The following is a 44691-nucleotide window of genomic DNA, read 5'->3' on the forward strand; positions in this document are numbered from 1 at the left end:
GCTGCTGTAATGGGTAGCACGCTAACGGGGCGTCCTTTCCTTTCATAAGATAAGGTCATTATACCTAGCAGTTGTTGGACAGGCAATACAGTCAACTTTTGGGCTATATGGCTCAGCAAAAACACCTTGGTGCGGAAATAGCTATTTATTTCTTCCCTCAAAAAAGCATATAGTGGCGAGGACTCCCTGCTGCTAACTTTTAACGGTTACCCCAATCTTTCAACAATTACCACCTGTCGATATCGCTGAAATTAATCAGGGTTAAGTCTATAACTCCAAAAAATACTTTTTGAAACTATAAAGGCCGCTCCTGTAAAAACGAAGGAACGGCTTTATTACTGGGCTTCAGGGCAAAATAAAACCACCTGCTGATAAAATACTTTTTATCAATAGATGGTAGATTTTATGGTGGAGATGAGGGGGATCGAACCCCTTACCTCTTGAATGCCATTCAAGCGCCGACCCCTATTTTTCAGGGGTTGAGGGGTATTTTGTTGGCTGTGTGTTGGCTGTAGCGGAACCGCTGGGCAATTAAAATAAAATAAAAAAGGGCCTCGCCGCGATAATGCAGCAAGGCCCTTTTGCATGTAGTCTATTCAGTTGGCGAAGATTTGGCGCCAGCATCGGGGGCAGGTGGCTCCTCGCTTTCAGCCTTGCCCTTAAGTATCTCGACAGCTTTAAGCAGCACGTCCGGAACCGGTAACCCTAACACTCCGGCGTTCTCGGTGATGCTAAGTAACTCATTGGCCAGGTAGAAGAAAATAGCCGCGTTCATGAACACCCCAGGATTACCCAGGGCGCGATCCACCTGGTGGGCAACAGCCACCAGCACAAAAATCATGATCTTAACAAAAATGCCCTTGAACCCGACTGCGGAACTCAGCTGACCGCGATACCCGGCTGCCAGCACGCCAGTGATGTAGTCCAGGATAACGAAAGTCAGCAGAATCCCCAGCAACGCACTCCACCCTCCCCATAAAAAAGTTGCAGCTCCACCTGCTACAGCAGCGACGGTTTGAAAAAATGGGTATTTCATTTTGAAACCTCCCGTTAGATTTGCCCTACAGGGCCTTTTTGACGTTGGCCAGCTTTTTCTCCAGGGCTTCGACGCGCTTCTCGAGTGCATCATGGTCAGCTTGACTGACGCCACCAGTGTTGACCGGCTCAGATACAATCAAAACGGTGCCGATCTCCAGGTTCCGGTCCTGGGCCGATGTCCGGTTGTTCCACTTACGCAGATCCTCGACAGTGACTCCAAACTTTTTGGCAATATCGTAAAGAGTATCGCCGCGAACTACAGTATAAGTTTTCATGTTGCCGGTACCTCCAAAATTAAAATTTGCCGGGTCGCCCCAAACTGGGCTGCCCAATGTGCTGCCGTTGTCGACACGGATTTCATAATGCAGATGCGGGCCGGTTACGTCCCCGGTGGTTCCGTTGGTTCCGATGGGGGTGCCGGTGTTGACTTGGTCACCCTTTTTAACCAGTGCCTTGTCCAGGTGCTGGAAAATATGCAGGGTGCTGCCGACTTTGATTGCAACCACCAGGCCGCGCCCACCCTGGGTGCCAACGTAGGTGACCACTCCGGGATAAGGACTTGTCCAGACATGGCCACGGGGCTTACCGCCAAAATCTGTTCCATTGTGCATCCGCTGATTGCCGGGGTTCATGGGGTCGTTACGCATGCCAAAAGGGCTGGTCACCCTGGCTCCGTGTGCCGGGCCGGTGAAGTATTTGACTGGGGTTGTCATTGGCTTGCCTCCTTGTCAATTTTTAGTCCGTCTCAGGTGTTTTTTGCGTGCTGTTTGATGGTTTTGAGCGTCATTTCTGCCGTTTTCGCTTAGTTTCCTTGTCCAGTTAACATAAACATAAAACGGCCACGCAGAAGCCCCTGTGACCGCCTTCAATCCTCGCCGAAGGTATTTACCCTTGGTGGGTGGTTTGCGGCTAAGAGCGGCGAATCTGTGCGTCCGTTTCCCGGCGTTTTGGTGATTTTCTCCACGATGACAGGAGCGGCGTAGTTTTCGGACTGTTTTGACTGCGACTTGCGTTGAATCTGCCCCAACCAGCGGAGAATGCAGTTTCGTTCTTGTTTTGAGTAGGCGTAGATACCGTTTTCGTCATGGACGAAGGGGCAAAATCCAGGCCATGTGGTTCTGATCAGCCAGGTTGGTTTTTGACCGTTAATAGTGAGCATGATTGTCTCCTGATTTTTTCTGCAAAGAAAAAGCCCTGGTGGGCTATTTATTGATTAAGTTGATTTTTAGCTCTCCCCTCGCCAGCAGGGAGAGGATGATCGCCACATATGCCAGGGGCACAAGGCCCCAGTTCCAGCTGAAAAGGATAACGTGGACGGCGAAGGCCAGGCATATGATTAGCTTCATTTTTAGTCGTTCTGCCAGTTTATATAAAAGTGGGGGTCGTTGCGGTGCCAGTCCATGGGGTTATCTGGCTTAAAAGGCTTGTCATTTATGCGGCTGTCCAGATAGGCAATCACGTCCGAACGGCTACCAAAACTTTTGCCCTCGACAATCTCACGAAGAAGGGGGTCGACGGTGAGCTCGGTGATGGTGTAGTCGGTGATACCATATTTTGCGAACCTTGCTTTTTCTTCATCGAGCTCCGTTTGGGAATAGATAGACTTTTGCTTAGCATTCCAGTAATTAGCCAGGGGCAGAGTGTTTGCCACCTTCTCGTCGCTTACTTCAATGCACCACTGGCCGAAAACTGCCTTATGGTCCCGCATGGCCACATGCACACCGTCAATGCTCAAATGGGCGTAAGGATTCGGCTCCGGCTCGGGTTCCGGATCAGGTTCGCCAGACTCCCCAGAGTCTCCCGACTCGCTTGGCTCTTCAGTCTCTATGGGCTCTTCAGGTTCCGTTGGTTCTTCCGGCTCAGTTGGTTCTGGTTCAGTAGGATCCTCCGGCTCAATGCGCTCAGCCGCTTGTTTTTCCAACTCATCAATACGTGCCTGCATGCGCTCCATCTCCTCCTCCTGCTGCTCTACCTTCGTAAGCAGGTCGATGACTAATTGATATAGGTCAACATCCCCGCCGGTTGCAGCCTTTACACCAATGGGGGCGATTAGTAGGGCAGCCAGGATGATGGCGGTTATTACCAGTAAGCGTTTCATAATCTCACCTCCTGGCTTATTCTACCATACTAATCAAAAAATTAAAACCTATTGCCTGGCGAGATGACGGTTCCTGATCCGCCATCAGCAATTGGGCCCAACGTGTTCCCGGACAAAGAATTATTGGTGACAAAGTTTTGCTCACCTGATATATCAATGCCCCAGCCACCGTTGTTGGTAACTTGGTTTTCTTGCGCCATATTGAAATCAACGCCTTGCAAACTGATCCCGTGGCCCACGTTGTCGGAGACAAAATTTCCTGTAATCTTGTTTTGTGGGGACCAGAAAAACACAAGTATCCCGTCCCAATTGTTTTCGCGAACGACGTTTTCGCTTACAACATTACGCCCAGACCTTGGGCCCAGGGCAATCAGGATTCCCGCGCCGTAGTTTTCCTCGCACGAATTTCCGGTTATGATGTTATGGCTGCTGTGGTAATCCTCCGTATCTGCCCACACAGAAATTCCAGATGCTGCGTTCCGGCTACATGTGTTACCCTGAACCAGGTTGTGCGAAGAGTACTCTAACCTTATGCCACCATATTGATTCTCGACGTCTCCGCTCCCTGTGAACTCTTGCCTACATTTATTAGAACTCACACTAGAACGCTCCGTCCTATATAGGTGTATGCCTCGGGCGCTATTTCGCAAGCATGTGTTTGCCTCAATGGTAATATCCTCTGAGCTTAAAACATGAATCCCAGACTCGCCGTTGTCATTACAAGTGCTTCCCAAGACAATAATCTCCGATGCGCTTTCCACAACAATCCCGCTGCCACTCAACTCTCGGCACGTTACATTCTGCAGCTTGCCGCCCTGGGCCTCAACCATAACCCCGGCTTGGCAGTCAGCCTGACCCTTGTTGCCATCGATAGCCAAATCGCTCACCGTCACATCGTTGCCCGTAACTGCGATAGCAGCAGATATGTCAGCCCCGTTCGCGACGCTGATAACCGTCCCGGCCCCCTGGCCGCTCACCTGCACGTTGTCGCGGTCAACCACAAGCGGGGCATCGATGCGCTGAGTGCCCTCCAGCAAAATAACCTGGCCGCCTCGCTCAGGCAACAAATCCATGATTATCTCCCAATGGTCGCTCAACAACTCACCCGCTGGCACGATGTATCTTGCGTACCATGGAACAAGACTCGTGTCCTCACTAGCCACGGTCACCGTGGCCGGTCCGATACCCCGGTTAAACTGGCGCCTGCGCCGGTCAACCCAGCGCTGCCACTCCTCTAAATCCTGAAGCCGTTTGGACTGTAGCGGGAGAGGGTCGCCAAGCTCGACTTGCGTCTGCTCAGGGGCCTTGAGAGGCCGGATCAAGCGCATCAGTCGGACAGACAGGTCTGCCACGATGCCTTTATGCCGGGCCAGCACATAGGTGATGTTGCCCAGCCGGATTTTCTCGTGGCTTAGTTTAACCGGCTCGCCTGTCTCGATGTCGGTGATGATAGCCTCGGATAAGTCTGCGACGGTCGCCTCGGCATGTATTTGGGGCCGGTTGCGCCTTTGCAAGACCGTCCATGTGCCCTGCAATACCCCCTCGGGCGTTGTGCCCTGGGGCTCGTGCTTGCCGAATCGGTGCAACATACCGCCCTGGCCGTCGGGAATACCGTAAAGTCGCCGTGCTTGCTCATCGCCAACCCAATTCTGCCCGCAAGGCTTGTCCGCCGGGTCTCCGTTGGCCCGGCTCCACTCCACTCGGCGAAAATCCATCGGTACGGGGTTGTCGTTTTTGTCGACCTCCTCGCCGACGGCGGTGCCAATAAGAGCAGTTTTTATCTGGCTAAAATCCGCGGTGATTTTGACTGATTGCAGGTTGTGGCCAAACTCAAACCTCATGCCCTTAAAATCGTTATCAATCTCCAATAGGTCAACGAATAATCCGTAAATACCAACCCCACCACGCTCTTGTCCGTCCATGGTGATGGTCAGACTGCGAAGCACAGGGGTGATTACAAAAGGTTGCTCTGATGTCAACACTTGCCTGCACCAGAGGAATTTGCCGGAAAGGTTTTGCCCTGGGTCGATACCGGGGATTGGCTGGCCGTTAGTGGCCTGCTCCCAGCCTGATGTCGGTGGGTTATCGCCGTCCTCAGTGATGGCGGTGTAAATTTCCAGGGTTGTTATGGAGTCGGTGCCTCCATCCCACTCAATCAGGGTGCTGTCTGCTCGGGCGAAGTTGTCGAGGGCAAGGGGCGGGGAAGTTCGTGTTCCCTCGGGCACGCCGTCCTGCAGTATAAGCCCGTCGTTCCAGACCTCGGTGCCGTCATGTTCCCCGTCCCCCCAGTCTGCCTCGGTTTCCTCGGTCCGGGCGAGCTGGGCAGGTTTGAGCGCGCCTGGCTCGCACCGGAACCTCAACCTCGCCTCGTATTCGCTCTCAATCTGCCTCAGCCGTTGCAAGGGATTCAGCAGTTCGCCACTCATGTCCTTGGTGATGCTGACCAGGCTGTCGTCGATGTCGCCTACCTGCCAACGTGTGCCGTCTAGGGCGTCGGCGATTGCGGTGGCTGGGGTTGCATTGGTCAGGACATAGCTTTTGGGCTCGCCGAATCCAAGCTCGTAGTAGAGGTGGTCGGCTTCGACTGATTTGACCATCGTGTCGCCGATGTCGGTGTCGGCTTGGCGGATGGCGAAAGGTTGGAGTGCGCCGTCCGGGTCGGGGATGAGGATGATGTTGCCGCCGGTGAGGGTCTCGGCGTCGGCGGCGGTGTGGTCGAAGCCAGGGTCTAGCTTGGTGTAGAGGTCGGCTAAGGTGTTCATTTCCATTTTCCTCGCGCCCATACTCCAATTGTAAAAATAGAAGTTGGTTCGTGGCCGTAAACGCGGAATGGCATTCTGTCGCCCCTTATTAACCCCGAGGGAGCTACCCAGTTGCTTGAGGAACTAGTCCATCCCCCGCCGACAACCCCCGCCTTTGCATCAAATTCCTCGCCCCCCAAAAATACAACAGGAAAATACCAAATAAGCGCAGCACTCCGAAACAATGCTCCTGCTGTCAACGTTGACTCTATATCGCCAAATTTATCATTTGCATCTTCACTTCCCAGCACTAGGTGACAGTCTGCTTCTCCGCTTGCGTATTTTTTATAATATCCGTTCTCGGGGGCATTAACGTGCAGATTGTCCTCTGTCAACTGCCCTCCATCTGCCCAGACTACATCTGTGCCGTCAACCATCACCCGTTTTATCCGTGGATGGTCGGGGAGGTTGGCTTGTTGGATTGGCACTCCTGTCCCAGATAAGGTCTTGACGGTGAGAGTGTATGTTCCCGTGGTCAGGTTTTGGACGTGGTATACCATGGGGTAGTCCGGGACTATCACGGTCTTGTTGCCGGTCAGCGTGCCGGTGAAAACCAGCTGTGCGTTGTCAGCTTGCTCGTTGGTCAAATCCATGTTGCCTGAGCCAGATGCGTCAACCACTAGCCGCCCGGCAATGCGGTTATCCACAATCTGGAAAAAGTCCTTCATGTAGCCTGCTTTGTCAAATCGCGTCAGGGTCATAAGTCTCCACCTCCTCTAGTGTAAGGTTCCAAATGTCTCCTAATGTCAAAGGGACTCGGCGCGCCGCAGTTGGCCCGGTCAAGGGATAGCCAAGGCTCAGGGTGTGCTCGCCACTGTCCCAGTCCTCGATGGTCTGAGGGTCGATGACGGCGTCAGGGTCAAGTTCGGTCAGTGCCCGCAGGTGCGGGTCTGTGACGATTATTTTCATCATAGCCACCTCTCTCGATATACATAACTCAGCGTTGCGTTGTCCGCGGTCAAAGTAAAAGCCCCCGCTGGGAGCAGGAACTGCCTGAGCTCGCTGTCGTAGGTCAGCTTGTCCCGAGCGTCAAGGCCATTGAGTGCCACCCAGCCCTGATTGGTGTCGATGATGACCTCGTCGCCGGTGATGAGTGCGGTCTCCAGCCGGATGTATTGGTCGCCGAGGTTGATTTGCAGGTGGTCGGCGTTGGCGGTCATGGTTGCGGTTATGCGGACTGGTGTGGGCGCTGTGCCCTCGTTTGGGCTGGCGGTTTTGGTGGTGGTGGCGTAGGCGTGGGGGTCGGGGCAGAACATAAAAATGTCGGCAAATCCCATGTGGATTATGTCCTCGGTCAAAGACCGCCCGGTCCGTCGGGCAAAATATTGCTTATCAGGCTCATCCTCGTAAATCAATGGCCCGACCTTCGTGTGGTCGAGCCATGCTGAGATGTTCCTGGCGTACTGTCGGAGTTGAAACTCGTCTGCAGCTTTTATCGCTATCCGAATACGGTGGGTTTCTGCTTCCAGGTCGGCACCCATGTCCCAGGTGCCGTCGCGGCCGATGACGTCTAAAGTCCTGTCCCTTGTTCCGGCAGCCAGGGGGCGTTCAACTTCCATCACCGACTCAATGCCAAACTGAGGGTCGGTGCTACTTAATCCGCGGAAACTAAAAGAGTCGTTAGTTTGTGTCATGCCCTAACCTCCTAACCCTTGTGGGCTCAGCGTGCGGCGCTGATTCTTTTCGCTGACCTCGTCGAGTTTACGCTGCACTCGGCCGTTATCTAAAAACTTCATGAAAGTATCGACCGACGCGACCAGCTGGCCGCGGTCGTTGACACCCTCGTGCCGAATGGTGCCGGAGATTTCCAGCTTTTTCGTGGCTCCGCCACCTCCACCGCTGCCACCAGCATCGGGGTTGTATTTTTTAGGTACAACAGCCTCGCCTTTATGGATCCACGCCAGCATGTCATCGGGGACAAAATTTGTGCCAGTGGCGAGCTTCGGGATTTTGGGGAACGAAACCTTGGGGATGTTGGGCAATCCAAATTCGCTACCGCCTATCAAGGGGACCCAATTGGGGACCTTGAATTTCGGGATCTTATTGATGGCGTTCCCGATGGCGTTGACCATCCTCTCAGCGGCGCCGATAATCCCATTGATGAGGCCAATGATGACATTGACCACTCCTTTGAGGATGCCGGCCATACCGTCCCACATCCGCTCCCAGTCGCCGGTGAAGAGGCCGATAAAAACGTCAAGGATGCCACGTATTATGGTGAGAGCGCCGTCGATGGTGCTTTTTATGACATCCCAGACGGTGGTGAGTATGCCGACGATGCTGTCCCACACAAATCCCCAGGCGACCATAATCCAGTCGCCCCACTTGTCCCAGACCCACTCTATCCAAGTTAGTGCCACGTCGATAACCGCCTGGATCAACTCCATCACCTGACCGATGATTGCCCAGATTTCTTCAAAGGCGTTGGTTACAAAGCCGATGATGTCGGCTCCCCAGTTGTCCCAAAACTCCCGAATATAGTCCAGCGCGATTGTTATAACCTCACGGATCACACCGATGACAGCCGTCACAACCTCCCGGATGGCCTCAAAAACCTCTGTCACAACTTCCCTGAAGGTTTCGCTGGTGTGCCAGGCGTAAATAAAAAGCGCGACCAAAGCCGCGATGCCGAGGACAACCAAAGTGGTCGACGTGAGAAGCCCGCCTAGCGTACCAACCAGGAGTTTTAGTGTCCCAATCACAGAAGACGCTGTCCTGTAGGCCATGGAAAGTCCCAGCAGGAACGGTCCAATGGCTGCAACAACGGCAATAATTACACCGATGACGGCCCTCATGCGGACGCTTAGCCCTGAGAACCATTCGGCAATTCTGCTCAGCCAGTCAACCCCTTTTTGCAGGGCTGGAATCAGGTAGTTGTTGAGTGCGGGCTCCAAATTTTTATATAGTTCCAGGGCGACATCAATAAGCTGGTCCTTAATCAGGCCAAGTTTATCCCAAAAGTTGTCGAGTTGTTTCTCGGCAACTTCGTCAGTGACGCCGCCTGCAGATTTCAAATCCTTTTCGTAGTTCCGGAGTGCATCCGAGTTGCCCATGAGGGCCAGGATACCTTCCCGGGCTTGTTTCGTAAAGCCCATCTTTGCAAGCTCGGCCAGTTTTTCCTGCTCGCTCATGCCGCCGAGCGCGTCTTCTAGGTCCTCGGTGATGTCCGCCATGTTACGCATGGTGCCGTCGGCGTTAAAAACATCAATACCTAACCGCTTAAAATCAGCTGCGGACTCGCGGGCGCGATCAGAGAGACCAAACAGAGTGTTAGTGAGCAGCGTGCCCGCAGCCTCACCTTTGATGCCCTGGTCGGCGAAAACTGCTAACGCTGCCACGCCCTCCTCAACCTCTTTGTTGACGGTATTTAGAGCGTTACCAGCTTTGCTGGTGAGTGATGACGCAAACTCCTCGGTGCTGGCGTTGGCCAAAGTTTGCGCTTTGGTAAGCGTATCGCTAACGCGGCTCATGTTCTCGATATTTTCTGCTGTATCGTCAGATGCCAAGCCAAGCGCGCTCTGGGCGTCAGTGAGTAAGTCGGTTGCCCGCGCCATGTCAAAGTTCCCTGCCTGGGCAAATGCGGCAACTTTTGGTAAGGCCTCGATACTCTGTGCAGCGTCCAGGCCGGCGCTGGCCAGAAAATAATAACTCTCCGCAGCTTCAGTTGCGGAGAATCGGGTTGTTTTGGCCACGGAGCGAGCAGCACCTTCCATGTCGCCCCGCATTGCGTCCGAGACGTCACCCATGATGGCCAAAGATTTAGTCATGGCTGAATCAAAATCGGCGCCGAACTTTATAACGGCGCCGGTCGCGGCCACAATGGGGAGGGTGACGTGTGTGGTCATGGTTTTGCCGACACGGCCAAGTTTGTTTGCCGTCCGGTTGAGCTTGTTTTCAATTTTGCCTAGGTCTTTTTCGAGGCCCTTTGCATCTGAGCCGATGCGGACTATTAATGATGCTAAAGTTGACACTTCGTCACCTCCCCAGCCGGTATTTAAGGTCGCGATACTCCCGCCGCGCCTGTGCGACGGGTTTCTTGGTTTTCGCCCTAGTGTAGTGCTCCAAGGGTTTTAGTCGTTTTTGCCTGCTCATGCTTTCGTTCCACCAAGCAACCGCTATTTGTTGTTCCTGGTAAGCATTTATTGCGGTGATCAACTCACCAGGGGTGTAGCGGCCAACCTCCCAGGGGCGAATCCCGGTTTTATGGATGTTCTTTTCTAACCGTTGGAGCCATTTTTGAAGACGGAAGTCAGCCAGCCCTTTTTCTTGCTGTCCGCTTCCGTCTCGGTGTTTTTTGCCTCGCCATCCCCGGGGAGGTCTTCGCCATCTCCGTTGCCAGGCGCACCTGCCTCGTAGATGTCGGAATCCTCATCTTCTTCATCCTGTTTGACCAGTCCGCTGGCAACGATCGCCTCGGTGATCTTGATACCGATTTTCTCGATATCGCCGCCGTCCTCGACAAACCTTTGAAGCATCCCGCCCACCTTTTCAGGGGTCAGGCGCCGGTGCTGCCATTTCAAGCCAGCCCACAGCATTACCCGTAAAAAACTCATGGACAGCTCTTGGTGCATTATCTTGCCAAAACCCATGCCCAGGCGTTCTTCGGCATCAGCCATTGCGTTTATGTCAATCCTCAGCCGGTATTGTTCGCCGTTGAGGGTCATCGGGACGTTCTTCATCGACTAACCCTCCCTTATACAATCTCGGTGATTTCGCCAGTGCCTTGCAGCTCAATGCTGTAGGTGGCTTCACCGTCGTAGGGGCCTTCAAGTTCGCGGCTAGTGACGAGCGCCATGCCCTCTTTTGCATCTTCGCCGCCCTCTTGCCAGCGGGCCTTTACCTTTTTGCGGTTCCTCATGGCCTGAACCAGCTTGTTGTAGGCCTCTTCGGACTCGACATACACGCCGTCGCAGGAGATGGACCACTCGCCAAAGCCATACTCATTTTCGTGCATCCTGCCGGGGGACAGCTTGGATGTGGTGCTTACGGTGTCACGGGACTCAGAGAGCGTTGCACCACGTTGACCGCCAACAGGAGTCCAAACACTTTCGGGGTCAGTTTCTGTCTCAACCAGTATTAAGATGTCAACGCCGGTAATCTTCTCAGGCATGTCTTTCACTCCTTTTCATTTTCGTGCCAGATGTTGTAGACTGAGGCGATTAGGTAACTGTCGACCTCATCATCGTAAAAATCGTCCTGGTCGTCCAGGGCAATTGACTTTATTGTCAAACCACCCATGTCGCCGCGAAAAAACCCAACCAGGGCAGTTTCGATTGCATCTGAGCCGCGGGCAGCGTCTAGTTTGCGCCTAGCGGCCACCGTGATGCTAACCCGAGATTCGGTGATGCCGGTCAGGCCCAGCTTGGAGCGTTTGCGGTCAGTAAACGTGCGGCTGACTGCGGCAGCGGCCGGCTGCTTGAATCCCTGGGGGATGGTTTCAGGAAAAACCCCCTTGAGGGGAGATTGCTTTATTGCCGGATGCTGTTTGAGGTATTGGATCACTACTTCGCGCAGCGTGTCCTTTTTGACTTCGGTTTGCTCGGTCATGTTACGGACCCCCTAACAATTCTTCGCAAGCCATTGGTAATCTCACGTTCGACGTCAGCTTTTTTGTTGATTACGGCGGGCTCAAAAAACGGTTTTGATGGCATCCTGCCGACACTCTTTCCGCTTCTGTGGTGTCTTTCGACTGTGCCGCTTTCATACAGATGCGCGTGGGGCGCCTTTTTCCGGTCGACGGCTGCAAAAGCGCTGCGGAACATGTTGCCGCGGCGCTTGCTTTTCTTGGCCACCAAGGACCGCTTAAGTCTACCAGTCTTTTTGCCTCTGACGCGGCCCCGGGCTTCTTTTTTAATTATCCGCGCGCCAGAGAGCATGACGTTCTCGACGTCGGTCGAATCTACTGCAGACAGTAAGCTTTTTATCTTCTTTTCCGCCGCTTCAACACCACGAACATCGACCTCAATCCGAAAACCCATTACTCCACCACCCGGCAGCGGCAAACGAGTTCGCGCCGGAGCCCTGTTGGGTCAGCAGGCCCGCCCACCAGTTCCAGGAGGCGATCACCATGTTGCAACCGATAACCGGCCTTAACCACGGCTGTATAGTGGAGCCGCACCTCGACGGTCGTTTCTGCGTGCTCTTGCTGAGCCGCGTAGAGGCGGCGCCCAGTGAGGTCGGTGACCTCTGCCCAGCGGGTGCCGACGTGGGGCCAGTCATCAATCACCTGCCCCATTTCATCGGTGTTCCCCTGCTCGGTTGGGTCAGGAGGGGCATAGATTTTAACCCGGTGTATCATTTTGCCGGCTCGCACCATATTACCCCTCCTCGCCGTTTTCTTCTCCATCTGTATCGCCGTCGCCATCAGGGTAAGAATTTTGGAGCTGGCTGATTAAGCTTTTCCTGGTGTCTGCCATCTCCGAAACGCGAAAATACCAGTCGTGGATCCACGCGAGCATATACAGCCTGGCCAGCGCATTTTCTTCGCTGACATTCTCTGTCGCGTTTTTTAGCTGCTCTTTTGCTGCAGAAAGATAGCCCTGGAGCAGGCTGATCTCGTCAGGCGGTAAATCGTCCTGCTCCAGTCTCAACCACGTGATTACCTCTGGTAGGGTGAGTGCCATTGGTCACCCTCCCTTACTTTTTCTCGGCGTTGGACTTGTCCTCAGCCTTTTTGCCTTTGGCCTCAGCCTTCTTTTCCGCCTCGGCCGGCTCGGCGACAGCAGCTTTAATCAACTGCTGCCCCCGGGCCTTGGTGACTTCGATTTCCTGGCCGGGTTTACGGTGTTCGCCGGTCTCCCGGTCGCGGAAAGGGTACTTAACAATCATTTTCATGGCTTACACCTCCACGGTTATATGGCCGTACTTAGCGGCGCCAGTATCCCACAGGCGAACATCGTCGCGGGAGATTGCCCGGAGCTCTAAGCTGTCACGCCGCCAGGCTTCGCCGCCCTCGCGGGTCGATGCCAGGGCAAAGCGGCCGCGAGTGAAAAGGACAGCAGTCTGAGCCAAGTTGCCGATGAAGAACGGGGCGTTGGTGACCTCGGGGTCACCCTCGGTGATGTTGGACAGGTGCCGGTTAGAGACAACGCCAATCGGACGGCTGAGTAGCATTTTCTGGCCAGGGCGAGTGATGTCGTCCTGGAGCAGGTAGCGGCCCTTGTCGTCTTTGAGGGTGTCCAGCCAGTGGAAACCGCTTTGGTTGGTGAGGATCATCGAGGTGTTGCTGATGGCCGGGTCCAGCTCAACGTTCAGGACGTACTTGATTTTGTCGATGTCGGCGCCGGTCAGATCGTCAGGAGTCAAGCCTTTCAGCAGCGCGGTGATCAGAGTGTTCTTGGTAACAACGCCTTTGCGGGCCAGCCAGTCAATCACATACTGCAAGATGTTTTGATCGCTGTCAGCCAAAAGCTCACCCGTCAGCGGCAGGTATCCAGCACGTTTGACCAACTTATAGGTGACCGGGGTGAATTTGGGGTTGTCGGTCTTTTGGATCTCACCGTATTCCTCCACCTCAGCAAAAGGAGTCATATCTTCGTCGAGCTCAAGAACCCGGCTGCCGGATGCGGTGTTGACGGTCTCAACCCGGATGTACTGCGACAGGTCGTTAAATTGCCGCATGAGTTCATTGATTCGAGTTTGGACGTCCTCAGGGATAATCAGACCGGCATCGCCATCGGGCTCTCCGGTAACATCGCCAGAGTGCATAACCGCCTTGTAATCACGAACGATACCTTGTTCGTCGGCGTTCAAAGGCTTATTCCGGACGGCCTTAACGAAGGCTTTTTTATAAGCCTTGGCCAGCTCATCACGGTCCTTCTTTTCGCCGGCGGGGGCAGCATTGTTAATTTCACGCTGTTCCTCTTCGCCCAGCTCCTCCAGCATCTTGATCTGGTTCCGAATGTTTCTGACTTCCTTCATCTTGTTCTCGGCCTTGGCAGTTTCGCCCGCAGTGATATGATTGCGGACCTCCTGCTCGGCGTCGGCCAGCTTTGCTTGCAACTCACGCATTTGCCTTTTCATGGTTAATCAACCTCCTTTGTTTGGTCGACCGGGTTCCCGGTCTCTAGTTCTAATTCCAGTGCCAACAGTTTAAGCTTGTCCTCCTGGCCCTTAGCCTCAGCGGGGTCTGGCTCGGGGTTAGGGTCGGAGGTGTTGGGGTCAGGGTCAGCTAGGGTTGGGTCAGGACCGGCTGCTTTGGCCGCCACCAGGAACTTCGGGGCTTTGTTGTACCGAGTTAAGTCCATCTCCTGGCCGTTAATGACGACTGTCCGGCCTCTGACGCTTGCTGCTACTTGCTTGGACTCCTCGACTTCATCAGCAAAGCCCGCCTCAACAGCTTCAGCAGCGGTCAGCCAGGTTTCAGCGTCCAATAAATCAATGATTTCCTGATCATCCTTGTCTGTTTTGGTTTTGTAGGCCGCCACCATGCTCCCCCGGATTTGGTCCAGGTCGTCAGCCAGCTTGCGGAAATCGTTAGCCTCCCCGAAACCAAAGGTCCATGGATTGTGGATCATAAGCATAGAGTTGACCGGCATGATGATTTTGTCGCCGGCCATGGCGATAACGCTGGCGGCAGATGCTGCCAGGCCATCAATATAGACGTTGATCGTGGCGCTGTGGCGTTTGATTATGCTGTAGATTGTTTGTCCGGCAAAAACATCACCGCCCGGGGAGTTAATATACACACGAATTTCGTCAACATCGCCAAGCGCGTCCAGGTCTTCCCGGAATTGTTTTGGGGTCACTTCGTCTCCCCACCAACTGTAGTTGGAAATTTCGCCGTAAAGCAAAACCTCGCCAACCTTTTCGTCGCTTGCGGAGTTACGGATTGTCCAAAACTTTTCAGCCTGCTTGCCCTTCTTGCCCTTCTTGTCCATTTTTCTCACCTCCCTCCCCGGAGTTGGTTATCTGTTTTTCGATTAGCTGTTCCAGTTGAGACAGAGGGACCATTGCTTTGTTAACCAGTAGCATGTCGCCACCGTCAAACGGCGCAAGCTCTTCTTTTTCTCTGGCCTCATTGGGAGCGAGCATCCCACCCTGGATGCCCTTCCTGTAAGCCTCCATCCTGGTGCCAATGTCCGCCCGGAGAATGGAATCGACGTTGAAGCGAATGTAATACCCCGCCTCGAACTCAGACGGGGTGAACAATTTGTATGTCATTTCTTGCTCGTACATCGTTAAGATTGCTTGCAGCGTGTCGGAATAAAACTGCCGCTGCTGGTGCTCAATGTTGGTGTGGGTGGAGCGGTCCAGGTTGTTCAGCTGGTGCATTTTTATCCCGAAAGCGGTGGCAATCTGGACGGCGGTCAGCTGAGCGTTTTCCAAAAACTGTGCATCGGCCATGGTCAACTGAAGCTGTTGGAACTGGTACCCAAAGGGGAGCAATGCAACCCTGTGGGCATTTTTAAGGCCCGCCGCCATGCGTTCAAACCGCTCCCGAAACTTATCCTCGGCCTCTTTATTTAAATCCCCGGTATAGTGGACAATGCCCTTCGCCTGGAGGCCTTGCTTAAAGAAGTCCCGAATGTACTTTGTGCCAGAGGCACCGGCCTCGACCAAGTATTTGAGATACATAAGCGGCGGTACGCCAGTTATCCCGTCTAGGGTCATCGCTTTTAGGTGGATGATCTCTTCGGGATCCAGGCGAATTTCATCGCCGCCCGACTGGATTACGTACCAAACCCGCTTTTGCCGACCAAAAATGCCGGCATCGTCAACCCAAATTTGGACGTTCTCAGCATCAACTGGCCAGAGGTGGCGGAATTTACCCTTGTCGGGACCGCTGCGAACAACTTCGGGCACGATATATGCGTTACCGTGGAGGTTTCGCTGCGCTTCAGCGGCTCGGAACATGTCAATCGCAGTCATGTAGGGATTGGGCCGGTTTTTAAGTAACGGATAAAGCGGGTGTCCGGGGCGCTTTTTTATGCCCTGACTGGTCTCCTCGAAGATTTTACAGGGCAACTTTGCCACAGACTCACTCAGAATCTTGATACACGCGTAAACTGTGGCCTCTTTGAGGGCGTTTTTGCCACGGAGATTGATTTCGTCAGGCTGGATGCCTAGCATCTCCAACAAGCGGCGGTCGCCCAGCTCAACGGTTTCCGCTTCTGCGCGTACGTTTATTGTGTTGTGGACCAGGCGCCGGAATAACATAGCTTACGCCCCCTTTACTGCTTATTGCCTTGTTTGCTTTGCTGCTTTAGGCCCGCGGACAGTGCCAGTCCTAAAAGAACCAGGACGCCGCCCAGGGTGTAGTTGCCTGCCAGTGGGCTGAGCATAAAAGATGCCCGGACGACAAAGCCCAGGCCCACGAGGACCAGGATGTCCTCAAAATACTCGGCTAATTTTCCCCGCAAAAAGAGCGCCGACGTTTTCGCCAGCGCAATGATGCCTGCTCCCATTTTAATCACCCCATATTTTGTCGAGGAATTCTTCCTCGGCGTATTGGTTTGGATCCGGTTGGTAAGTATCGCCATGTATCGCCCGGACCAGAGCGTTGATGATGGCCGCCAAAAGGTCAATTCGTTGACTGTCATCTTTGTGCTTTTTGCTGAGCTTGATGTTTCCGTTGTTGTCCATGATTTCGATGGCATTATCGACGCACCAAGTAAGCAGCGGGCTCCCGTCGTGGACCAGTTTGCCTTTAAGCACCAACTCACGGAAAAACTTTGTCGGCTCCGACAAGGTCTGCACGCCCTGGCGGATCTCCACCCGGGTGTAGCCATCCTCCTCAAGCTCGCCGGTGAAGTGCGTGGCGTTATATGGGTCATAACAAACTTCTTTGACGTTCCACTTCTCGTCCATCTCTATGTCGTATATATGGGTTTTTATATAGCTGTAATCAGTAACCGCCCCAGGGGTAAGAGTGCACCAGCCTTCCTTGGCCCAATATTTATACGGAACGCGGTCTGAGTGCTCGTGCTGCTGTGCCCTTTCTTCAGGCATAAAGCCGTGAGCTGACACGGCGTAACGTCCATCCGCTAAAGGAAACACAAAGCCCGCTGCCGTGAGGTCAGTGGTTTTTGACAGGTCAAGACCCACCCAGCAGACTTGCCCTTTGACAAGCTTGAGGAACTCTTCCCTGGACACCGCCAAGGCCTTGTATTTGTCCATGCAGCCGGACATGTACTTGTTCTCGGAGTCTGCTTGCCAGAGATCACAACGCTTCGTAAGCCATTCCCTGATTTTACTGGGGTCTCCGGAACCGAACGCCAGGTTATATTCGGTCTCGATTTGGTCCAGCAGGATCCGGGAATATTCGTTGTCATCCTGGAGGATGGGGTTTGCTTTTACCCAGTTGGTTTTGTCGTGAGGGTCATCGTCCGGATCCAGTTCGCGGATCATAACGTAGTAAGTCTCATCGACGATGTCGCCCTCTAGGATTTTCTTGCAAATATCGTATTCCTTTTTGCAAGGGTTGTTTTCAGCGTCCTGTCCGGCCGTCGTGATTATGGCCATGTGAGATTGCCACCGTTTACCAAAGCCGGAGAACAAGACATCGTGAATCAAGCTGGTGGGGTGTGCGTGGTATTCGTCGATAATTACCCAGCAGGGGGCGCCGGAGTCTTTGTTCTTTGTGTCCTTTGAAAGCGGACGGATAAAGCCACCCCGGCTCTGGTGGCTGATATAAGTCTCCTTGATGTTTAACCGCTTACGGATGTCGGGGCTGCCTTCGGCCATCAGTTTCGCATCGCGCCATACACGCATTGCTTGGCCACGGTCAACCGCGGCGCACTCTACTTCCGGGCTGCTCTCATACTGCCGGAGTTCTGGCTGCCCGGGAGGGTATATGCAGTCACCTGCCATACCATATAGCCCGATGCCGGACATCTCGGTTGATTTTACATTACCCCGAGCCCGCATGTTAAAGGATTTTTTGAACCGGCGGGCGCCAGAGTCTTCATGCACCCAGCCGAAGATGCTGCCAAGGTCAAATTTTTGGAACGGCACCAGCTGGATGAGTTGGCCAGACAGCGGTCCCCGAACGTGCCGACAGCACCGCTCGAACCAGTCGAAGACTCTATCTGCTCTGGTCTCATCGAAAACAAATGGAAATTCTTCGGTGCCTTGGCGCTGGAGGTCCTTTAAGTGTCGCTCGCAGGCCTGCCATTCCTTTTTACAGCTGACCCTCAGGCCGGAGACGACTTCGGCTGCATACCGGGTTGTGGGATGCAGCTTATCAAGATCCTTAATCGAATAGGTCTGCATTGGGGTCAGCCGCCTTTTGTTTTGCCTTCTTCGGCACATTCTTTACCCGAGCAGTGGGATTAAGGAATAGGCGATCCTCCAGCTTAATCATCATTTCCCGTTTCTTTTCAATGCGTACTTCGAGTTTGGTCAATCTGTCCAGAAGCTCAACCCGTGTCTCCCAATCAATGTCTGCCCCGGGGGCGTTTATCTGGTCAATGAGCCCTTGTCTAAATTGTCTGAGCTCTATGTGCTCAGCATGAATCATGCAGTATCGGTTGATGGCATTCTCATCCAAGGCCTCCACGTAGTCAATGTCTTTATACAGCTTCTTTAGCCGGCTGAACATCTTCTTGGCATGCTCGTTGTCTCGGACCTCGGGGGCCTGTTTGGGGTTGGTGTTGCCGGAGCGGAGCTTCTCTTCATGGGCTTGCCGCGCTTCGATTTCCGCTTTGGTCAGCCCACGGGTGTTACCCTTTGCAAGATGCAATTGCACCGGCATTGCTGGCCGTCCCACTTAGACCACTCCTTTCACGAACGTTTTTTTTGGAAATGTAAATTCCCGGAAGTTTCATAAAACGATATTTTATCACAGACGAGTATGCCGCCGGTTTCTGGGAATAACTGGTAAAAATTTTCCACCTACCCCCTACCTTCAGTGCCCTTTGCGGTTATGGCATGGCAAGCATACACTCTCCAGGTTGGAAAGCTCCAGCCTCAGCTCCCAGAACTCTAGCAGTGGTTTGATGTGGTGGACCGTGACGGCTTTGGTGAGGCGCCCGTGCCTCAAGCACTCCTGGCAGATGTGGTTGTCTCTCACCAGGGCCCGCTGCCGTGCACCACCAGGACCTTTCCACTCCTTTGATTGGTAGAAGGCCTTGGCTTTTTTGTTGCGGGCATAGCGATCGTAATGCCGCTGCTGACCACGGCGCCGTTCAGCCTCTTTCTGCTGGTGAGCTGCGCAGTATCTCGCCGGCGGCTTAACCAGCTGGCTGCAGCCTGGGTGATTGCACACCCGGTATGGCTTCCCCGGCATCCTGTCCACCTCCATATCGCGCCGGCCCCCACCCTCGGCATTAGTGGCGCGTAGTCCTCTCCGGCTGTCACCTCCGGCAGCCGGCACCGTATAGTCCAAATATCCAAATGCCAAATTAGCCAAATAAAGTGCCCCGACAGAGGACCTCTCCGCTGCCGGGGCTAACAAGGGGGCTCAAGGGTGCAAAAATACCCGCCATCAGGCGGGTAAGCTACTGTTAAATTATGGTAATGCAGGGGCGCAACTCTATTGAATGCAGTTTACCATAAAGTCAATACCTTTTGCAAGGACTTTTTCCCAATTGATGCAAATTGTTGGCAAGCGGACTGCCCAGGTGGGAACAGTGGGAACAGTGTGGGAACAAAGGTGGGAACGCGATAACCCTATATAATATATATATTTATAGAGTACTTAAGTACTATGTTCCCATGTTCCCACCACTGTCATGGGTTGCAGAGCAAATTGGCCTGCACACGCTTTTATGCTCTAAAGAATAAAACAAGCGCGTACTATACTTTTTATATATGCATATATCGTGACACACAGGTGGGAACAAAAAATCAAAATGGCGCGAAACCCTATAAACACTAGGGGTTGTGACGTTTTTTGCTGTTCCGCGCAGGTGGGAACTGTTCCCACCTAAAACGCAAAATTAACCTAGTTTTTTGTATTTTTGGCACAAAAAGCAACACCGCAAACAAACAAAAAACCAGGCCTTCGCCTGGTCAGTCCAAAATATCGTTGTTCCCAATATCATCGTTTATATCTAATGCGTCTCTACGCACAATTATCATTCTTACCAAATTGCCCTCACATCGAACACGCTTAGTCATCCGCTTATTTTCCCCTGCGTCGGTTTCGATCCAATCGCGTTCCCGCCAAACTCTAATTACGGGGTCTGATTCATACCCCTGGTTCTCCAGGATCTCTTTTAACTTGTGAGGGAAAAAGCCAATCCACTCCCAATCACTCCCCGAATCCCATCTGCCGGCATAGCTGATATTCGATGTTGGACCATATAAACCGGTTGGAGCGCGCCCACAAAATTGCCTTTGGTTGGCCACGGCCCATGAAAACACATTGTCCAGCGCCGACTTAGCCCGATCGCCCTCCTCGGCTTCATTTATTAGTTGTTCCCAAACTTGAGCCACAGGGTCTTGAAAGTCCCAGGGAAGCTTTAAAGCAACGTCAGCTATGTCAGCCACAACTTGGAGCACAGCAAAATACGCCGCCAGGCGCCCAGCGATAGAATTACCGCTTGAACGATCCAGGTAGTCGGCCTGAGCATTTTTATATGCCTCCTTGATTTTAGGCCACATTGGCCGGTTTTTTAGCAACCACTGAACCAACACCTTGCCCGGCTCACCGTAGTTAGCCTTTACGCCGTTTTCAATTCCTTGTACCACTTGGCCGGTTTCTTCGTTAGCTGCTCCAAAAGGTGCGCCCCAGAGCGTAAGTACTCTGGCCCGCGTCCCGCCATCTTGCGTAAAACTCACCGCTGACGCTTCTCCCGATGAAAGCAGCACTGTCGACCATGTTCCGGTTCGCCTCATCCCCTTTAAGCTGCCTCTGCCGCGCCCACGCCCGCTTGTTACATCATAAAGTATTTTAGCCACGTTAGCTGGCCGCCTAGCTCGCTTAGTGTCATCAAGGATAAGCGGCAGCCCGTTTAGAATCCGGCAAGTTTGCTCCACCCAAACCGGTGTAACGTCCCAGCTCCAGAGAGCGCTGCCGTCAGCTCGCTCGTCTGGGTTTCCCCAGCAGCTGGCAGCAACTCGCAAAACAGTCGTTTTTCCGGTTGATGTGCCATAAGCCCAATCCGCGACAAAGTTCGGCGCTCCCAGGATGGCCAGAAGAGGCGGGGCCAGGGCAGCGTAAACAGCCAGCATTGCTCTAGGGTAGTTTGCCAAAGGGGCTACAGCTTGCCGCCATCCGTCTAGCGTGCCGGCAGAGCAAAAAGCATCGGCAATCTGCTCATCTCCGGAATCAGCGCCTCGGAATGAAATATGATCCTTCCACTCGCTTGGCGGAACATCATCAATATCCAGAGCAGCCACAGTTTCGCCGTCCGGACAGAGTAGTCGACGTCCCCACAGGAACCCCTGGCTGCCGTCCTTTCCTACCCATCCCAGCTGGCTTGTTACCCTGGCCCGAGGAAGGTGCTCGATATTCGCCGCTTCAAAGGCTGCCAGGTAATCTACCTGGCCAGCAGCATTGCTTGATGTAACGGGCAAGCCCAGTGCAGCAAGCTCAACAATACTTCTGGAGTTTGCGAGCGTTTTTCGTTCAACAGTGTATGATTGCCAATGCCCGTCTCTGAGCCAAGCAATTCGAGTGTGCTCGTTCCCGTCAGCAATGTCCCGCAGCCGCCCCGTAATCACAACCGGCGCCGAGCAAACATCCTCCAACACAATCTCATCCTCGCCACCATCCCGGCTTGCCCGAGTTTTTAACTTGGCCACGCAGTGAGGAGCAAGATGCCACCCGTCCGGGATTACTGCCGACTCCGGGCACGGAGCATTTTGAACAACCTGGCTAACCTTAATAAGCTCGCGTTTTTCGTCCTTGTTGGCCAAGCGAATATGTCGGAGCTTTGCCTTCTCCTGGTTCACCGCCCGCTGCAGCGCCTGCACGTCCCGACTGAGCACACCGGCGTCCCGGAGCTCTGCCCAAGTCAGCTCAATCACGTTTTGTCGCTGATGAGCGACCATAGCAAGCGCGCCAATGGCCTTTTGGTCGGCAAGCAGTTCTTTGACAACATCCTTTGGCTTAGATTCGGCCCGGGATTTCAGCTCCTTGACCAACCTTTCCCCGTCTTCAAGCTGTGCACCTGTCTCGCTTACAGTGACCTTTTTAGCCGGAGTTGCGTTCCCCGCTCTTGGATCGGCGGGCTTGGCTGCCTGTTTCTTGGCGATACTGTCGACAATCTTCTGCACCTCGGTCTCGGTGAGTGGCGGGTCGCAGTGCTTTTGGTTCCAGGCCATCAGCATCGGCATCACCTCAGCTGGAGGCATCTTAACCAGGAGGCTGCCGGCCCGGCGGGTGAGTTCAACATCCCGCGCCCCCTGGGTGATTTTGCTGGCCCAATCGTTCTGGGTGAGGGTGCGGCCACCACCAGATTGCCCTTTAGCCACATGCTCCCTGATTTTGCTTATCAGCCACTCCGGAGCGTTTCCTACAGGGTGCATGTCTGGTGCCATGCCCCACTCGTACCAGTTGCCTGTATAGTGGCGGCTCGGGGGCGCAACAATTAACCCTCCATCACCGCGAAAGTCTACGCTCGGCAGGATGGTCTCCCCAATTTTGCCGGCAAAGTTCCGGCAATCTCCGCCCGGGTGCTTGTATATATAATGCCAGCCCCGGCCAGTGTTACTGATTACCGTTGGCGGGGTGAGGTATTTTCCATTTTTCAGGGTCTTGGCGCCCTCAGCTCCATCCACATCCAGGACAATGATTCCGGAGATAGCGCCTGTAATGATACCGATATTACTCGCCGGCCGATCAAACCACCATTTGCGGATTTCGTCCTGGGTTGCCCGCCGCTTTTGGTAATCCACCCAGCTCACCCAGGGGTGTTTACCTGGGCTCTTGCAGGCGGCGCCGGCTTTGCAATTACATATAAGCTTTCCGTCCTCTGTTTTGCGGATACCATATAGCGGCACCACAGACCAGCCTCGGCGAGCATAGTCTAATGCCGGCTTCAACATTTTTGGCTCTTTTTGATTACTCATTCTCAGTCCCCCTGCAGGTGATGATCGTTATGATGATGTATGTACAACTGTTGGTGGGTGTCCTGGCCGAGACTGTGGTTAAGTAGCCCCGGCCAGGATGGATGTCTATTTGCCTGGTTGTTGCGGGTGTTGCGGTGTCTCTGACTCCAACATCGCCTTGACTGCCTTAGTCGCATCTTGGACATCGCGCTTAATTTCCTTTTGGAGTTTATAAAATGCAAATTCGTGCTTTTTTGCCTTAGTTTTGCGCATTAACTCCTGGATTTTGTTAAGTTTTTGACGTTTTTGGGCAACCTCTACCGGCTCAGCGTAGGAGAAAAATTCAGCCCCACACTTTGGGCAGCCCAGGTAATAGCAGAGATATTGCCGGCCGTCGAGGTCCAGTCCTCCCGTCCTGAGCTTGGGCCGAAAAGTCCTACCACACTCATCGCACTCAATCTTATAGTTTGTGGCCATTACGAGACCTCCTCTTTGGGCGGCTGGGCATCTTCGGGCAACCCAGCCGGGATGAGCTTGTAACATGTCGAACACCAATAGTCCACCAACTGGCCGGTGGCGCGGTCAAATACTCTGATCAAGCCAGCGGAGCAATCGGGACAACGTGGGCCCTTAGTCATTTCGACACCCCGATGAGCCTCCACCCGGGAAGTTGATAACCTTTACATCAGCCACCTTAAAGCTTCCCGACGTCAATTCCCTCTTCAACCTACACACCGGGCAGTCGCATTCAGAGGCCTGTTCTGCCGCCATCTTTTTAGCATATTCCTGGACTGGAGTTAACAGGGTGACAAGCTTCTCCAGGACTTCAAGGCCTTTTTTGTTCTGCAGGTATTCCTTCGGCTGAACCAGGGGCCCAAACTTATGCGCCTGGGCAACTCTATCTTGGACATCTTCCAGCGGCAAGGCCAGCACTTGTTCCAGTATGTCAACCATCTGATTCGTAACCTTATCAACGTCCATCTTTGCTCCCCCTTGTAGTGCTCTGTGCACTTGCTTTCTTTTTCCCCGACTCAGGCTTAGCCTTAACCAACGTCAACACATACCCGCCTTTAACGGCGCCTGGACTATATATGCCAAGCTTAAACCCTGCAGCAACAATCTGATCTACCAGCTGCTTCGTGCCGGAAACCAGACGTTTTTGCTTCCCAGTCGATTTCACCTTCACGCAGTTTTCTTTGTTGGCGTCAAATATCCGAAACGCCAGGTAAGTTTCCCGACCCGCCTTCAGCTGCCCAAACCGGATATACTTCCCCTCAACCTCTTTATACAGGTTGTCCGGGAACGACATCCACGACTTATTCAGCACGCAAAGCCCGTGCTTAAGCGGCGCCGATTCCGGAGTGTTTTTCTGTTTGGGCGCCTTTTTCCCGGCCTTAAACGGAACAAACTCCATATCCTTCTTGGGCTTGATAACCTCAACTCCCAGCTCCTCCATTTCCTTGTCAAACGGTAACCGCTCGAACTGCTGACTGAGCTCATCCACAGTCGTTACAGAGCCAATAACACCTTTCTCGCCAGGCAACGTCTTGCTTGCATCTGGGTTTAACCCGTTAGGCTTCCTACCTTTCGGCATCGTCCTGCCTCCTTAACCTTATTGCCTTATTGCCTTATTGCGGCTTAGTAATTATCCAGCCATGGCATCGGTCGCCTGACTGGTTTTTGCTTTTTCCTGCGCCGTCCACTTCGCCCCGACTTGCCTTTGGAGCCCTTGCCTTTCCACTCGTCCGGGATCAGCGTGATACGGCTTAGATCCTCAAACCCTTTGCGGCCGGGGAACCAGGTTTGCCCCCACAGCTCCCCGCCGCAATCCGGGCACTCGTGCCAATACCGGTGCTTGATCATCATCACATTGTTACAGTCTGGGCAGGCCTTGATTTTGCGCGGGATCCTGTCCCTGACCTGGTGGGCTTGTTGGTTGTCTCGTTGTTGCTTGCTAAGCTGCTTACCAGGTTGCCTAGTTACCCTTTGCCTTTCGCCGCTCAATCTCAGCCCTCCAATCGTAAGGTCTGCGCTTATGCCACAGGGTCGCGCACGCCGTGCAAAGCTCCATCCGCTTCCCAATAAATCGGACCATCACAGTCTGTTCTCGACACCCTGGGCAGCACCTGCGTTGCGGTTTGCCTACTTGGGCCCTCCTAGCCTGCTCTCTTTGCTCCCAGAGTTCCCGGATAAACTCGGCCGTCGCCGGCTCCTTTATCCGCCAGACGCAGGCTGCAGCTCGGTATTCGTCGCACCGCTTACGGGCAGTCGGCCCCTCAGGGCATCTTGGGTGATAGCATAGCTTGCCGCTCATGGCGGCCTCACCTGGCCTTGTGGATTGTCAGCTTGATGTGCCGATACTTGTGATTAAACAGTTTTTGTTTTAACTTGAAAACTGCAGTCTCCATGCCCTTAACATCTACGACCTCACAGGTGCCATCGTTATGCTCAATTTCAAAGTCCGCTATGTAGGTCATGGCCTTGTACTTCTTTTCCTGCTTTTCAAACGCCGGCATCAGTTCAAATTTTGGCTGGCAACGAAAATCTTTTATGTGGCCATACTGTTTCCGTAGTTTCAGCTCCGAGTAGTATCTGGCCTCGGCTTTGCTGTCGAATATAATTCCATCAACTTCAGTCTTTTTGTTGCTATACTTGTTATATTTCGGTGCCTTTTTGTTAGATTTCGCCACTTTTTTGTTATATTCAGCTAGAGTCTGGGTATTTGCGCTCATTTTTCTGCTCAACCCTCATCGCCTCCCTTTCCGTCTGTCCGTCTCGATGATCATCAACCAGATACACCAAAGCCCCAAGGCCAGAAAGGCCAAACCAGCTACAGTCAAAACCACGTTCCAGGTTAGGTCCAGCCAAAACGCTAGGCCACTCATAACTCAATCAGCTTCAACCACTGATAGATAAGTCGCAATGCATAGGCTGCAGCTAAGATAAATGCAATAAACACACTTGTAGCTACGATCCGTTTAAATAACGTCCAGGGCAGAGGGTATCCGGCTACAGCCCAATCTCCGTAATCCTTAAGCTGACCATTGACCCTCAAGAACAGCTTCTGACATTTGTAACATCCGTGGGTGGTCGCTGATACGCTACGTAGGGCTGATTTACACACTGGGCAGCACCAGGCTTCTTTTAGTCGCGGGATGTGTGTCATGATAAACGCTCCGCAATGCACTGTATTTTCTTAAGCTGGCCCATTAGTTCTTCCTTGGTGTTGGCCGATTTATAGTGGGTAGTCAGCCGGCCAAGGTTTTCCTGTGCTGCAGCCGCTATAACAGCCATTTCCTGCAGGCTTGTTTTAAGCATCTTGCTTCCGATTGTTTCCATACTCTTTCAGCCCCTCCTCAACTCGTTATAAGTGCTCATCACGCGCTGCACATACCAGTGGTCCTGAGCCTGGTTCCCGGCACGGATAAAATTCCTGCCTCCAGTCGGACCGGCATTGTATGCCAGCACTCCATCCCAGGTATCGCCGCCCATGTCCTTTGTCACCGCCCAGAGATAATAAGCGGCAAACTCGGTATTCATCTTCACATCAAACATATCTGCCGGCTGCCAATTCTCGTAGCCTAGCCGGCCGGCAATCCAGCGGCCCGTCCCCGGCATAACCTGCATCATGCCATACTCGCCACTGCCGCCCCGGACATTCGGCCGGATATGGCTTTCGACTATCGCCATGCTGAGCAGGAGCATCGGGTCAACATCTATCGCCACAGCATTCAGCACCAAAGTCTCGCTGATCTGCGAAACATCATCAGGTGTGAGCGCGGCATTGATTTCGGCAATTACCTCCGCCACAACCTCAATACGCTCTTGTATCTCCTCCCGAGTATATGGGCCATACGCCAACGCCTCCAGTGTCTCAGCAACCTGCCCCAGGACATGCACAGTGGTGTCGGTTTGGAGCCTGTATGCCTCCAGCAGTTCCTCCTGGGCGCTGATTACGGTGTCGCGGTCATGAATCTGCAGCTCGAGTTCTAAGGTTTCTGCTTTAAGTTCCTGGATTTCTTCCCCGGCCCTCACAAAGCCGACCAAGAGCACAACAGCGATGATGGCCATCATGACCAGCATCATGCCCAGGTCACCCTTGCTAAAGCCCAACTTCTCCTTGCTCATATCATCCACTTCCTTCCCACTCAATTTCGATATACCGCTTAAACTCCCAGCCACGTCCAGAAAGCTTGTCCTCGTGCTCTTGCATCAGCGACTCTATGTCCGCTCCCTGGTCGGCCAGGGCGTCAAGCATGGCGATGGCTACCTGCACCACATCCAGCGCTTCCTTTACTGCGTTGTCCCGGTCTGGGATACGGCCGGTAATCTGGTAGTTCATAACCTCGACCGACAGCTCTCGCGTCTCATCGGCCAGTTTAGGCAATAGAATTCTCAGATCATCGTTGTTTTTTAGTACCGGCATTTTGGGCATAGCGGTTCTCCTCTCTCCTCTAGCAAGTCGTAAATATCGATTTGCCCTGGGGCTTCATCTTTGGCAATTTCGCTCCAGGGGATTACGACCTCAATCCAGCCATCTCCATGTTTTTCGCCCAGGAGCGTCACGCCTTTGTTCTTGTTGCGGCCAAGGACGTTCCAGCTCCACCACTGGCCAATTTCCCGGTTGATTGTTCCTCCCTGAATCGGCAAGTTCTTTAACTCAGCGATGGTAAGCCCGGCGAACCTCCCCCGGAGCATTTCAATGATTTCTCTGCGCTCATCGAACTTCATCTCGCTTGCCATGGCGTAACCTCCCCGGTCCTTATCCGCAGGCTTTTGAGCGTTGACAGGACTTCCTGCCTGATTGGATCCAAGTATTTCTTGCAGGCCGCTCGGTAATCCGCCTCACTTGGCCACGCCTCCTCACCCACCACCGGTCGGAGTTTATACCCCCCCTTAGGTGTTTGCTCCAGGGCCGTCCCAGCGCAGCGCATACCATGAAACGCGCCCAACAGCTTGCCAGGGGTCTTGGCCTTGGCATCATTGGCCAGCGCCAACATGAGCAGGTCCTGATACAGCTCAGAGTCTGGGAGGTCAGGGCGAGGGTCGGCGAGCCTGGAATGGTTGTTGCCCGCCTGGCTCCTGGGGGCCTGTGGCGTTGCAGCAACAGTGCTTTTTGCTGGGCTTACCTCGCCCTGGCCGTCTTTGCCTCCTTGTTCCTCGCCGGGAGGAACCGACGCCGCTACCGGCACCGGCTCCCCGGTCAGGATTCGTCTATACCTGGTCATCGGTGGCATCGTCTTCGGACCTGTCCAACGGAACTTCAGTCCCTAAGTATCGGCAAAACCCGAACTTCTCTTCGTTGACGTTTTTTAGCTCAACGTAACACACGCAGTAACTGTCCTTGCAAGGATCTTTGATTATAGGGCACCAGCTATGCTTTTTAGCTTTCATTCTTCAGCCCCCTTAAGAGTAATGCTTGCTTCGGGATGAGTTGCTTCATCAGCGTAATGGACAAAAACTTCTATTGTATCAAGTATTGGCTCATCACTGTGCCCGATGACGTAAACATTAGTGTCCTCCGTGATGACACCAGAGTCTACAAGTTGGCTTAACTTCGCAATGACATCTTTAGCTTTCATCCTTATCCTCCTTAATACGCTCTTTCAACCTCGTAAACCGTTCCTGCACAACATCGTTATCTACAGCCCGCTTAATCGACCACTCATCGCCCACCAAACAGAGCCGCTTCTTTGCCCTGGTCATGCCGGTATAGAGTAAGTTCCGCTGCAGCATCACATAGTGCTGCCGGACCAGGGGCATGATTACCAGCGGGAACTCACTGCCCTGGCTCTTGTGGATAGTGGAAGCGTAGGCCAGCGTGAGCAGCTTCATCGTGTCATCCTCGTAGCTAAACTCGACGTCCTCGCCATCAATGGCCGCGGTCAATCCTTTCTTTCCAACCTCGACCACGATACCTAAGTCACCGTTGAAAACCTCCAGGCTATAGCAATTCTTCACCACCATCACCTTGTCGCCAACCCGATAACCGCCGGCACCCTCTTCGCCACCTGGATTCCAAATTTCCCGGGCAAGCTGGTTTAGAGCGATTACCCCGGCCACGCCTTTCCTCATCGGGGCAAGTATCTGCCAGTCCATCAGCTTCCAGCCGTCTTGCTTAATGAGCTTGATCATGGCGGCGATTTTGTCGGCTGCCTCCTCAGCGTTATCCCGCGGAAAATACCGGAAGTCTCCCTCACTTTCCAACGGCGGGCAAACACCATCCCGCACCAGGTTGGCAAACTCAGCGATTTTACTGCCCCCGGCCTGCCGGTAGTTGTAGGTCAGCCGGACCGTCGGCACCCTACCGCAATCAATACAGTCCCTAAGCACGTTCCCCGGCCCTACACTGGGTAGCTGGTCCACATCACCCACCAGGACAATCTGCAGCTCCTCGCAAGCTTGTAGCAGGCTATGGGCAAGCTCAACGTCCATCATGCTTACCTCGTCGATAATCAACAGCCCCGGACCCGGCAGCGGGTTACCAATGTCGTATTCAAACCCACCTTCGTGGGGGTTGTAGCCCAGCAGCCGATGTATGGTTTTAGGACAATCGTAGCCCGTGGCTTCTTTCATCCGCTTAGCTGCCCGCCCAGTTGGTGCCGCCATGTAGAGCTGTTTGTCAAGCCATAGTTTGGGCTCTATGTCAGCGTAGATGTCGCATATGGCTCGCTGGACCGTTGTCTTACCCACACCGGGGCCGCCAGTAATGATGCTCATTGGCTGGGTCAACGCCGTTTTTATTGCCTCCCGTTGCTCTGGGGCGAAATTGTCAAAGAACTCAAACTTCCGGCGATACTCAGCCTCAACGCGCTCAATCCGTGCGTCCAGGTCCGGTATGTCCCTGGTCGGCTCCTGCAGCTTGTTCCGGATGGCGGCAGCAGCGCCCACCTCAGCCTCGTAGAGACCCTTAGCGTAAACGAAGTCGCCTTCACGCACACACCGCTCCTCACGGATAAGCCGCTCATTCGCCTGGGCGATATCCTTTATGCCAACCCCGCTCGCCTCGATTAGGCCTTTGCGACCAATCAACTTCCTGACAATCGTCTTTGGTTGCAGATAGACATGGCCATCGCTGCCCGACTCTTTCAGCGTGTAGTCGAGGGCTGCCAACACCCGGTGGGGGCTGTTCGGCGCAACTCCGACCGCTTGAGCGACACTGTCGGCCTTCCTGAATCCAACCCCCCAGAGCTCATCGCTCAGCACATACGGGTTTTCCTTTACAATCCGAACCGCCTCGCTGCCAAACCTTGCCATGACTTTGCCTACCATACCCATCCCGATACCGTCCCGGACAATCATCCCGGCAAGCTCAGCCTGGATGCTGTTACCGACCAGGTGCTGATGGATGTCGGTCCGCTGCTTTTCGGTGAGCCAGGTCAGGGTATCTAGGCAGCTTGGATTTGCCTTGATTTTCTGCAGGGCATCTTCGCCCAGCTCAGCGACAATCCGCTTGGCCTTGGCAATGCCAACTCCGTAGGTGACTTGACTAAGATACCGGGCGACCCCGCTTGTTCCGCTTGGCATCTGCATCTCGGCGCCGGTAAACTCAAACTGCCGACCCCACTTCTTGGTTTGCTTCCAGTTGCCAGTAAACAGGTACTCCTCGTCCTCCCTGACGCTGGTCATGTGACCGACGCAGGTTATCGAATCTTCCAGGTTGTTGCCCTTCGGCACCTGGACGTTGAGCACCGTGTAGCCGTTCTCGCGGTTATGGAAAACTACTCTGTATATCCGGCCCCGGAGCGTTTGAGTCTCCGACTCCGGGGCTTTGTTTGTTTGTTGTCGTTGTGTTTGGGCCATGTGACCTCCCCCCTTGTTACTGTTGCAGTGTTTCTGCAAGGCTGCTAAGTTACATTCTTGACATAATCGTCCTATATCGTTTATACAATCGCTTGCGTTTTAAGGTTTCCAGCCTCTGTGCTGCAGAGCGGTAAGTCCGACCCAGGGCGAGTGCAATATCCCCGATTTTCATTGACCCGTGCATCGCACAGAGATACATGTCATCTTCTTTATCCCATGGTTTGCGGTGATTTTCGTGGTAGTCGGGATGGTATTTCATCCTGCCCCAGCGGTCATATTGGACGTTAGATTCCATTACCAAAAGCCTCCTTGCCCAATCGCTAGCCTGCTAAGCTTTATCCATTCCTTGACTAGGTGAACATCATCGTCGTCCAGCGATACAAAATCGCCGTAGCTGTTACTTTTGGTAAACAGTGCATTGCCAACTAAAACACCAGTTTTATGATAAAGATTGGGACTTAACCCCTTAAGCCTGCCTTCTTCGTTTACCAGTATGGTGTAATTGTGGTGGCCCAGTTTAAGTGTTACCGCCTCGATGTAGCCGTCAACAGCTTTCTGAAGTGTTTCCAGAGTGTTAGGAATCTCCCTAACTTGGGGGCTGTCATTAACAGGCAAATAGACTACCTTGATGCTCTCGCTCATTTCGTCACCTGCTCTCCGCGTTCGCAGTTATTACAGTCACCGTTACACTCGTTCGTTCCTTCTGTTAACTCGACAACGTCATCACACCACATGCCATAAAAGTTGCAGAACACCCCATAGGGGTAATATTGACTCATCACTCCACCTCCACTTTCCCTCCATATGGGCACCTTCCATCGACAAGTTCCGGGTCTTGAATCTCCTGAGCGCCCATCTTAATGCAAGCCGCTGGAAGGTCGGATGCGGGTGTCGGTATTTCCTCCAGGAAGTGCGGGCACTGTTTGCAACTTTCAACCTGGATTATCCGCACCTTGGTTCTCGCCCTACACAGGGGGCAAACCTTGTAAGCGTGTTGTTCCATCACTGCACCCCCAAAGCTTCCTTAGCCATACTCAGCCGCCTAAGCGCTTCCTTCTTGACCACCTCAGGTAGCTTGTCCCTCGCCGAAATATCCTCAATGATCTCCTGCATCTCCATAAACCGGGCCGCCCCCTCCTCAGCCAACAGGCCCAGGAAGTCTGCAATCCGCTCCTCCCGTTCCTCGGCGGCGTCCAGGTGCTCCCGGCTCAAAACCTCATGCCCTGGTCTCGCCGACAACAGCGGCACCAGCTCGGCATCACAGCGACCATCCTTGTCAACCGTTAACAACGCCACCTGCACTTCTCTGGTTAAATCGCTCGCACTCGCCGCAGTCCTGGCCAATGCCCCTGGGTTAACGAACAGCACCCCATCCTCACGGCGATGCACCCCAAATCCGGGATGATAGTGGCCGGAGATTACGACATCAGCGTTGGTCTCCACCTGGTCGATAAGTGTGTGTCGCATGTCATGGCCGGGGGAACTGTGCATCAGGTTGGCATGGACGATGTGAATTTTGGCCGTTGGCTGGTCCCGATGCGCCGGCAGCTCCGGAGCCATGAACTGGTTTGCGCCGGCCGGGGTGTCGGTTTCTGCGGTGTAGCCGTGGCCGGTTATCCTCACCCAGGGGGGTGGGCCCGGACAACTCTGCCAGACAAAACCGTCCCGGCAGGCATCATTTATCTCGCCGATCATCTGCATCAGGCCGTAAGGTGTGCGGGCGACACTTGCGAGATTTGAGCCGAAAATGTCGTGATTCCCCGGGATGGTTATAATCGGGTTGTTGAAATAGTTAAGTATCCGTATCAGCTCGCCTACAACCCACCAGGCGGTGTTGGGTGAATTGAAAATGTCGCCGGTCTGGATTACTGGGGCGTTGTGTTCACGGGACAACTCTTCAATTTCCAAGAGCTTCAAGGTCAAGGCCCCCACGTAGTGATCAGTGCGCGCTCGTGGGTTCGTGCCCCGCCAGTGGATGTCACCAACGATGATGAATTTAAGCATCAAATCAACCCCATTTCTACATCCTGGCAGTCTGGGCAGATGTCTTCCCACTCACCGTTGCGCTTTTTGCTCTGCCAGCCATTAGCTTTTTTGTAGTCCACAGCATCATCAAAGTCATTAAATATTTCTGGTGGCTCTTCACCACAAACATCGCAAGTTAAGAAATAAACATCTTGGCTACCATAAAATCTCTCAACGCTCATACCCTCGCCACCTCACTCACTCCATCTTTCTGCTCCACCCGATAAGCCACGTCTGCCACATCGGCCAAGGCCTCCTGGTGGGTAATGAGGATAATTTGACGCCCCGTGCGCTGAGCATATTGCTTCAAAAACTCAGCAACATTGGGGGCGAACTCCCGTGACACATGCTTCCCGGCTTCGTCCAGTATTACCGGCCCCTCAGGCTTGGGCCTTGCAAGCTCCAGCAAGGCCAACCTCAACGCCAGACTGACCACATCGGTAATCCCTCCGCCCCGAGCGTCCTCCGGATTGGCCGTCACGGTGATTGGCCCGGCCAACTCATCACCACCGGGGGCATTATACTGCGAGATAACCTGCCATTCGGCCGCCGGCTTGTTGGCCACCGTTTTCAGCTGGATCCTAAACTCCAGCCGGCTGTCCTCGAAAATTGCCTGCAGCGCAGCCGTGACTGTCTGCTCCACCCTGGCCTTCAGCTGCTCCCTGGCGAACTCGGACACCTTGCCGAACAGCGTTTGGACTTGCTCCCAGTCAGCGATGTCTGCCTCGGCTGATGTGAGCTCTTGTCGCGCGGCGTTGAGCTGCTCTTCCAAGGCCTCTTTACGGCCCTTGAGCTGGTCGTGTTTGGTTCGGAGTTGCCTGGTCTTTTGCTCCAGCGATTGGAGTCGGTTCATGATTTCACCTTCAGCAGTTCGGGGTTGTCGTGGATGTTACCGATGACCTCGTATAAACTAGACTGTATTGCGATAAAGTCAATTGTATTTAGTAAGTGTGGATGCTCTATGTTTGGCTTATGTGCTCGGAAGCTAGCTCTCAACTTATCCCACGTTACAACAAACGGCTTTTGCGAAACGCCATACCCTGCATCTCCGGGCGAAAACTTGAAATAGGCCTGAACAATATCTCCCTCGTAAATCTCCATGCCGTTTTTGTCCACTCGTCCGATGTATTGCCCAACGGTGTTGACGCAGACGATGTGCGACTTGTACGTATACGACCCAAGAGGGTTGTTATTGCTCGATTCGCTTAAAATCACAGTTTTGTCGGGCAGGACGACTATGCCCCCATAAACCCATTCGCCATTATCCGGTCGCTTGCCCCTGAATTCAATCTTTCTCATAGCCCCTCCGTCTCATTCATAATCCCCTCGGCCCGTTCAAGCGTTTCCAGAATCACCTTGTCCAAGCGTTCAATCTCCCCGTCCAGCTGGTCAGGCTTTAACCCATATTCCCGCTGCAGCTCCTCAGTCAGTCGCTTGATTTCGACCTCAGCATGGTCTAAGTTAGCCTCGGCCCTGGCCTTCTCGGTCTTGGCTTTTTCAATCTTTCCCCGCAGCTGTTCCATCCTGCCGGCAACATCGTTAATATCCATCTACACTACCCCCTTGATTTTTGTCGAATCTATTTCGCCACCGCAGGTCGGGCACTGTCCGGCCTCAACCAGGGCGTCCTTATATGCCCCGGTGTATTGGGCTAGCTTGTGCTCAGCCCCCTCCACCATCTGCTTGCTGGCATCAGCCCGGAACTCAGCGCCGATGAGCGCCTTGTTGATGGCCTTAAGCTCACTCAGCTTCGGCGCAACCTCAGCCGCCTCTGTCAGGTCAATCTCGGCCCAACCAATCTTCCTAGCTAACCCGTCCCGGCAGTCCTCAGCCTTCCATTTGGCATCCTCGGCGGCATGGAGCTGGGAGCGGATTTTCTTTATCCCAGCCAGCTTTTGCGAGTCGCGTTGCACCCCCTCACAAAGACACCATGCTTCTCCTATCTTGGCCGTCTTTGCAAGGACTTTTTCCGCAATATTTTTTAGGGTGCCGTTATTCCAGAGGTGTCCTTTGGTGCCGGTAAGTTCGAATTGCAGGTCAAGGCTTGCTCCGGCCTTAAAGGCAAGAATTTCAGCCTCCGACACCACCGCCAGCTTGGCCAAAACCGCTTGCCACTGCTGGGCCTGTCCCTGCCTTGCGTGCAGCTTGTCCCGGACTGCTCGCAGTCGTTGAATCCGCTCCACATCGTTCCTGGCCTGGGCAATCAAGCTCTCCAGCTGCTCCACCAACTCACCCAGCCGGGGCAACCCCTTGAACTGCTCCAGCTGAGTCTGCAGCTCATCAATCCGAGCCTTGGCACGCTCTCTGTCCTGTTTCCGTCTATGTAGGTCCGTGCCGAGGAGTTTGTTGGCGTGGTCAATTTCTTCCGTGCCTGCAAGTTTACCGAGTATGCGTGCCCGTGCGCCGACGCTGATAATGGAGCCAAGGAACGGGCCGTCCAGCTGCTCAGCCAGGTTCAGGTTGAGCGGCACATCGCCCACCATTGTCTGGCGGACCCCGGTTAGCTCTTGCACCTCAATGGGCACCTCGTTGCCGAAGCCTTCAAGTGTGGTGTAGCCATCCTCGAAGTAATCGCCTTTGAATACTTCATATCTATTCACCCCAGCGCTACGCTGCCGAGACACAACACCATTTATGAGCGTGACTGACACCATGGCCTTCTTGGCCCCAACCCGGATAAACTCATTGCCATGGGGCCGGTTATACAAGACCCATTTCAGCGCCCGGATGATGGCTGTTTTCCCAGAGTCGCTAGGTCCAGTAATTACCGTCAACTGCCCAGGCGGCGCCGGCTCGATTTCAGTCTTTTTATGGGATTGGAAGTTCTCAACGGTTAGCTTATTGATTACGCTCATCCCGAATCACCATCAGTGGCATTGTCTTCACTGTGCAGTTCTTTCAGCCGATCAAGGTAAGAGTTGACCGCAAAGCCAATTTTGGCATGTGCATCGACGAGATCATCGGCCAGCCACTCACCAACGTTCTGCCCGTGGCACATGATAGGGTTAATCACAGCATCAACAACCTGCTGAACGAAATCACCACTAATGCTAACCACCGTAGCTTTTACAACGGTTTCATAGAGATTCTCATCATTTTTCATATAACTGCTCCTTTATCTGGTAATAAAAAACCGGGGGCTATGTGCCCCCGGCATTCCTTGGAGGGCTTGTCCTGGCAACCTGTTCCTAGTAACCTTCCTCTTCGTTGTCCGGACTCTGGTATGCGCCCTCAGCTGGCGCGGACTCGGTGTTGTATTCTGTGCTATCGATGGCGACTGACCTCATGGCCGGCTTCATCGTCCGGGCGTAGTCTTTGATGGCCTTTTTCTCGGCCGGGGTCAAATCAGCAGCCTTAGCGAACGAGACCTTGCTATACTCGATGCCGCCCTCGTTGCGGTCCTTTTCAAGCTTGGCCACAGTCACAACAGAGTAGTAGTGCTTGAGCTTGTTGGTCAGTCGCTGCACATACTGCTTCCAGTTGCCGATGCTGGTCGGCGGTAGAGCCAGGAGCACCGGGAAAACTGAATCCTCCTGCAGGATATAAACTCGATACATATTCTTGCAGGCCTTACCACGACCGCTCTTCGGGTCGCTGCCCCACTGGTTCTTCGGGCACTTTGCGCAGGCTTGTCCAGCCGGGATGCCATGTTCTTCGCTGCCAGTTCCGGTCTTGCAATCCATGCTGGAACAGGTGGGAGCGTTCTTCTCGCCACTAAACTCATCGTGCCACCAGGCGTTTATGGGATAGTAGTCGACCACAACGCCCTTGAGCTCCTTGACCGGAGTCGGTTCCCCGGCTTCGTCGACAACTTCAAAACTGATTCCACCACCGCTGGGGATCTTCACCTTGTCGAACTTGAACTGGCCTTCCATACCCTCCAGGTTTTCCTGCATGACCTCCAGCGCCTCTTCCTTTTGGGTCAGCGCCGGCAGGTTGATGGTGGCTTGCGGATCGGGTTGAGTCGCAATGTCGGTGCTTTCTTGTGTTGCAACTTCGGTGTTTTTGTTGTTGTCACTCATTTACATACCTCCAGATGATTTTGATTGATTAGATCCAGGCTTCCCTAGTGAGCAAAAAGAGCCAGTATTGAGGAAAACTTCTCTCCTGTAACGCTTTATGCGGGCGCTGTGAAGTCTTTTGCAGTGAGTGCAATACCATCCGCCAAAGCAATACCATCCGCCAAAGGCGAGGACTAAGTGTTCTCCAATGTTGTTCAAAAACTCGATGAGCTTTCGACAAGGTGATGAGAAGTAGAACTCCCACACACTATACTTCTCAGGTTTCTGACGCCGCTTCATCCTAATATCCTTCCTCTCTGTCCCTCGCCGCAGCCACCTCCTGGGCACTTATCCCGACGCTCCCGCCGCTTCCGTTGCCAACCTCGCCACCAGGCTCGAACCCAGCCAGCAGTCTCAGCTCAGCTGTGGTCAGCTCGGCAATCACCCGGTAGCTCCGATACTTGTCGACAATCTCATCCAGCTCATCCTTGGCCCCTTCGTAGTCCGCTTTGGCTGCCCGCTGTTCCTTCTGGGCTTCTAGGTATGTTGGGTCGTGGGCTTTGCGGCGAGTCAGCTCTGCAGCCCTCGCCTTTTCGTTGCTAAAAACTGCCTTGCCGGTCTCCGGATCGGTCTCGGCGCTGATGTCGGTCATCAGGTCGGCTTCGGCCAGCTTGAGGCCTTGCTCTGCGTTCTGAAGGCCTTCATACATCGACCGCAGGTCTTCCTTGCGCTGACGGATTTCAAGCGGCGCCTCCCGTAGGAAGGTCTTGATGGCCTTCGTCTCATACTGGACTAGCAACATTTCCGCGCTTTTCATGGCGCACCCCCTTGATTTGTTTTTGTTTTATTGTTTACTGCTGCTATGATTATCGAACTTAGTTTTTCAATGGTGTCTCTGTCTTGGTGGAGGGCAAGGTGCTTCAGCGTCAGTTCCTCGCCTATTGTGAGCTCGACGTTACCAATAGCGGATTTTAGGATTTCAAGCTTTCTTTCTTCGAGAACACCCATCTTTCGAAATTCCCCCTGTCTTGCCGTTTAATCACCAGCGAAATAATCAACGATGATTCGTTGCCGTTGCCCCTCCCCCCCCTCTGACAGTCCGTCCTCCGTTTCCCCGGATTCCGGCGTTTTTTGATGGTCCCTCGGCAGGGGAGGGGGGAGGATGTCAAAGATCATAAAGATCAGAATCACAATCAGCAGCTTGTAGAGTGACCAGAAAACATCAATCAAGCCCTCTCACCCACTTGTACCCTGCCGCTTGCCTTGCCACTTTGGGCTGTATTGACTTTGCCACTTTGGGCTGTGTTGACTTTGCTCGCCCGGTTAGTGGTGTTTTCTAGGATTGCGCCTAGGCGGACGTTGTGGCCGGTGAGAAACTTGTGTTGACGGGCATGCTCCTGGACAGTCTCCCGGCAGGTGCCCTGGCTAACTGTAGCTTTGCACTTGTCACATCGCGCAACCCACATGCTCTGCATCGCCTTGGTTAAAATCATTATCCACCTCCTCCCTGCCTAGGGGGCCATCCATCCATTTAATGAACCTAGCCGTGTTGATGTAATAGCTCCACCGGCCTGACATTTTTACCGCGGCACCAAAGGGAAATTGCGGACAAGGTATTTGGGTGTCTTGCTGTAAACCCATATGCAGATACCTCGGGGTAACACCCATAATGGCGGCGGCTTGGTTGACGGTGATTTTTGTTGGGCGCTTGGCCTTGAGTTCGTTCAGCGTCATCATGTCCCTCATTGCTCAACCCCCTTGTTGTGTGGCCTTTAGAGCCTTTTCGATGGCGCTCCGCTTAACAACAACCATTTTCTTATGGCCAAGCTTGCCCACTCTAACGGTCCTGGTTAACCGCTTCTGGCGGTCTTTGTCAATTTTTAACCAGCCTCTATCCCGCCAAGCTCGCAGGATCTCATCTGGATCGTTACCGCCACTGCTAATCAACTCCCTAATCCAGTGGGGCAGGAACCCGATGTATTTCCAGCGGCCAGTATCCCAGCGGCCAACATATTCCCAACCAGGCCGTACGCTGTGCGGGTAGAACGATTGCTTGCAAGCCTTAGCGACGTTAAAGACGTGCCGCAGCTCTAAGGTTGCAAGGTCTAGTTCATTTGTTTCTAGGGCCCTTTCCTCTGGTGCCCCTGGGTGAGATTGCACGCTTGATTGTTCCAGAACGGCCAGCCTGCGGTCTACCTCTTCAAACTTTGCAGACATCATGGTCTCGACCGCCCGGAGAAGGATTTTTGCCGCCAGCTCTTGGGCCTGAGAATTGTCCACCAGTTGGGCTTGTTTGGTTCTCAACTTTTCAACTACGTCCCACACCCAGTCCATAAACGCATCGGCCTTGGGTTGGCGGCTCCAGCGACAGATTTCGTAGACACCTTTGGCGGAGTAGAGATAGGTTTCATAGGCCTTTCCGTCAGTTGTCGTCACTTTGTCGACAACTGAAAAATTGTCTAGTCTGTCCTGGTGACGTTCGTGGATTTTTGCAATCGCCTTCCTGGGGGTTTCGTAATCAAGGGCTACACCAATTTGCTCCCTGGTCATCCAGACTTGTTCCCCTCGCTGGTAAAAGTCACACTGCACTGCGCCAAACTGCTCCTGGGTTACGAGTGACATATGGCTTTGCATTAGACTTCCCTCCTTTTTTGAATGGTGTCGGGTTTTAACCCTCACGGCCCACAGTGCTGCTACCAGTTTCCATTTCTGAGACCTCATGGTCAAAAAAATTTCTTCAATTGGCATGTTAAGTTTATTTGCAATTAGTCTGGCCTCTTCAATGCTAAACTTATGGACGCCACTTTCTTTTTTGTAATAAGCGCCCCTAGTCTGTAGCCCTAGCAACTCAGCCATTTCCTGGACTGTAATTCTGTTTTTGCGGCGAAGCTCTTTCAATTTTGGATACATAACCTGCTCAACTCCTCGGTTTGTGTCGCTTTTGGAAACATTATAGTATCTATTTTGGCCACTGTCAACCAATTAAACTTATAAATATTCCTTTTCCGATATTTTTATTCATTTTCTCTGGTGTTTCCATTTTGGATACTGTATAATATTGTCGGGAGGTGTTGAAAATGGTAAGTCTGGGTAAAAGGTTAAGAATGCTCAGGGAGGAGCGGTGGTTAACTCAAGATGATATTGGCAAGGTAATCGGTGTAACAAAGTCGAATATATCTAAATATGAGCTGGATATCATAGAGCCCAACCTCGAAACATTGAAGGCCCTTGCGAAGTTCTACCAGGTTTCCGTTGACTTTTTGGTTGGACGTCCAGACGAGATTCGTGAAGCGCCCACACCTTATGGGGTTAAGGAGTTTGTTACTTTACCCATATTGGGGGTTATAAGGGCAGGTGAACCGCTTTATGCTGAGCAAAACATAATAGGGTATGAAAGTGCTCCAGCGGATCTAGTTAAGGGCGGCGAATATTTTTATTTGAGGGTCACCGGGGATAGCATGTTTAATCCAGTGGCCGGGAAATACATACAAGAAGGCACGCTAGTTATGGTGCGCAAGCAAGATGATGTAGATAACGGAGAAGTTGCAGTTGTTTTGATTAATAATGAGGAGGCGACTGTAAAGCGGGTATATAAAAATAACGGACAGGTTGTTCTTCACGCTGACAACACCAATTACGCCCCGCTGATTATATCCAAGGGAGACCTTAAAATAATAGGCAAAGTTGTAAAGGCAACTTTTGACGTGCTATAAAAGACCACCTGAGACGGACAAGCCTTCGGGTGGTCTTTTATATAAAATCATTTTTAGGAGGTAAGATTGAATGCAAACTTTTAGAGCCAGCCGATGGGGAGGAATGCTTTCGTGGACCAAGCTGCTAATGCCCGACTCCATCACCATCACCGATACCCGGGTTGAGATCTGCAAGAGAAAACTCCTGGGCCTTAGCCACACCACAGAAGAGGTGCCGTTTTCCCGGATCGCGTCCGTCAGGTTAAAATCTGGACTATTTTTTAGCGACATAATTATCGAAACAACCGGCGGGGCAACTGCGGATCTAACAGTTAAGATGATGAAAAAGCGTGTTGGACGGGCTGCAGCCGACGTAATCCGAGAGCTTGTGGCTTGATGGCGGCCCTTCGGGGCTTCCATCTTTCTTCCCGTCACCGAACATTTGTGCTATAATGAGCCAAACAACAAAGAACAAAACAGCAATGCAACAATGATCAACCCCCAGTGGGCAAAAAGAAAAGCCCGCCGAAGCGGGCTACCGCAGATATTCCTCCACCGCCTGGCGGAAAAACTCTTGGATTGATTTGCCCTCGTCGAGCAACTTCTTCTTGAGATCCTTGCGCAAGGATTCGGGTAGCCTGACCTGCACACCAACAACCTTCTCTTTGCTAAGAATTTCGTCGGCTTCGTCAGCCCGGTCGATGCTCACCAGGTAGCCTCTCAGCTCAGTGGCGGTCATGATGGCAGCGGTGTCCTTGCTACCTTCCCACTGGCTGGACAGGACCAGGACATAACGTCCGTCAGTGGTTTTGTAGACATGGGCATGGTTGCCGGTGCCGCCAGTGGTCATGTTGCTACCATCCCAGCGGTCGATACAGACTGCATCAGTCTCAACCTCGACAACCTCTTGCCATCTATCCTCGACCAGGTTGTGATACCGGGTGTTGCTACCATCCCAATGGGTGACGGTCGGGGCGGTGTCCAAATCCTCAAGCAGGCCCCACTCTTGGGTTTCCATGTCGTAGATTACGGTGCCTGTGTAGACATTGGAGTGCATGGGCATGTGGGTGTAAGGGATTTCGTTCTCGTTGAGATAGTCGTGGATGTCCTCGCCTTTTTGGGCTTCGGCGTGGTGCTGGATGTCGGCCGGGTTGATTTCCACTTCGAGGCAGTCGCCAGTGTAGGCCATTTCTTCCGGTTCCCGCTCGCCTGTCAACCAGCCCAAACCTTCTTCGGTCTCGAATGAGCCGTCCCTGTCAAACCAGATGTAGAATTTCCGTGTTTTCATTTTTCATCCTCCTAAGATATTTTTTGGCTTCCGCCGACGCCCCGGAGGGCGTTTCGCCTGGTTGCCAGCCAGGCTCGTCAGGACGGCTTAGTAATAGCATATCCGGGCTGACGTCTGGATGGAGTTAGTGTGGAGAGCAAAACTATTTTGGTATGTGGTGGTGTGGTCGTAGTCTTTAATCTGGGCGTTAAACTCCCAGATTTTCAAGGTAAGTTTTTTGTCAGCGCGCTGCCATGCAGCGTTGGTGAACGCTGCAACAACAGCCAGGGTGACGCGGGTCAGGCCGGTGATGTAGAGGTTGATAGTGGTGCCCGACTCCGCTGCCGAGAAAAGCTCCTCCGCAGCCGTATATGCTACCTTCCCAGCGGTGTTAAAGTCCAGTTCGCTATCTTCTATAAGATAGCAATCGACGGGTAGTTCGTGACGGCCTTTGATTGTGCCGATGGTGATTTCCACTTTGTTCATCTCCTTAAATTTTATTTTGTGGGGGCTTTGCCCGGCCCCCGGCGGGGTTGTGCGGTTTACTTCAAGAATCCGGGTTGGTAGTAGCCAGCTGCTTTGAGCGCTTCTTCCAAGTTGACGGGCTTGCCGTTGGCATCGACCAGAACCCAGGCGTCGTTCTTCATGTAGTATTCCGGGTCAAATGCTTCGCGGTCCTCTTCGGTGTATTTAACCCAGCGGTAACCGGCGGCTCTGAGTGCGTCGTTCTGCTTTTGGCGCTCCATCAGGCGCTCATCGCGCTCCATGTTGCGGGCGTGAGCTTCTTGCTTGCGCTCGTATGCTTCACGCTTTTCGCGAGCCTTGCGCTCAGCTTCGGTTTCGACTTCGACGTCGGTGTCAGCCTTGGGCAGCAATGCGGTCAATTCTTCGTCGGTAAGCTTTTTGGCACTTGCTGGGGTGTGGTCGGCAGGAACTCCGTTCTTCGGTAGCCCCATTTCCTCCAACAACCGGGCAGCCATATCGTAGCTGCCGTCATGCTCCTTGCCTAGTAATTCCAGAACCCGAACCTGCATCTTGCTTGCCGTTATCTTAGCCATTTTAGCACCTCCGGCGATGGTCGCCACCCCGTTTTGCTTATCTCTTGTGTCTATTATACATGCAAACATGCAAACATGCAAGCATTATTGCATTACAATTATATTACAGTTTTGTTACAGTTATATTACAAAACAACAGCATTGCAAGGCCCCAACCTCGCAACCCCACACCACTACTACACCACCACTGGAGGTGATTACAATTCGCAACGCCAACGGCCACGGCTCCGTCTATAAGCTCTCCGGCAAACGTCGCAAGCCCTGGGTGGCCAGGATAACCACCGGTTGGACAAGTAAAGGTAAACAGGTCAGGCAAATCATTGGATATTTTGAAACCAAAAGTGAGGCCCGTGCCGCGCTAAATGCCCACCAGGTTGACCCGGTGTCCCCTAAGGCCACAATCACCCTGGGCGAATTGTATGAGGAGTGGGCAGCCTCCAGGTATAAAAAACTTACAAAATCGACTGCAGATAACTACCGGGCCGCCTGGAACTATCTCAACGCCCACAAGGACATCAAGATGCGGGACTTGCGGACTGCCCACCTGCAGCAGGTTGTTGATGGCTGCGAGGCCAGCGGCAAGAGCCGGTCAACCCTGGAGAAAATTAAAACTGTCGCAATCATGCTCTATAATTACGCGCTCCAGGAGGATATCGTTAAAAAGAACTACGCTCAGTTTGTAGAGTTGCCTCGCGTCGACAAGACCGAAAAGCAACGGTTTACCGATTTTGAGGTCAAGAAGATATACCAAAGCAGCCTGGACGGCCTCCCCTGGGCAGACACGGTCGCTATTATGATCTACACCGGTATGCGGATCAGTGAGATGCTGAACCTCACCAGGTTTAATGTGGATATGGAAAATAATTCCATCACCGGTGGCGTCAAGACAGACGCCGGGAAAAACAGAATCATTGCCCTGCACCATAAGATCATCCCGTTTGTCCAAAGCTGGTACGACAAAGGCGGCGAGACGCTAATCTGCCGGAATGATGGCAAACCCATTCGGCCGGACTACTATCGCCGCCAGATATACTATCCGCTACTTGAAGAGATTGGTGTCCGCAAGCTCAACCCGCACTGCTGCCGCCATACCTGGGTGACAATGATGGCTGAAGCAGGTGCCGACCCACGGCTTACCCAGGAGATGGCCGGGCATGCTAAACTTGAGACCACTGCGGGCTACACCCACCCCGACATCGAGGCCCTGCGAAAGGCCGTAAACTTGATACCCTAAGTTGCCTTGCCGTACCCCTTAACCCTTCACTTGGCGCCCGCTTGGGCGCCCTTTTTGTTGGCTATTTGTTGGCTATTTGTTGGCTGTGTGTTGGCTATGCATCAAAATTGACCTCACTGGCCTGGATTTTTAAAGGCAAAAAAGAAAATAAAAAAAACCCCGGCGGCCTTAGTGGCTACCGGGGTTTTCGGGTGTTTTGGTTTGGTGGAGATGAGGGGGATCGAACCCCTTACCTCTTGAATGCCATTCAAGCGCTCTCCCAAGTGAGCTACATCCCCATAAATGGTGGGCCTGGGTGGACTCGAACCACCGACCTCACGCTTATCAGGCGTGCGCTCTAACCAGCTGAGCTACAGGCCCATAAATTATTAAACCGCTCGTGAGAGCGGTTAATAAGATCCGGCGACGACCTACTCTCCCGGGGGGAAATCCCCAAGTACCATCGGCGCTGGAGAGCTTAACTTCCGTGTTCGGTATGGGAACGGGTGGGACCTCTCCGCCATAGTCACCGGATACGTCTTTTGAAAAATGCAAGGCATTTTTCAAGAAACGTTCCTTGAAATACCACACTTAGGTAAGTAAAGCTAAGCAACTTGAAAGCCTATTGCAACGCTCCTAAACTGCTATGCAATCAGGAGCGTTTTTTGCCTTAGGCAAAAAACGTAGGTCAAGCCCTCGACCTATTAGTACCGGTCCGCTGAAGGCATTGCTGCCCTTACACTCCCGGCCTATCAAC

59 protein-coding genes, 2 tRNA genes and 2 rRNA genes are annotated in these 44691 nt (G+C 53.2%); 3 read left to right on the forward strand and 60 right to left on the reverse strand.

The window, feature by feature from the left end; genetic code table 11:
• Nucleotides 1–592 precede the first annotated feature (592 nt).
• The 53 genes from FH749_06735 to FH749_06995 form a co-directional block, all read right to left on the reverse strand.
• Nucleotides 593–1036, reverse strand: coding sequence for a phage holin family protein (locus FH749_06735; GenBank protein ID MTI95170.1), 444 nt, complete (start codon nt 1034–1036; stop codon nt 593–595).
• Nucleotides 1037–1061: 25 nt separating this feature from the next.
• The gene (locus FH749_06740; GenBank protein MTI95171.1) at nt 1062–1751 is read right to left on the reverse strand and encodes a LysM peptidoglycan-binding domain-containing protein; all 690 of its coding nucleotides are present in this window, start codon (nt 1749–1751) and stop codon (nt 1062–1064) included.
• 152 nt (nt 1752–1903) lie between these two features.
• The gene (locus FH749_06745; GenBank protein ID MTI95172.1) at nt 1904–2197 is read right to left on the reverse strand and encodes a hypothetical protein; all 294 of its coding nucleotides are present in this window, start codon (nt 2195–2197) and stop codon (nt 1904–1906) included.
• A gap of 189 nt (nt 2198–2386) precedes the next feature.
• On the reverse strand, nt 2387–3136 hold the full coding sequence (locus FH749_06750; GenBank protein ID MTI95173.1) for a hypothetical protein: 750 nt from the start codon (nt 3134–3136) through the stop codon (nt 2387–2389).
• A gap of 41 nt (nt 3137–3177) precedes the next feature.
• Complete coding sequence (locus FH749_06755; GenBank protein MTI95174.1) at nt 3178–5919, reverse strand: hypothetical protein; 2742 nt, start codon at nt 5917–5919, stop codon at nt 3178–3180.
• Nucleotides 5895–6638 (reverse strand): hypothetical protein, encoded by a 744-nt coding sequence (locus FH749_06760; protein MTI95175.1) that lies wholly within the window; start codon nt 6636–6638, stop codon nt 5895–5897. Before FH749_06760 ends, FH749_06755 begins: the two co-directional genes overlap by 25 nt.
• Nucleotides 6619–6846, reverse strand: coding sequence for a hypothetical protein (locus FH749_06765; GenBank protein ID MTI95176.1), 228 nt, complete (start codon nt 6844–6846; stop codon nt 6619–6621). Before FH749_06765 ends, FH749_06760 begins: the two co-directional genes overlap by 20 nt.
• Entirely contained in the window at nt 6846–7571 is a 726-nt protein-coding gene (locus tag FH749_06770; GenBank protein ID MTI95177.1) for a phage tail family protein, read from the reverse strand. The genes FH749_06765 and FH749_06770 overlap by 1 nt, the downstream gene beginning before the upstream one ends.
• 3 nt (nt 7572–7574) lie before the next feature.
• Complete coding sequence (locus tag FH749_06775; GenBank protein ID MTI95178.1) at nt 7575–9908, reverse strand: phage tail tape measure protein; 2334 nt, start codon at nt 9906–9908, stop codon at nt 7575–7577.
• Between the two features lie 246 nt (nt 9909–10154).
• Nucleotides 10155–10616: a hypothetical protein gene (locus tag FH749_06780; GenBank protein ID MTI95179.1), complete on the reverse strand. Its 462-nt coding sequence runs from the start codon at nt 10614–10616 to the stop codon at nt 10155–10157.
• 14 nt (nt 10617–10630) lie between these two features.
• Complete coding sequence (locus tag FH749_06785; GenBank protein ID MTI95180.1) at nt 10631–11047, reverse strand: phage major tail protein, TP901-1 family; 417 nt, start codon at nt 11045–11047, stop codon at nt 10631–10633.
• Nucleotides 11048–11052: 5 nt separating this feature from the next.
• Entirely contained in the window at nt 11053–11484 is a 432-nt protein-coding gene (locus tag FH749_06790) for a hypothetical protein (protein MTI95181.1), read from the reverse strand.
• Complete coding sequence (locus FH749_06795) at nt 11481–11915, reverse strand: hypothetical protein (GenBank protein MTI95182.1); 435 nt, start codon at nt 11913–11915, stop codon at nt 11481–11483. Before FH749_06795 ends, FH749_06790 begins: the two co-directional genes overlap by 4 nt.
• Nucleotides 11915–12301 carry a head-tail adaptor protein gene (locus tag FH749_06800; GenBank protein MTI95183.1) on the reverse strand — a complete coding sequence of 129 codons (387 nt, stop codon included), beginning with the start codon at nt 12299–12301 and terminating at the stop codon, nt 11915–11917. Before FH749_06800 ends, FH749_06795 begins: the two co-directional genes overlap by 1 nt.
• Nucleotides 12255–12560, reverse strand: a complete 306-nt coding sequence (locus tag FH749_06805; protein MTI95184.1) for a phage gp6-like head-tail connector protein — start codon at nt 12558–12560, stop codon at nt 12255–12257. Before FH749_06805 ends, FH749_06800 begins: the two co-directional genes overlap by 47 nt.
• A gap of 13 nt (nt 12561–12573) precedes the next feature.
• A complete protein-coding gene (locus FH749_06810; GenBank protein MTI95185.1) occupies nt 12574–12771 on the reverse strand; it encodes a hypothetical protein in 198 nt (65 codons plus the stop codon).
• Between the two features lie 3 nt (nt 12772–12774).
• The gene (locus FH749_06815; protein ID MTI95186.1) at nt 12775–13959 is read right to left on the reverse strand and encodes a phage major capsid protein; all 1185 of its coding nucleotides are present in this window, start codon (nt 13957–13959) and stop codon (nt 12775–12777) included.
• 2 nt (nt 13960–13961) lie between these two features.
• On the reverse strand, nt 13962–14816 hold the full coding sequence (locus FH749_06820; GenBank protein MTI95187.1) for a Clp protease ClpP: 855 nt from the start codon (nt 14814–14816) through the stop codon (nt 13962–13964).
• Nucleotides 14782–16095 carry a phage portal protein gene (locus tag FH749_06825; protein ID MTI95188.1) on the reverse strand — a complete coding sequence of 438 codons (1314 nt, stop codon included), beginning with the start codon at nt 16093–16095 and terminating at the stop codon, nt 14782–14784. Before FH749_06825 ends, FH749_06820 begins: the two co-directional genes overlap by 35 nt.
• Nucleotides 16096–16109: 14 nt before the next feature.
• Nucleotides 16110–16343, reverse strand: coding sequence for a hypothetical protein (locus FH749_06830; protein ID MTI95189.1), 234 nt, complete (start codon nt 16341–16343; stop codon nt 16110–16112).
• 1 nt (nt 16344) lies between these two features.
• Nucleotides 16345–18150, reverse strand: coding sequence for a terminase large subunit (locus FH749_06835; GenBank protein MTI95190.1), 1806 nt, complete (start codon nt 18148–18150; stop codon nt 16345–16347).
• Nucleotides 18131–18646, reverse strand: a complete 516-nt coding sequence (locus FH749_06840; protein MTI95191.1) for a P27 family phage terminase small subunit — start codon at nt 18644–18646, stop codon at nt 18131–18133. Before FH749_06840 ends, FH749_06835 begins: the two co-directional genes overlap by 20 nt.
• A 138-nt stretch (nt 18647–18784) precedes the next feature.
• Nucleotides 18785–19165 (reverse strand): HNH endonuclease, encoded by a 381-nt coding sequence (locus FH749_06845; protein MTI95192.1) that lies wholly within the window; start codon nt 19163–19165, stop codon nt 18785–18787.
• A gap of 725 nt (nt 19166–19890) precedes the next feature.
• Nucleotides 19891–22896 (reverse strand): DUF927 domain-containing protein, encoded by a 3006-nt coding sequence (locus FH749_06850; GenBank protein MTI95193.1) that lies wholly within the window; start codon nt 22894–22896, stop codon nt 19891–19893.
• Between the two features lie 105 nt (nt 22897–23001).
• The gene (locus FH749_06855; protein ID MTI95194.1) at nt 23002–23352 is read right to left on the reverse strand and encodes a hypothetical protein; all 351 of its coding nucleotides are present in this window, start codon (nt 23350–23352) and stop codon (nt 23002–23004) included.
• A 153-nt stretch (nt 23353–23505) separates the two neighbouring features.
• Nucleotides 23506–23856 (reverse strand): hypothetical protein, encoded by a 351-nt coding sequence (locus FH749_06860; protein MTI95195.1) that lies wholly within the window; start codon nt 23854–23856, stop codon nt 23506–23508.
• Complete coding sequence (locus tag FH749_06865) at nt 23846–24469, reverse strand: hypothetical protein (GenBank protein ID MTI95196.1); 624 nt, start codon at nt 24467–24469, stop codon at nt 23846–23848. The genes FH749_06860 and FH749_06865 overlap by 11 nt, the downstream gene beginning before the upstream one ends.
• A gap of 44 nt (nt 24470–24513) precedes the next feature.
• Nucleotides 24514–24879, reverse strand: a complete 366-nt coding sequence (locus FH749_06870) for a hypothetical protein (protein ID MTI95197.1) — start codon at nt 24877–24879, stop codon at nt 24514–24516.
• 317 nt (nt 24880–25196) lie between these two features.
• Complete coding sequence (locus FH749_06875) at nt 25197–25607, reverse strand: DUF1064 domain-containing protein (GenBank protein ID MTI95198.1); 411 nt, start codon at nt 25605–25607, stop codon at nt 25197–25199.
• 613 nt (nt 25608–26220) lie between these two features.
• Entirely contained in the window at nt 26221–27003 is a 783-nt protein-coding gene (locus tag FH749_06880) for a lytic transglycosylase domain-containing protein (protein ID MTI95199.1), read from the reverse strand.
• Nucleotide 27004: 1 nt separating this feature from the next.
• The gene (locus FH749_06885; GenBank protein ID MTI95200.1) at nt 27005–27310 is read right to left on the reverse strand and encodes a hypothetical protein; all 306 of its coding nucleotides are present in this window, start codon (nt 27308–27310) and stop codon (nt 27005–27007) included.
• Nucleotides 27289–27618: a hypothetical protein gene (locus FH749_06890; GenBank protein MTI95201.1), complete on the reverse strand. Its 330-nt coding sequence runs from the start codon at nt 27616–27618 to the stop codon at nt 27289–27291. The genes FH749_06885 and FH749_06890 overlap by 22 nt, the downstream gene beginning before the upstream one ends.
• Nucleotides 27603–28103 carry a hypothetical protein gene (locus tag FH749_06895; protein MTI95202.1) on the reverse strand — a complete coding sequence of 167 codons (501 nt, stop codon included), beginning with the start codon at nt 28101–28103 and terminating at the stop codon, nt 27603–27605. Before FH749_06895 ends, FH749_06890 begins: the two co-directional genes overlap by 16 nt.
• On the reverse strand, nt 28090–28269 hold the full coding sequence (locus FH749_06900; GenBank protein MTI95203.1) for a hypothetical protein: 180 nt from the start codon (nt 28267–28269) through the stop codon (nt 28090–28092). Before FH749_06900 ends, FH749_06895 begins: the two co-directional genes overlap by 14 nt.
• Nucleotides 28266–28457 (reverse strand): hypothetical protein, encoded by a 192-nt coding sequence (locus FH749_06905; protein MTI95204.1) that lies wholly within the window; start codon nt 28455–28457, stop codon nt 28266–28268. The genes FH749_06900 and FH749_06905 overlap by 4 nt, the downstream gene beginning before the upstream one ends.
• Complete coding sequence (locus FH749_06910) at nt 28447–30678, reverse strand: ATP-dependent RecD-like DNA helicase (GenBank protein ID MTI95205.1); 2232 nt, start codon at nt 30676–30678, stop codon at nt 28447–28449. The genes FH749_06905 and FH749_06910 overlap by 11 nt, the downstream gene beginning before the upstream one ends.
• Before the next feature lie 49 nt (nt 30679–30727).
• A complete protein-coding gene (locus FH749_06915; protein ID MTI95206.1) occupies nt 30728–30973 on the reverse strand; it encodes a DNA-entry nuclease in 246 nt (81 codons plus the stop codon).
• On the reverse strand, nt 30973–31320 hold the full coding sequence (locus tag FH749_06920; protein ID MTI95207.1) for a DUF3846 domain-containing protein: 348 nt from the start codon (nt 31318–31320) through the stop codon (nt 30973–30975). The genes FH749_06915 and FH749_06920 overlap by 1 nt, the downstream gene beginning before the upstream one ends.
• A 136-nt stretch (nt 31321–31456) precedes the next feature.
• Entirely contained in the window at nt 31457–31681 is a 225-nt protein-coding gene (locus FH749_06925; GenBank protein ID MTI95208.1) for a hypothetical protein, read from the reverse strand.
• Nucleotides 31681–32682 carry a DNA repair exonuclease gene (locus FH749_06930; GenBank protein ID MTI95209.1) on the reverse strand — a complete coding sequence of 334 codons (1002 nt, stop codon included), beginning with the start codon at nt 32680–32682 and terminating at the stop codon, nt 31681–31683. Before FH749_06930 ends, FH749_06925 begins: the two co-directional genes overlap by 1 nt.
• Nucleotides 32682–32885, reverse strand: coding sequence for a hypothetical protein (locus FH749_06935; GenBank protein ID MTI95210.1), 204 nt, complete (start codon nt 32883–32885; stop codon nt 32682–32684). Before FH749_06935 ends, FH749_06930 begins: the two co-directional genes overlap by 1 nt.
• On the reverse strand, nt 32882–33556 hold the full coding sequence (locus tag FH749_06940; GenBank protein MTI95211.1) for a hypothetical protein: 675 nt from the start codon (nt 33554–33556) through the stop codon (nt 32882–32884). Before FH749_06940 ends, FH749_06935 begins: the two co-directional genes overlap by 4 nt.
• On the reverse strand, nt 33553–34002 hold the full coding sequence (locus tag FH749_06945; protein MTI95212.1) for a hypothetical protein: 450 nt from the start codon (nt 34000–34002) through the stop codon (nt 33553–33555). Before FH749_06945 ends, FH749_06940 begins: the two co-directional genes overlap by 4 nt.
• Nucleotides 33999–34253 carry a hypothetical protein gene (locus tag FH749_06950; GenBank protein MTI95213.1) on the reverse strand — a complete coding sequence of 85 codons (255 nt, stop codon included), beginning with the start codon at nt 34251–34253 and terminating at the stop codon, nt 33999–34001. The genes FH749_06945 and FH749_06950 overlap by 4 nt, the downstream gene beginning before the upstream one ends.
• Nucleotides 34254–35558 carry a hypothetical protein gene (locus FH749_06955; GenBank protein ID MTI95214.1) on the reverse strand — a complete coding sequence of 435 codons (1305 nt, stop codon included), beginning with the start codon at nt 35556–35558 and terminating at the stop codon, nt 34254–34256. It abuts the gene before it with no gap.
• A complete protein-coding gene (locus tag FH749_06960; protein MTI95215.1) occupies nt 35555–35806 on the reverse strand; it encodes a hypothetical protein in 252 nt (83 codons plus the stop codon). Before FH749_06960 ends, FH749_06955 begins: the two co-directional genes overlap by 4 nt.
• Before the next feature lie 85 nt (nt 35807–35891).
• Complete coding sequence (locus FH749_06965; GenBank protein ID MTI95216.1) at nt 35892–36725, reverse strand: hypothetical protein; 834 nt, start codon at nt 36723–36725, stop codon at nt 35892–35894.
• 280 nt (nt 36726–37005) lie between these two features.
• A complete protein-coding gene (locus FH749_06970; GenBank protein ID MTI95217.1) occupies nt 37006–37521 on the reverse strand; it encodes a hypothetical protein in 516 nt (171 codons plus the stop codon).
• Nucleotides 37518–37712, reverse strand: a complete 195-nt coding sequence (locus FH749_06975; GenBank protein ID MTI95218.1) for a hypothetical protein — start codon at nt 37710–37712, stop codon at nt 37518–37520. The genes FH749_06970 and FH749_06975 overlap by 4 nt, the downstream gene beginning before the upstream one ends.
• A gap of 27 nt (nt 37713–37739) precedes the next feature.
• Entirely contained in the window at nt 37740–37934 is a 195-nt protein-coding gene (locus FH749_06980; GenBank protein MTI95219.1) for a hypothetical protein, read from the reverse strand.
• Entirely contained in the window at nt 37931–38197 is a 267-nt protein-coding gene (locus FH749_06985) for a hypothetical protein (GenBank protein ID MTI95220.1), read from the reverse strand. The genes FH749_06980 and FH749_06985 overlap by 4 nt, the downstream gene beginning before the upstream one ends.
• Nucleotides 38151–38438, reverse strand: a complete 288-nt coding sequence (locus FH749_06990) for a hypothetical protein (protein ID MTI95221.1) — start codon at nt 38436–38438, stop codon at nt 38151–38153. Before FH749_06990 ends, FH749_06985 begins: the two co-directional genes overlap by 47 nt.
• 15 nt (nt 38439–38453) lie before the next feature.
• Nucleotides 38454–39614: a helix-turn-helix domain-containing protein gene (locus FH749_06995; GenBank protein ID MTI95222.1), complete on the reverse strand. Its 1161-nt coding sequence runs from the start codon at nt 39612–39614 to the stop codon at nt 38454–38456.
• A 167-nt stretch (nt 39615–39781) separates the two neighbouring features.
• On the opposite strand from FH749_06995, the gene FH749_07000 reads away from it, so the two are divergent.
• Both FH749_07000 and FH749_07005 read left to right on the forward strand, forming a co-directional pair.
• On the forward strand, nt 39782–40417 hold the full coding sequence (locus FH749_07000) for a helix-turn-helix domain-containing protein (GenBank protein MTI95223.1): 636 nt from the start codon (nt 39782–39784) through the stop codon (nt 40415–40417).
• A gap of 70 nt (nt 40418–40487) precedes the next feature.
• Nucleotides 40488–40793: a hypothetical protein gene (locus tag FH749_07005; GenBank protein MTI95224.1), complete on the forward strand. Its 306-nt coding sequence runs from the start codon at nt 40488–40490 to the stop codon at nt 40791–40793.
• A 138-nt stretch (nt 40794–40931) separates the two neighbouring features.
• Here the strand turns inward: FH749_07005 and FH749_07010 are convergent, their stop codons facing one another.
• The 3 genes from FH749_07010 to FH749_07020 form a co-directional block, all read right to left on the reverse strand.
• On the reverse strand, nt 40932–41684 hold the full coding sequence (locus FH749_07010; GenBank protein MTI95225.1) for a ribbon-helix-helix protein, CopG family: 753 nt from the start codon (nt 41682–41684) through the stop codon (nt 40932–40934).
• 87 nt (nt 41685–41771) lie between these two features.
• Entirely contained in the window at nt 41772–42140 is a 369-nt protein-coding gene (locus FH749_07015) for a hypothetical protein (protein ID MTI95226.1), read from the reverse strand.
• Between the two features lie 65 nt (nt 42141–42205).
• Nucleotides 42206–42790, reverse strand: coding sequence for a hypothetical protein (locus FH749_07020; GenBank protein ID MTI95227.1), 585 nt, complete (start codon nt 42788–42790; stop codon nt 42206–42208).
• Here FH749_07020 and FH749_07025 point away from each other — a divergent pair.
• Nucleotides 42738–43955: a hypothetical protein gene (locus tag FH749_07025; GenBank protein ID MTI95228.1), complete on the forward strand. Its 1218-nt coding sequence runs from the start codon at nt 42738–42740 to the stop codon at nt 43953–43955. The genes FH749_07020 and FH749_07025 overlap by 53 nt on opposite strands.
• A 202-nt stretch (nt 43956–44157) precedes the next feature.
• Here the strand turns inward: FH749_07025 and FH749_07030 are convergent.
• From FH749_07030 to FH749_07045, 4 genes are all read right to left on the reverse strand, one after another.
• Nucleotides 44158–44233, reverse strand: a tRNA-Ala gene (locus FH749_07030).
• 5 nt (nt 44234–44238) lie between these two features.
• A tRNA-Ile gene (locus FH749_07035) sits at nt 44239–44315 on the reverse strand.
• Nucleotides 44316–44352: 37 nt separating this feature from the next.
• Nucleotides 44353–44468, reverse strand: a 5S ribosomal RNA gene (rrf, locus tag FH749_07040).
• Nucleotides 44469–44612: 144 nt separating this feature from the next.
• A 23S ribosomal RNA gene (locus FH749_07045) occupies nt 44613–44691 on the reverse strand; the annotation flags it as partial.

It is taken from the genome of Bacillota bacterium (genome assembly GCA_009711825.1).
In the GTDB taxonomy this organism is placed as follows: Bacteria; Bacillota; Proteinivoracia; order UBA4975; family VEMY01; genus VEMY01.

Coding starts and splice junctions, on each gene's coding strand:
- FH749_06735 (MTI95170.1), bottom strand. CDS start 1,036: ATGAAATACCCATTTTTTCAAACCGTCGCTGCTGTAGCAGGTGGAGCT.
- FH749_06740 (MTI95171.1), bottom strand. CDS start 1,751: ATGACAACCCCAGTCAAATACTTCACCGGCCCGGCACACGGAGCCAGG.
- FH749_06745 (MTI95172.1), bottom strand. CDS start 2,197: ATGCTCACTATTAACGGTCAAAAACCAACCTGGCTGATCAGAACCACA.
- FH749_06750 (MTI95173.1), bottom strand. CDS start 3,136: ATGAAACGCTTACTGGTAATAACCGCCATCATCCTGGCTGCCCTACTA.
- FH749_06755 (MTI95174.1), bottom strand. CDS start 5,919: ATGGGCGCGAGGAAAATGGAAATGAACACCTTAGCCGACCTCTACACC.
- FH749_06760 (MTI95175.1), bottom strand. CDS start 6,638: ATGACCCTGACGCGATTTGACAAAGCAGGCTACATGAAGGACTTTTTC.
- FH749_06765 (MTI95176.1), bottom strand. CDS start 6,846: ATGAAAATAATCGTCACAGACCCGCACCTGCGGGCACTGACCGAACTT.
- FH749_06770 (MTI95177.1), bottom strand. CDS start 7,571: ATGACACAAACTAACGACTCTTTTAGTTTCCGCGGATTAAGTAGCACC.
- FH749_06780 (MTI95179.1), bottom strand. CDS start 10,616: ATGAAGAACGTCCCGATGACCCTCAACGGCGAACAATACCGGCTGAGG.
- FH749_06785 (MTI95180.1), bottom strand. CDS start 11,047: ATGCCTGAGAAGATTACCGGCGTTGACATCTTAATACTGGTTGAGACA.
- FH749_06790 (MTI95181.1), bottom strand. CDS start 11,484: ATGACCGAGCAAACCGAAGTCAAAAAGGACACGCTGCGCGAAGTAGTG.
- FH749_06795 (MTI95182.1), bottom strand. CDS start 11,915: ATGGGTTTTCGGATTGAGGTCGATGTTCGTGGTGTTGAAGCGGCGGAA.
- FH749_06800 (MTI95183.1), bottom strand. CDS start 12,301: ATGGCGACGGCGATACAGATGGAGAAGAAAACGGCGAGGAGGGGTAAT.
- FH749_06805 (MTI95184.1), bottom strand. CDS start 12,560: ATGGCACTCACCCTACCAGAGGTAATCACGTGGTTGAGACTGGAGCAG.
- FH749_06810 (MTI95185.1), bottom strand. CDS start 12,771: ATGAAAATGATTGTTAAGTACCCTTTCCGCGACCGGGAGACCGGCGAA.
- FH749_06815 (MTI95186.1), bottom strand. CDS start 13,959: ATGAAAAGGCAAATGCGTGAGTTGCAAGCAAAGCTGGCCGACGCCGAG.
- FH749_06820 (MTI95187.1), bottom strand. CDS start 14,816: ATGGACAAGAAGGGCAAGAAGGGCAAGCAGGCTGAAAAGTTTTGGACA.
- FH749_06825 (MTI95188.1), bottom strand. CDS start 16,095: ATGTTATTCCGGCGCCTGGTCCACAACACAATAAACGTACGCGCAGAA.
- FH749_06830 (MTI95189.1), bottom strand. CDS start 16,343: ATGGGAGCAGGCATCATTGCGCTGGCGAAAACGTCGGCGCTCTTTTTG.
- FH749_06835 (MTI95190.1), bottom strand. CDS start 18,150: ATGCAGACCTATTCGATTAAGGATCTTGATAAGCTGCATCCCACAACC.
- FH749_06845 (MTI95192.1), bottom strand. CDS start 19,165: ATGCCGGGGAAGCCATACCGGGTGTGCAATCACCCAGGCTGCAGCCAG.
- FH749_06850 (MTI95193.1), bottom strand. CDS start 22,896: ATGAGTAATCAAAAAGAGCCAAAAATGTTGAAGCCGGCATTAGACTAT.
- FH749_06855 (MTI95194.1), bottom strand. CDS start 23,352: ATGGCCACAAACTATAAGATTGAGTGCGATGAGTGTGGTAGGACTTTT.
- FH749_06860 (MTI95195.1), bottom strand. CDS start 23,856: ATGGACGTTGATAAGGTTACGAATCAGATGGTTGACATACTGGAACAA.
- FH749_06865 (MTI95196.1), bottom strand. CDS start 24,469: ATGCCGAAAGGTAGGAAGCCTAACGGGTTAAACCCAGATGCAAGCAAG.
- FH749_06875 (MTI95198.1), bottom strand. CDS start 25,607: ATGAGCGCAAATACCCAGACTCTAGCTGAATATAACAAAAAAGTGGCG.
- FH749_06880 (MTI95199.1), bottom strand. CDS start 27,003: ATGAGCAAGGAGAAGTTGGGCTTTAGCAAGGGTGACCTGGGCATGATG.
- FH749_06885 (MTI95200.1), bottom strand. CDS start 27,310: ATGCCCAAAATGCCGGTACTAAAAAACAACGATGATCTGAGAATTCTA.
- FH749_06890 (MTI95201.1), bottom strand. CDS start 27,618: ATGGCAAGCGAGATGAAGTTCGATGAGCGCAGAGAAATCATTGAAATG.
- FH749_06895 (MTI95202.1), bottom strand. CDS start 28,103: ATGACCAGGTATAGACGAATCCTGACCGGGGAGCCGGTGCCGGTAGCG.
- FH749_06900 (MTI95203.1), bottom strand. CDS start 28,269: ATGAAAGCTAAAAAGCATAGCTGGTGCCCTATAATCAAAGATCCTTGC.
- FH749_06905 (MTI95204.1), bottom strand. CDS start 28,457: ATGAAAGCTAAAGATGTCATTGCGAAGTTAAGCCAACTTGTAGACTCT.
- FH749_06910 (MTI95205.1), bottom strand. CDS start 30,678: ATGGCCCAAACACAACGACAACAAACAAACAAAGCCCCGGAGTCGGAG.
- FH749_06915 (MTI95206.1), bottom strand. CDS start 30,973: ATGGAATCTAACGTCCAATATGACCGCTGGGGCAGGATGAAATACCAT.
- FH749_06920 (MTI95207.1), bottom strand. CDS start 31,320: ATGAGCGAGAGCATCAAGGTAGTCTATTTGCCTGTTAATGACAGCCCC.
- FH749_06925 (MTI95208.1), bottom strand. CDS start 31,681: ATGGAACAACACGCTTACAAGGTTTGCCCCCTGTGTAGGGCGAGAACC.
- FH749_06930 (MTI95209.1), bottom strand. CDS start 32,682: ATGCTTAAATTCATCATCGTTGGTGACATCCACTGGCGGGGCACGAAC.
- FH749_06935 (MTI95210.1), bottom strand. CDS start 32,885: ATGAGCGTTGAGAGATTTTATGGTAGCCAAGATGTTTATTTCTTAACT.
- FH749_06940 (MTI95211.1), bottom strand. CDS start 33,556: ATGAACCGACTCCAATCGCTGGAGCAAAAGACCAGGCAACTCCGAACC.
- FH749_06945 (MTI95212.1), bottom strand. CDS start 34,002: ATGAGAAAGATTGAATTCAGGGGCAAGCGACCGGATAATGGCGAATGG.
- FH749_06950 (MTI95213.1), bottom strand. CDS start 34,253: ATGGATATTAACGATGTTGCCGGCAGGATGGAACAGCTGCGGGGAAAG.
- FH749_06955 (MTI95214.1), bottom strand. CDS start 35,558: ATGAGCGTAATCAATAAGCTAACCGTTGAGAACTTCCAATCCCATAAA.
- FH749_06960 (MTI95215.1), bottom strand. CDS start 35,806: ATGAAAAATGATGAGAATCTCTATGAAACCGTTGTAAAAGCTACGGTG.
- FH749_06965 (MTI95216.1), bottom strand. CDS start 36,725: ATGAGTGACAACAACAAAAACACCGAAGTTGCAACACAAGAAAGCACC.
- FH749_06970 (MTI95217.1), bottom strand. CDS start 37,521: ATGAAAAGCGCGGAAATGTTGCTAGTCCAGTATGAGACGAAGGCCATC.
- FH749_06975 (MTI95218.1), bottom strand. CDS start 37,712: ATGGGTGTTCTCGAAGAAAGAAAGCTTGAAATCCTAAAATCCGCTATT.
- FH749_06985 (MTI95220.1), bottom strand. CDS start 38,197: ATGATTTTAACCAAGGCGATGCAGAGCATGTGGGTTGCGCGATGTGAC.
- FH749_06990 (MTI95221.1), bottom strand. CDS start 38,438: ATGACGCTGAACGAACTCAAGGCCAAGCGCCCAACAAAAATCACCGTC.
- FH749_06995 (MTI95222.1), bottom strand. CDS start 39,614: ATGTATCCAAAATTGAAAGAGCTTCGCCGCAAAAACAGAATTACAGTC.
- FH749_07000 (MTI95223.1), top strand. CDS start 39,782: ATGGTAAGTCTGGGTAAAAGGTTAAGAATGCTCAGGGAGGAGCGGTGG.
- FH749_07005 (MTI95224.1), top strand. CDS start 40,488: ATGCAAACTTTTAGAGCCAGCCGATGGGGAGGAATGCTTTCGTGGACC.
- FH749_07010 (MTI95225.1), bottom strand. CDS start 41,684: ATGAAAACACGGAAATTCTACATCTGGTTTGACAGGGACGGCTCATTC.
- FH749_07025 (MTI95228.1), top strand. CDS start 42,738: ATGGTCGCCACCCCGTTTTGCTTATCTCTTGTGTCTATTATACATGCA.
- FH749_07020 (MTI95227.1), bottom strand. CDS start 42,790: ATGTTTGCATGTATAATAGACACAAGAGATAAGCAAAACGGGGTGGCG.